We start from the raw sequence: 57,671 nt of genomic DNA on the forward strand, positions 1-57,671 counted from the left end.
TCTCCCTTGTAACTTGGTGTTTTTTCTTTGAAGGAAGTATATTGTTCAAAATTGATTTTTGTAAGACGGGTGAGAACCGTATCGGGAAATTCTTCCAAATGAGAACCTTGTGATTTGGTTAACAGAAGGATAAAATCATCTCGATTGGAGTCTACGTATTCGAGTGCAATGTGGAATCTCTCTTTCCAAGCATCATAACTGTCGTTAAATCTTTTTTCGAAATAATCTGGATGGGAAACATAAGCAAAAGCTTTCTCCATTCCTGAAAGCACCGGTTGTAAAATCTCTGTTAGAAGGTGTTCCTTGTTTTCAAAGTAATTGTAGATATTACTCGTGGAGACTTTTGCTTTTTTGGCAATGGTTCGCATACTTGCCTTCTCAAAACCGAGTTGGATGAATTCCTCTCGAGCCGCTTGTAAGATTTCTTTTCTTGTATGTTCTTTGGGAGTTTGCATGGTCCTGAACGTTGTTTCCTAAAAGAACAATGTCGTTCAGGATTCATTTGTAAAGTTTAATTTTACATGTTTATTGTATTTTGTATCAAATTTGCCACAATTCCATACAACCGAAAACTTCCTAACACCAAAACCGGAGATCTGCCTTGGAATAGGGCTTTTAACTCCTCTTCGGTCTGAACCCGGACAGTTTTTGTTTTTAGGGCTTCTGGAAGTTCGGAAAAAGATCCAAAACCTGGGCCCTCCCAAAGATAAAGAGACTCGAGTGGGAGATTTTCCAGTGCTAACAAAATCCCTTCTCGGTCTTTGTCGGGTAGACTACCCAAAACAATCACAAACGATTGATGAGTCAGAGAAAACTCAAGGGTAGTGGTGGTGATGGCTACTGGATTGTGGGCGGGATCAAAAACAATTTCAGGAGATTTGTTTAAAACTTCCATTCGTCCTTTTGGTCGGCCTATTCTTTCAAAGGAAATGGATTTTAGTTTGGGTTCGAATTCTGGAAACAGATCGCTAAGGGTAGTTTTGGAAAAGAGAAAGTTGGTTTCTAGATAGGTTGGTTTTTTTTCGAGAGGGAGGATCTGAAGCCTTGTTTTGTTTCCCGAAAAATTTTGAATGATGGTTCGGAGGGAGTTGTCCTCTGGATCCATTGCTACCAACTTTCGGCAAACTTCTGTTAGAATTCCTAACTTTTCTAAACAAATTTTTTCTTTGGTATCACCTAAAATTTCAGAATGGTCCAATCCAATTTTTGTGAGTACAAGAAAGTCTGCCTCAACCAGTTTTGTGGCATCGAGTCTTCCCCCAAGCCCTGCTTCCCAAATTTCGAATTCTGTTTTTTCTGCGGCAAAGTAGAGGTAAGAAAATACCGTCAAAAATTCGAAATAGGAAAGTGACCTAAATTTTTCTAAATTGGGAAGGATGATTTTGGAGAAGAAGGTTTCAACATCCACTTCCTTCGGAATTGCAGGTTTGCCTTCTTTAAAGATTTGAAATCTTTCTAAAGGTGAGAGTAGGTGTGGAGAAGTATAAAGTCCTGTTTTGAATCCTAAAACAGATAATAGAGAGGCTAAGTAATGTGAGGTGGAACCTTTTCCATTGGTTCCGACTACACTGATTCGAATGGGTTTGTGTACACCATGTTCGGATTTTACAAATTGGAAAAGTTCGGAAAGGCCATCTAAAGAATAGGACTGAAAGACATTGAAGTTTCTTGTTTTTTCTATATTTTGAAGGCTATGTAAAAAATCTAAAAACAACATGATTAATTCTTCTCTGAACCTCTAATAGAAAGACAATATCTTTAGGATCTGTTTTTCAGCTGTTTTAGTAACAAGGATTCTACTTTCTCTATCCATTTGGATTTGACTTCTAAATTTGTAAAGAGTTCAAATTGTCTGATCCCTTGGTAAAGTAACATATGGTATCCGGGAATGATCTCTGCTTTTTTTTTCTTAGCTTGTTTTACCAAATCAGTCTCTAGCGGATTGTAAACTATGTCGAATAACGTGTGTTTCTTGGTGAAAAAGTTTTTATGGAGAAGGGGTTCTCCGCCAAATCCTTTCATTCCCACAGGAGTTGTATGAATGATTAGATCATAATTTCCTGCATCTTTTAGGCTTTCCTCTTTCGAAGTCACACCCAACCAATCTGGGTTTTCTAACGATTGTAAGATTTCTTTGGTTGCGGATTCATTTCTTGCGAGAATTTTTACTTTTCTTTGAATTTTTCCATTTCCAATGTTTTGTTTGAGAGATTCTGCAATGGCAAAAAGGATTCCTTTTGCGCTTCCGCCACTCCCAAGTACCAAAATTTGTTTTTCTATTTTTGGATCTAAAAGTTTGGAGTTGGATTTGATGATGGATCTTACTGCTCCCGTTCCGTCTGTATTTACCGCTTGGATTCCTTCACGAAAGAGTAGTGTATTAGAAGAACCCATTGTTTTTGAAGTTGTACAAACATCGTTTGCTTGTGAATAGGCCCATTCTTTGAAGGGAATGGTAACAGAAACACCTTTGACACCCAGGTCGATCAGGGGACGTAAACCTATCTCTTTCCAGTTTTGGTTTTCAAAAACTAAATACACTCCATCATATCCAGTGAGTTGGAAAAGAGTGTTATGAATCCAAGGAGAAAGGGTATGTCCTAAGGGATATCCCAAGATGCCAAATATCTCTGTGTGTTTTGAATACAAGGAAAACCTCTTTTTTATCTTATGGACTTACGAACTGCTTACCGAAAATAGGTAATAGAAAGGTACAAGAACAATGATTTCATTACCACTTGCCGCACCATCAGAACCGTGGACCATTCTCGTAGATATTTTATTCTTTTTTCTCGCATCCGCAGCCTGTGCCTATTATTTTTATTATTATAAACGTAAAGACTTACTCGGAAAATTTTGGGGATCCACATTCGTAGCTGGAATTGGTGCGTTGATCGTTTTTGCAACCTTCCAAACCTACATTCGTGATATCATCATGTGGCTCATGTCACCAAAAATTGGGTCTACTCAATTATCCAACGTGAACTTGGTTGCCATCTTTCTTGGTGGATTTACTGCTCTTTACATCATGAACCGCATCAACCATAACAAAGAAAGAAGAGATTGATTTCGATTTTTCATATAACTTTAAGTATTTAAGAAAATTATAATAAAATCCTAGTAGGGCGAGAACAAACCCTTGTTTCCCATCTAGGATTCCCAACCGAATCCAATACATATAAAATCCTTTAAAACAGGCCTTTAAAAAAGCCCAGAAAACGGAACTTCGTTTTCCCTTTCTAAACTCTTCCTCAGCAAACAAACTAGAATAACGATCTATGAATTGTAAATGATCGGATATGTTTTTATAAGAATAGTGAAAAAGTGGGTTTTTTAATTTGATTGGTTTTCCGATGAGTTTTACTCTTTCATGCACCAAACCACCGCTAAACTCTCCGGCAGTTTTTTTAAACAAACGAATTTGATAGTTGGGATAGTATCCGCCAAATCGAATCCATTTTCCTAAATAATAAGTCAAACGCGGAACTAGATAACCAACAGATTGTAACTTGTTGTCCGTGAAGAGTTCTGTGATTTCCGATTTTAAGCCATCTGATACCACTTCGTCCGCATCAATGGCAAGCACCCAATCGTATTTTGTTTGTTCGATAGCAAAGTTTTTTTGATCCGCGTAGTTGACGAACTTACGAAAAAAAACACGAGCACCTAAAGATTTAGCAATCTCAACTGTTTTGTCTGTAGAACCAGAATCGATCACAACAATATCTTCTATAAAAGAAAGGGCCTCGAGCGTGCGAGAAATGTTATCCTCTTCGTTGAGAGTAATGATGGCACAAGATAAAGGAAGGGGCATAATTTAAATTTGATTGGGGTCGCGGACAGAGATGAACTTATCAGAGAGTGGAATTTCCAACCTGGCAATGGTGGAATCTTCTCCGATGATGATACGAAAGAAATTGGGGTCGATACCTTCCCCTTTTAACATAATGAGAATTAGGGCAAGTCCAAGGCCTGCTCCTTCCGTGGTATCCGCATTGTCCATGTAGAACTGAGCGATGTCATCATACACCATCCCTTTCTCCAATCGTTCGCGGATTGCTTTTTCTTCTTCCTTGGCAATAGGTGTGTTGTTGATGACTTCGATGATGATTCCATCATCATTAAATTTAAAATTAATTAAGCAGTAGTATCCTTTCTTTTTGGCTTTCATTCCAAATTCATTGGACATCTCTTCGGAAAACATCTCGCGGTATTCTCTGACCCCTCTCGCATATTGCGAAGGGTTTAGCATACTGTACCCGCGTTCTTCAAAAAAGACACGTTTTTGATTGGCTTTGCAGGCATTGATGGCCAGTTCTTTAATGATGGTGTAAAGAGTAGGGACAAGAGTGGGATAGGTAAGGCGATCTAAGATGAGACCAACGGCTTCCTTGATGTGCTCCTCTACGGATTTGGAGACCCGGTGAGTCTTTAGCGAGAGAATTTTCCCATTTTCGATGTGTAATTTGATGTGATCAGAAATCTCGCTTGTTTCCTTTCCCATACCCGAAATCTTTTCCATTCTAGTCCTTACTGTCAAGGTAACTAAGACCGCTAGTATGAAAAACCGCAGGCTTCTATTCCTCTCCTTATTTCTATCGGCTTTTGCCCCCACGATACTTTTGTCTCAAAATTTGAAAATGAAATCGGTTCGGATCTGGGACAGTGAAAAAGCCAATTTTGGCGGATTTGTCGATTTAGAGGTGGTTCAAGGCAAAATCCTTTCTTTAAAAGAGGGGACACCTATTGTACAACCTAAGTACTTATTGCCCGGATTTTGTGATGCTTCTGTCACCATTGGGGCTGATTCCATGGGCGGAAAAACCGGCCGAGATGAACTTCCGACCTATCTTTCGGGATATTTGGCTGCTGGATTTAGCCATATTGAGTCCGTGGGAGATCCAGGACTCACCCCAGTACAAAACGAAATCGTTAAATCAAAATGGTTTTCCCCCATCCTCGTCCAATCCCAAAAACCAGCTCTCTATTCTGAATTGTCCATTGGGGAAGGGGCCTTGTATACTTCTGGTCTTACCCATGTTCCCGATTCCAAAAGGAACCGCCACCTCCCCATTTTTTTGAAAGAAGCCGATAACCGAGGATTTTCACAGACAGAGCTTTTTTCTAAACGGAGAGAAGGAGAGGAAAAAGGATTCCTTCCCATTGCCTACACTTTCTCAGACAAAACCAGCTGGGAAGATGCTTTGGATACTGGTTTTGCTGTTATTTTCCATCCGATGCCAGAAGGTACAAACTTGTACCGAGCCCAAAAACGAGATTTTCTTTGGGCACCCATGCTTTCTGTTTTGTATCTTCAAAACTTAAAACAGAAACCGGAGGAATGGAAAAAAGAGTCAGAAAACTGGTCACGCCTCCATTCGGTGTTTGGATCTAGATGGAAGGATTCTTTGGCTTTGGAATCGTCCGCGGAGGAAGCCGGGTCCGATTTTAGCTCCAATGATTTTTCACAATACCAGTCCACTTTCCAAACCGAAGCGGAAGCGAGAAAGAACCTACTTTTTGCCAGTGGGGCTGGGCATTGGGGACTTTTTCCTGGGCAAGCTGCCATAGTTGAGGTCGGACTTTGGGAGTCTCTCCTAACCAAACCAAAAGAAAGAAAGTTGGATTTAGCATCAAACCGTCCAGGATTTTGGGCCTCCCTATTTGGTTCTTTTTCCCCTAGTCTTCTTTCTACAAATGCTGATCCAGAATCCTTACCGCAGATTCGTAGGGAGATCATCCAAACTTTGACAGTGAAGACCTGCAATTTTCTCGGAGCCGACCATGGAGGAAGGATTCGCGTTGGAGGACCCGCCCATTTTTCCGTTCATAACGAAAATCCTTTGAAGCGCGCTTCCGGAATATTTCCAATTGAATCCATGGTATTAGGAGGAAAACTGGTCTATACCCCAAAACCCACCAAGGAAGGAACCACAAAATGAAAGGCCCATCCTCAGAATTTGACCGTTTATTAGAAGAAAGTTTTAAAAAAAGACAATCCATTGAACCTGGCTCACGTCATGAAGCTAAAGTAACAGCTGTTAAGAATGATTATGTATTCATTCGTACTTCAGAAAATAAAATCTTAGGAAATATTTCTACCGAAGAATGGAGAGAAGAAGTTTTGCCGAAGGTTTCCGACTCTCTTGTTGTATATTTTCTGAAAGAAAACTCTGGTGATTTTTATTTTACCACCTGTCTTTCTGGAGATAACCTAACAGAAGAACATATGGAGATGGCATCCCAATACGAAATCCCAGTGCTTGGCCAAATGTTAGTAGAGGCAAATGGTGGATGGGATGTCAAACTAGGAAGCCATTCTGCTTTTGTTCCCTTTAGCCAATTAGATGGTTCTTTAAAAGGAACTAACATCGCCGGCAAACGTATTAAATTTGTGATTTCAGAAATTGGGAAAAAACAAAACAAAATCGTTTTGTCCCAGAAAAAAATTGCTGATAAAGAAAGAGAAACCAAAAAGCAACTGTTACGTGATGAATTGAAAGCTGGGATGTTTGTTTCCTGCACAGTCAAAAGCATTCATAAATTTGGACTCATTGTGGATATGGACGGGTTTGATGCTTTGGTTCCTCAATCGGAAGCAACTTACAAAAAAAATGCCGATCTCACAACTGAATTCCGCGTAGGGGAAACACTTCGTGCCAAAATCCTAACACTGGACTGGGTTACGAATAAAATCTCTCTCAGTGTAAAAGATTTTTTAAGTGATCCTTGGTCTGGAAAACTTCCCTTCAAAGAATCTGATATTGTATCCGGAACTTTAGAGTCAATCAAACCATTTGGACTTTTTGTTCGGTTAGGTGATGATTTTACTGGTCTTGTTCCCAACAAAGAATCTGGAGTTCCCTCGCGCACTCCACTCAATACCGTATTCAATCCCGGCCAAAAGTTAGAAGTTTTTGTGATGGAAATCAATCCAGAAAAAAGACAAATTGCTTTGTCGATTTCCAAAGCCAGTGAAGCCAAAGATCGGATGGAATACCAAGAGTATATGTCCAAAGAAGAGACACCGGGGGCAGTCTCTAGTTTTGGATTGGCTCTGCAAAAATCTTTGGAAAAAAAGAACAAAAAGTAATTCACGATTTGGAGATCGCACTTTATCGTCCTGAAATCCCACCTAACACAGGGAATATCGCCAGACTCTGTGTAAATGTGGGAGTCCCTCTCTCCATTGTGGGGGAGCCGTCTTTTGACCTTTCGGAAAAAGCCGTAAGGCGGGCCGGCCTGGATTATTGGAAGGATTTGGATCTTCGTCGATTTGCAGATTATGAAGAGTTTCGATCCAAAAAAGAGGCAGAAGGGAGCCGTATTTTCCTCGTTTCTAAATTTGGTACCAAACTGTACTGGGATGTGGACTTCCAGAAGACGGATGTCTTTTTATTCGGGAGGGAAACCTCAGGGCTCCCCGAAGAAATCCATAAGTCCTGTCCCCCAGAACAGATTATTTCCTTACCTATGGCAGAGGTAAGTCGTTCCATCAATCTTTCCAATGCAGTTGCCATTGTACTTTATGAAGCACTGCGCCAAGAAAAAACGCGGACTAATCCCAAAGGATAAAACAATTTACAACTCCTCCGTTCCCGTTGAAATGGGAATATATGCCGTTCCCTCTCTCCAGAACTGAGTTAGAGAAAGAAGTGAAGACTTTGTTCTCCAATGGCCTCTCGGGGAATGTGAACGATTTTCACTCTTGGGTGTTTATGGAAACCCAACGAAAATTCAAGGATAATCCCAATACCACTTTAGAAGTCATCACTTCTCTCCTTGAAGATTTAATCAAAGACGGAATCATCACCACCAACCCTATCGATCCGAGAGAGTATCTACTTCCTGAAACTTCACCTATCATTCGTAAGATGGGAACAACGGAACAGTTTGTCATTTTGGGTGCACTTCCTTACAATCCTATGCAATATGTAAGGGCAAGGCTTGATTATTTTTTAAAACGCAATGGGATCCAAGAAGAGTTACGGATGGATCTTTGTATCGCCACCGTGGAAGCGGTAGAAAATGCAGCGAAGTATGGTGATGGCGGTGGTGTGGAAGTGATTTTTAAAATCGACAAACACAATACCTTTACCATTGAAATGATCAATACTGTAAAAGACTTTAATCTAGAAGATGATATCCAGAGAGGTAAGTTTTCTTCCACAGCAACACTCATGCGTGGTATGATGGTCATGCAAAAACTTTTTGATTCCGTTGATTTAGAAATCAGCGACAATCGAAAACAAGCTATACTGAAAGCAACTCGTAAACTAACATAGGTTCCTATGGCAAATTTCAAAATGGTTTCTCCTTTTAAGGCTGCCGGAGACCAGGTCAAAGCAATCGAAAATATTGCTCAGTCCTTTGGTGATGGTAAAAATAAAGTGACTCTTGTCGGTGTGACTGGATCTGGAAAGACCTTTACCATGGCAGAGGTCATCACTCGGGTCAAAAAACCAACACTGATCCTTTCTCATAACAAAACTCTTGCCGCGCAGCTCTTTCGCGAATTCAAAGAGTTTTTTCCTGAAAATGCTGTAGAGTATTTTGTTTCTTATTACGATTATTACCAACCAGAAGCATACGTTCCATCTTCAGATACATTCATTGAAAAGGATATGTCAATGAATGAAGAGATCGACAAACTTAGATTACGTGCTACTTCCAGTTTACTCGAACGTGATGATGTCATTATCGTAAGTTCTGTCTCTTGTATTTATGGTTTAGGATCACCTGAGGATTATATGAACTCAGTGGTGATGTTAAAAATCGGTGATAAAATCGATAGAGACCAAATCATTCGTAAGTTTTTACACATCCAATACGCAAGAAACGATATTGACTTCAGCCGAGGAAATTTTCGTGTTCGTGGTGATACCATTGAAATTATGCCTTCTTACCAAGAAGAGGGAATTCGGATTGAGTTATTCGGGGACGAAATTGACGGATTATCAAAAATTGATCCACTTACGGGAAAGGTAAAAACCAAACTCGACCGAGTGGTTGTATATCCGGCAAAACACTTCATCACCTCTGGTCCAAAAATCAAAGATGCCATCGAAAAAATTAAAGCGGAGATGGCGGAACAAAAGGATAAATTTCTAAAACAGGGAAAACATTTAGAAGCCGAACGCATTGAATCCAGAACCAACTATGATATGGAAATGCTTGTGGAACTTGGTTATTGTAGTGGAATCGAAAACTATTCTCGTCACCTAACAGGAAGGGAAGAAGGGGAAAGGCCGGCTTGTTTACTGGATTATTTTCCCAACTTGGATTTTTTACTCATCATTGATGAATCCCATGTAACCTTACCTCAAATTGGAGGGATGTATGCAGGAGATAGGTCTAGAAAATTAACATTAGTTGATTTTGGGTTTCGCCTCCCGAGTGCCCTCGACAATCGACCTTTGAATTTTGAGGAATTCGAAACTCTTACACCAATGACTTTGTATGTTTCGGCCACTCCGGATCAAAAAGAAATTGATAAAAGCGAAGCGGTCATAGAACAAATCATTCGTCCGACAGGATTACTTGACCCGGTAGTAGAGGTTCGTCCCACTTCCAACCAAATCGAGGATTTATTAAACGAAATTCGATTGCGAATTGAAAATAAGGAAAGGATTCTCATCACCACTTTGACAAAGAAGATGTCAGAGGATCTCACTGATTATTACAAAGAAGTGGGTTTAAAAATTGCTTACCTTCATTCCGAAATTGATACCATCGAACGAACAGAGATCATCAGAGACCTACGTAAAGGTGTGTATGATTGTATTGTAGGGATTAATTTACTGAGAGAAGGTTTGGACATTCCAGAGGTTTCGCTTGTTGCCATTTTGGATGCGGACAAAGAAGGGTTCCTCAGGAATTATAAATCACTCATCCAAACCATTGGACGGGCTGCAAGGAATGTGAATGGAAAGGCAATTTTATATGCCGACCGAATGACTGATTCGATTAAAAAAGCAATCAGTGAAACGGAACGACGCCGTCTAATCCAGGAAGCACACAACACGGCAATGGGGATCACTCCTCAAAGTATCATTAAAGAAATTCATGATATCCTCCCACGTGAAATGGCAGAAGAGGATAGTAAGGAAGAGGCTCTCAGGGAAATGGAAAAAGAATTTACCCTGAAGAAATACAAAACCAAAGACAAGTTACGTGATGCATTAAAACGAGAGATGTTACGATTTGCATCCGACTTGGATTTTGAAAAGGCCGCTATGTTTCGAGATAAAATGTTAGCGCTCGGCCCAGATAAAATAGAATCATAAGGTAGGACTTTAATTGGAAACAAATGAATTTTGGGAAAACTCAACAAAGCTTGCGAGATTGGAAGATTCTCTACCGAAACAAATTTTCCTTCTGCCCATTAAGGTAAGGCCTGTATTCCCAGGAATCATCACTCCGTTAATTGTTCCCCCTGGTCGTTTCATCCAATCCATAGAAGAGTCTTCGAAAGGGGCTGGGTTTTTAGGTCTCATTCTCCTAAAAGAAGATGAATCGGATCTTCCTTCAGAAGATAATATTTTCCAAATTGGAGTGGTTGCTCGTATTTTGAAAAAAATCAATCTGCCTGACGGTGGAATGAACATTTTAGTAAACACCATCCAAAGATTCAAAATTAATTCGATCCATACTAAAGAACCCGTTCTTATGGCTAACGTAAGTTATCCGGAAGAGGAACTTGGAACAAGCAAAAACAATATCAAAGCCTTGATGAGAACTTTGCTGATTTTGACCAAAGAACTCGCACAAAATAATCCTTTATTTACTGAGGATATGAAACTGACGATGATGAATGTAAACGAACCAGCCAAAATGGCTGATTTTGTTTGTTCCATTCTTAATTTAGAAAAAGAAGAATACCAATCTGTCATCGAAGCAATTCAAATCAACGATCGATTGGAAAAGGTATTACTGTTTCTGAAAAAAGAAATTGAGTTAGTAGTTCTTCAGAAAAAAATCCAAGAACAAATCAACGATAAAATTGATAACCAACAGCGCCAATTTTTTTTAAGGGAACAATTAAAAGCCATCCAACAAGAGTTAGGTACTGGTGAAGACAAAACGGAAATCAAATATGAAAAACTTTTAGAAAGACTAAAGTCGATTCCCGTTGCCGAAGAAATCATCACAGAAGTGGATAGGGAAATTGATAAGTTTAAAAACTCCGATCCCATCTCCAGCGATTATAATGTAATTCGTAACTATTTAGATTTGGTAGATGCACTTCCTTGGGAAAAACCAAAGGAAAAGGATGTAAACCTTGTTCATGCCAAAAAAATTCTCAATCGCGATCATCACAAACTAGAAGATGTGAAAGAAAGGATTTTAGAATTTTTAGCCGTTCATAAACTCAACCCGAAAAGCAAAGGGTCTATTCTTTGTTTGGTGGGGCCACCGGGTGTCGGTAAAACATCCATTGCGAAATCAGTGGCGGAAGCTCTTGGTCGAAAGTTTTATCGATTTTCTGTGGGCGGTGTGAGAGATGAGGCAGAAATCAAAGGTCATAGACGAACTTATATCGGAGCTATGCCTGGTAAACTCATCAGTGCTTTAAAGATTACAAAAGAAAGAGATGCTGTCATCCTTCTGGATGAAATTGATAAGATGTCCCAAGGTTTCCAAGGAGATCCACAAGCGGCATTGCTTGAAGTTTTGGACCCAGAACAAAATTCCAATTTTAGAGATCATTATTTGGATTTACCATTTGATTTATCGGATGTTCTCTTCATTGCCACAGCCAATACGTTTGAACCGATCCCTCGTGTGTTACTGGATCGTATGGAAGTGATCCAACTTTCGGGTTATATCACAGAAGAGAAAGTACAGATTTTCCAAAAGTATCTTTGGAAAAAAATCTTCGAAAAAAATGGATTAAATCCTGATTCTTTTTCTATGAAAAAGGAGACGGTAGCACTTCTCATCAATTCCTATTCACGTGAGTCTGGTTTACGCGGTTTGGAGAAAACATTCGATAAATTGGTACGTAAAATTGCCTTAAAACAGGTGTTAAAGGAAAAGTATTCCAAAGAAATTCGTGAAAAGGATTTGGTTGAATACTTAGGAACTCCGCCTTTTGTGGATGACCGAATGACCCCTAAAGTTCCGGGAACGGCTCTTGGTCTTGCTTGGACAAATGCTGGTGGATCCACACTTCTTATCGAAGCGGTTCTCATCCCTGGGAAAGGTGGAATTACACTCACTGGGCAGATGGGTAAAATGATGGAAGAATCAGCTAACATTGCTTTATCGTTTGTGAAAAATTATATAAACAATGATGTTTTGTTTGATAAAAAAGCCATCCACCTACATGTTCCAGATGGTGCTACTCCTAAAGATGGGCCAAGTGCAGGGATCACCATGGCTACTGCCATTCTTTCGCTTGTCACAGACCAAGTGATTGCTCCTGGTTTCGGAATGACAGGCGAACTTACGTTAACTGGTGAAGTGCTTGCTATTGGCGGACTCAGAGAAAAAATTGTCGCAGCCAAAAGAGTTGGGATCAAAAAAATTATTTTCCCGAAAGACAATGAAAGGGCATTCCAAGAAATCCCTGACTATGTCAAACGAGGTGTTAGCTTTTATCCAGTCACTCGTTTTGAAGAAGTAGAGAAACTTGTTTTTCCAAAATCCAAAGGTAAAAAGAAATGAACAACCAAACCAATTCTTTTATTCTCATCCTAGAAGTATTGTACGACCACCTAACGGCATTACTTCGTTTCTTCTGGGAAAGACGAGTCAAGTTTTTGACTCTTGGATTTGTATTAGGTATCTTTTTATCTTTTTTCTTTTTGGGTGGAGCTTACGTGGTTTGGTCGGGGGAAGAGGCCCGAGTTCATAAATCATTAGAAAAATATAGATCAGAAGTTTCTAATTTTTATGATAGTTTCCAACCAAAGTCTGTCAAAATCCTGGATCGTAGTGGAAAAGTTATGGGAGAGTTTTATCGCAGAAACTTTCGTCCCATTCGCACAGACAATTTAGCAAAACATAATGTGATTGTTTGGGCTGTGTTATCCTCGGAAGATAGAGAATTTTTCTCACACTCCGGTTTGAATTATACGGCCATTGGTCGTGCTGTTGTGACTAATTTGATCCAATTTCGTTTGTCTCAAGGTGGATCCACAATCTCACAACAGTTGGCAAAACTTACGTTAAACTTAGGAAAACGAAATTTATTTAATAAGTTAACAGAACTCTATTGTACTTTTTATATCGAAAGCCAATACTCAAAAGAAGAAATTTTGGCTATGTATTTAAACCAAATTTTCCTCGGTGAAGGGAATACCGGAGTGGAAGAGGCGGCAAGGTATTATTTTAGAAAACCAGCGTCTGAACTTAGTCCTGAAGAAGCCGCACTCCTTGTGGGAATCATTCCCGCACCAAGTGTATACAACCCCGTTCGTAATTTGGGGATCTCACTTTCTAGACAAAAACGTGTGTTATACGATATGGCTAGAAACCCAGAACTTCATCCTTCCCAGAAAGAAATTCCGCATAAATTTTCTGATTCGATTGAACTCAATTTAAAAAAGTTCAAAGCGATTTATAAAATCAAAGAACATAAAGATGAAGATGGAAATCCTAAATATTCGAGCGAAATCGGAAAGTACGGCGCGGATAAAGATTTTCGAGTCAACTTAGCGCCTGACTTCAATTCCGAAATTCGAAGGTTTATATTAGAACGTTTTTCGAATGAAGACTTGGAAGAACGGGGCTTACTGGTTTATACCACTTTGGACTTAGAAAAACAGAGGCTCGCTGAAGAAGCTTTACGTGTCGGAGTGGATTCGGTCAGAGCGGATCTGACGAAACAAGAATCTGAATACCAAAACAAAGGTAAGGCAGATTTAGCAGAAGTAACTCGGGCCATCCTACCACAACTCAGTGGATCTATGATTTCTCTCGATCCTGAAACTGGCGATGTTGAGGCTATGGTAGGTGGATACAAAATATCGAATGTATTTCGTTTCAATCGAGCAGAAGATGCAAGGCGCCAACCTGGATCCACAATCAAAGCACTTGTGTATGCACTTGCCTTTGAAAAACGAATCGTAAATCCATCTTCAAAAATCAAAGACGAAAAGTTAGATATATCAGGTTATTCACCTAAGAACTGGTATAAGGGATATAAAGGGGATATCACTGTAAGACAAGCTCTTGCGCAGTCCGTCAATACAGTCTCTGTTAAGTTGTTACATGAAATTGGAATTTCTTATTTCATTCAGAAATTAAGCGCCATCCTATCCATCCCAGAGGAAGAAGCAGAAAGTCGGTTCCAAAGAAATTTATCTTTAGCCCTTGGTTCTGGAGAACTAAGCCCTATGGAACTTTCGACGATTTATGCAACTCTAATGAATGGTGGAAGACGAGTGACTCCCAGAAAAATTTTGAAAATTACTGATTTAGATGGGAACGAATTTTATAGCACGGTCGCAAACGAAGCCGCCGAACAAATATTAGATCCAGTAGCCTGCGCTATGGCAATCAATACTTTACAATCTGTTTTGACGGAAGAAGGAACCATGACCCTGAAGAAAAAAGAAGGGGAACCTTTTTTATATGCAGGAAAAACGGGAACAGTCCAATCACCAAAATTAAAATCCTCAAGATGGAAAGGTTTGAAAGGTGTTCGCGATGTATGGTTTGCGGGTCTCACTCCAAGGAATGTAACGGTTGTTTGGGTCGGTCATGATGAAGGGGCACCCTTTCCTGGTTCCGGCTCTGGTGTGTCCGGTGGGATTTGGTATCGTTACACCCAAAATGTAAAAACAAAACTCGGGATGGGGAATCAGTTGATTTCTAATTTTGTGGGAGATTTTGTTAAGGTTGATGTTTGTGCTGATGATGGAACCATTTTGGAAACAACTTCAGATTATATTTGTAAGGTGCCATTATACGCGCAGTATTATTATATTGGGGATCTACCTCCGAAACGTGCCGGATTTGTAAAACCAGAACCTCCTGTCCAAAATACAAATCTCAAACCAGAGGCATTGGGTGACGATGATTCTGAAATATCCACTTATGATTCACAAGGAAGTCGGATCCAACCAACGGCAGTGGACTCGGTGGAATTAGAACCACCTCTTATAGAAAATCGGCGAGCGCGTTATAACGAAGAAACTCCTTAGAAACTAAATAGTTTTCTTGGATGGACCAAAGAAAAATCCAGGGTTTATCTTCTCTGATCCTTTCAATGACTTCGATAACATCTTGGTCGGTTTTGAAAGGTTTGTCTAAAATTTGACCAACCTCTTTGTTTTGATAGAAAGACCTGTTCCCGCCATTCCCTAGTTTTTCTGGATGGAAAAGTGGGTCTAAAAAATTCCAAACAGAATCAAAATCGGAATACCAAGTGAGTAAGGTCAAATCTCCTTTCCCTTCACCATTTTCTTTATAGAGGGGGGCTTTTTCCATTGGTCTTAATTTGATTGTGAGTCCAATTTCTTCTAATGCTTGTTTGATGGCGCGTCCTTTGGCTTGGTTTTCATCATCACCTCGCATTCTAAATTCCAAACTTGTTGCTTTGATTTTGGGATAACAAACAGATTTTTCTAATTCTTTTTTCGCCAGGTCTTTATCATACAATTCGCCTTTTGTGATAAACTTAGATTTGATTTTTTCCAAATAATTGATAGGAATGGGGCCATAACTTAGGTCTGCATGATTTTCCAGTAATTTTTGGATGATTAAATTACGAGGGATGGATAAATTTAATGCGGCTCGGAAATGTTTATCAAAACAAGGATTGTTTTGATTGATGGTTACATATTGTACGGATCTTCCTTTTTTAGTCAGAGTGGATTCTGAATTGGCTTCTGGTAAGGAAAGTAGGAAGTCCGTGAGTTTAAAAGCATCCAACTGACCTTTGCGGTATAAAAATAAAGAAGTGGAGGATTGTGGTAAAATGAGAAAACGAATTTTTTTAGGAAAGTTGGGATCAGTTTCTCCTTGGAATTCTAAGTCCAAAAATTCATTTTTTTTCCAAGTGATGAGTTTGTATTTTCCATAAGTTTTTAAAATTTGTTTTTCCCATTCTTCTTTCCCGATGATGGATGCAAAAGGTAAACTAAGTTTCTCTTTCCATTCCGTTTCGTTTGTTCCTTGTTTGAATTCTAATTCCAATAACCCTTTCGCTAAAACATGGACTTGCAGTAAAAATTGATAATCTCCCTTTCGAGGGTATGTTTCCGAAACCAAACGAGACAAACTATATGCAATATCTTGAAGCGGCGGGGCTGAAGAATTCAATTGGAACTGCCAAACTTCTTTTGTTGGATCTGACTTTTTTTGGAAGGAATCAATCCAAGGAGACTGGAACCCAGAAGGAGTGCGGATCAATAGCCCTTGGTGGATGAATTTCGTTAATTTTTGACCCGACAAATCGGTTATGAAAAGGGGATCTAGATGTGCTGTGTCAGAGGGGAGTGCGATTTTTAGATCAAAATGCTGAGATTCTTCCCGACAAAAAGTGAGGGACAAGAGAAAGAAAACGAGGGATAAGGTTCTCATACGTGAAGATTTACCGAAAACTCTGGCCATATTTGGCAAAATACAAATACAGACTTAGCCTCGGTGTTTTCTTGTCTATATTTGTTTCCATTTTTAATGGGGCATCCCTCACGTCTCTCATCCCTATCTTTGATTCTCTTGGCACTGGCGAAAATTACAAGTTCCAAATTGCCCTAACCAAAAAAGACCAAACACTACTTTCGGAACACAAAAAACCCAACCACCTCCAAGGGCTTACTTATTGGGAATGGCAGTTTGCCAATCTCAAACAAAACACCAATGAGGAACTTGCTGATAAAAAACCAGATGACTTGGTGTATTTATTTTGCCTCATCATCCTTCCGATTTACTTTTTAAAACTACTTTGTCTTGCGGGAACTGTTTACTTTGTCAATTCGGCTGGTCTACTTGCGGTTAGTGATCTTAGGCAGGCACTGTATAAAAAACTCCAAGTATTACCTTTAAATGAGTTCTACCGCGAAAAAACCGGTGTTCTTATGAGTCGGGTGATCAATGACGTGGATATTGTTGGAAAAGTAGTTTCGAATGATCTAAAAGATGCGATTAACGATTTTTTTTATATCATCACACATCTTATCATTTTACTCGTGTTAAGTTGGAAGTTGTTCTTTTTATTGTTTATTGTAATACCTTTGATTGTTGGGCCAGTGAGTACATTTGCGGATCGGATTCGACGAACCACAAAAAACCAACAAGAACAATTGTCTGAATTGAATGGGGATCTTCAGGAAGTGATTTCTGGAATTCGAGTCATTCGTGCTTTTTCCATGGAAGACAAAGAAGCGGATCGTTTTTTTAAAGTAAACCAAAACCTCTCTGATAAAACTTTTAAAACACATTTTTATCACCAAATCGGGCCCGCCTTAACAGAGTTATCTGGTTCTGTTGTGACGATGGTATTCCTTGGTATTGGCGCTTATTTATTAGAAGATGCAAGTTTTTCTAAAGGTATGTTCATCGCATTTTTTCTTACCTTGATATTTCTCATGCGTCCTTTGAAACAAATGAGTATTCTTGTGAATTTAATCCAAGCCTCTGTGATTGCAAGTGATCGAGTTTTTGAAATTTTAGGGAGAGATGTTGATATCAAAGAACCACAAACTCCAAACAAACTCGGACCCATTTCAAAAGCTATTGAATATAAAAATGTCTCTTACTTATACCCTAACACAGACATCTATGCCTTAAAAAATATAAATCTGACCTTACCTCGCGGCGGAACCATTGCCATTGTTGGTTCTTCGGGAGCCGGCAAATCTACGCTCGTGGATCTTTTGCCGAGACTCATCGATCCAAGCGATGGTGGAATTTTTTGGGACGATGTAAACGCAAAAGATTTGAGTTTGGATAATTTACGAAAACGAATTGGAGTCGTATCACAAAATATTTTTTTATTTAATGGTTCTGTTCGCGAAAACATTGCGTTTGGAAAACCTGATGCTTCGGAAGAAGAAATTCGGCGTGCCGCAGAAGATGCGTTTGCTTCCGAGTTTATTGAAGCCTTCGAAGAAGGTTATGATACCATCGTTGGAGAAAGAGGTGTGATGTTATCCGGTGGCCAAAGGCAAAGGATCTCGATTGCAAGGACACTGCTTGCAAACCCTGAAGTGTTGATTTTAGATGAAGCTACCTCTGCTTTAGATACAGAATCAGAACGATTGATCCAACAAGCGTTTGTTCGGTTGTATGAAAACAAAACGGTTATTATCATTGCTCATCGACTTTCCACTGTTAAAATTGCAGATACAATATATTATTTAGAAAACGGTGAAATTGTAGAAAGTGGAAGCCACGCAGATTTACTCAAAAATCAAAACTCAAAATACAAACGTTTGTACGATATGCAATTTTCAGGTTCTACTTAAGTAGAACCTTTTTCGAACTACAAATTAAGCCATGCGACCAGTCCCACAGTTAGGGCAAAATTTTGCATTGGGAACAGCAACAAACGAACCACAGCTGGCACATGTCCAATTTTCATTGATCTTCGGAGCTGTTAGAGTTGTTACGTTGGTTTTATTGGATTGTTTATCTTTTAACTCAATTTCAAGAGAATCTAAAGCTTCAATATAAGGAAGTGATTGCGATTGGAATTCTTCTTCTGTTAATTTTCCTGAATCAAAATCAGAACGAATGTCTTTTAGTGAATCAAGTAGGTTTCTCTTTCTTTCTGTGATTGGTCTCACAAAAGCTTCTTCATCTTTTCCGAAGGGTGACTCATCAAGTCGAAATCGGTAGTGAAACAACACAAAAGGTGCAATCAGAATGATTCCAAAAACTAGACAATACAGATATAAGAGAAAATCCATAGGTTCAGAATTTGGACTTTTTATTTTTAAGCAATCTCTTTATCTTGGGTGAAAGAAGAGAATTTAGATTTATGTCCGTTACAAACTCATTAATTGAACAAAAACTTAAAACAGCAGAAGAAGTTGCAGCATTATTACCAGAACAGGTTACTCTCGGGTGCTCTGGATTTACGCCAGCAGGTTACCCAAAACTCATTCCCGTTGCCTTTGCCAAACGAATTGAAGAAGAAAAAAAGTTGGGAAAAGAATTCTCAATCAACCTTTATGCAGGTGCATCGACGGGAGAGGAATTGGATGGTGCTTTGGCAAAAACAGGTGCCCTGAAATTAAGAATTCCTTACCAATCAAATTCCCATCTTCGTAATCTCATCAACCAAGGTGAAACCGATTTCATTGATATGCATCTATCGCATGTGGTAAAATACATTGAACATGGAATTTTACCTAAAATTGATGCTGCCATTGTCGAAGCCATTGATGTTACCGTAGATGGAAAAATTTATCTTTCTACATCTTCTGGTATGAGTGCCACTTATATCCGTAATGCGGAATCCATCTATATTGAGTTAACCGATACTCATCCTTTAGAGTTAAAAGGCTATCACGATATTTATCTTCCAAATCATCATGAAAAAGGCCTTCCAATCAATATCCTCACTCCTGGTGATCGAATTGGCCTTCCATACATTCAAGTTCCACCTGATAAAATTAAGGGAATCGTACGTTCAAACAAACCAGATGCAGCAACGGTATTCAAAACTCCGGATGACGATTGCCAGAACATTGCAGCCCACGTTTTGTCTTTTATCCAACATGAAATCAAAAAAGGAAGGATTCCGAAAGAATACCTCCCATTCCAAAATGGAGTTGGGAATATTGCGAATGCAGTTCTTGCTAGTATGGCAAAAGATCCTAACTTTCATTCCATACAAATGTATACGGAAGTGGTTCAGGATTCTGTATTTGATTTGATTGATGCAGGTAAATTGGATATTGCATCTACTTCTGCTCTAACTTTCTCAGAAGCTGGTCTCAAACGTTTTCATGAAAATATATCAGAATGGAAGTCTAAGTTTGTGATCCGGCCTCAGGAGATTTCCAATCATCCAGAAGTCATCAGGCGTATGGGTCTCATTGCGATGAATACAGCAATTGAAGTAGACATTTATGGAAATGTAAATTCTACTCATGTGATGGGAACATCTATGATGAACGGGATTGGTGGATCAGGTGATTTTACAAGAAATTCGCATTTGTCTATTTTTATGACACCATCTCTTGCTAAAGATGGAAATATATCTGCTGTAGTACCAATGGTATCACATACAGATCATAATGAACATTCTACTATGATTTTTGTTACCGAACAGGGGTTAGCTGATCTAAGAGGATGTCCCCCTAAAAAACGCGCAGAACTGATTATCAATACTTGCGCTCATCCAATCTACCGTGATAAACTTCATGAGTATTATGAAAATGCTCTCCGAGTTTCCAAAGGGAAACACACTCCACATGATTTGGAAAGAGCGCTTTCTTGGCATGTTCAATTTTTGAAAACAGGAAGTATGAAGTGATCGCAGTTGTTGGTTCTGGGATTGCTGGACTGACGGCTGCTTGGGCCATTCGCAAATTTAAAGATGTAACTTTATTTGAGAAACATCCTGAGATTGGAATGGCGGCTTTTGGCGCCAAACAAATGATCAATGGGGCGTCAGTGGAGTTTGATATTCCTTTTCGAACCATCAAACGTGATTATTATCCCACACTCTTTCAAGTTTACGATAAAGCCGGAATCAAAACGAGGCCTGTTGATTACTCCTTCTCTGTTGAATCTAATGAAGAAATTGTTTTTGGGTTTCGTTCGCATCAAATTTTTGGAAAACCCTTTGGTCTTCCTACTATTGATTCCTTTGTATCAGATAAAGGACGTCGGATTTTTTCTGATCTATTGAAGTTTTATGCCAATGCAAAAACCGATTGGCAACGGGAAAATCCAAGTATTTCTATTTTAGATTTTTTGATTAAGTATGGTTATTCTAAAGAGTTTATCTATGAATTTCTTTTGCCAACCTTTGCACTTGTTAATACCTGTAAAACGGAAACAGTAGGAGCTTATCCTGCTGAAACTATTATTGGATACCACTCTCGAGGATATTCTTATACCCCGCAAGAAACGGCAAGTTTGGGAACAAGAGATGTTGTGAATCGCCTTACCTCCGACCTAACAAACTTACACTTAAATGCTGGAATCCAAAAGATTTATAAAAAAGGAAACAAACCAATAATTCAATTTCTGAATGAAGAGAAAGAATTTGATCACGTGATCCTTTCAACACAGGCCAACCAAGGAAAAGAACTTTTAGGTGCTGGATATGAATTAGAAAAAGAAATCCTAAGTGAGTTCCGTTATGAGTCAAGTGATGTTGTTTTACATACTGATGAATCCTATTTTTCAAATGCAACGGTCTCCTTAGTTTTTAAAATACGTGATGGTTATGACAAACCAGAAGTCACCTTGGATTTGGGAAGGATTATTCCTGAGTTAAACGGCCAAAAAATCTTTCAAACCTGGAATCCTCATAAACTTCCAGAGGTTAAAGACACATTAAAAATGGCAAAATTTGAAAGACCGGTAATGGACGATAGGACTACAAAAGCCATACAAAGGATAACAACCTTACATGCAGATCCTAATTGTAATCTCTGGTTATGTGGTTCGTATTCTCTTTATGGAATCCCACTATTAGAAGCTGGCGCAAAGTCAGCCTTACTAGTTGTTTCTCGTTTATTAAATCAAAATATTGACGAGTTGATTCAAAGATAAAAATTAATAACTTTATTTTTGAAATACGTAATAATAATAAGTAAGGCCAAATTTTTTAACAAATAGATCTAAAACTTTGCCGAATGCTTTTAAAGAAGCAGGCAATGTTTTTGAATACTGAATGAATCCTTGAAGGACAGGGATTGTCCACTCTTCATGTCGGATTTTTTCAAATCCAATAGATTCCAATTCTGCAATCGTTTCGTTTGTTGGTTTTAAATTTCCATTCGGTATCAAAAAGGGAAGATATAACCACCAAAGTTTTTTAAACTGTTTGTCTTTAATCTGGAAATTTGAAAAAACAAATCGACCACCTGGTTCTAAAACTCGGAAACTTTCCTGATAAAACAATTGTAAATCTTGGAAATGATAAGAGGCATCCAAAGAAAAAACAAATTGGTAAGATGAATCCTCGAAGGATTTAATTTCTTCCCAACCTCCATGGACAAAAGGAAGAATTTCTGTGTTTGTTGATGCAAACAATTGTTCGGCGAAATCAGATTGTTCTCCTGGCAAATTGATCGCCGATAAAAGTTTGGGTTGAAAATGTTTTGACCAGTATACTAAACTTCCTCCGAGCCCTGAACCAACTTCTAAAATCTTCGATTGTGGTCGTATTTCGGAAAGACTCGCAAATTTTGACAAAAATTTGATCCCTGCGGTTCTATAAGAATCATCCCCCTCCCAATATCCAAAGTTGGAAACAAAGTAGGGAGGTGATTGCGGAAGGACAATTGCTGGTGATTTTGAAAATGGGAAAGGAGTCATTTTTTACTTGTCGGAATATTATACCCGCTAGGGTATATAGTATGAGCCTTTCGGAAAATCAAACCAAACTGATCCATCGTATCAATCGAATCCAGGGACAGCTGGAAGCAATCAAGAATACTATCAATGCGGAAGAAAAAGACTGTGAAAAAGCCATTTTGCTTTTAAAAGCAGCCCACCAAGCTATGAAAAAATTTGGCGAAGCATACATTCACGAGTATATGGACACTTGTTTTAAGGAAAAAAGATCCACCGCTAATATTGAAGCCGATGTAAAAAAAGCCATCACAGCCGCCTTTTCTCTCTAAATCGCAAACCATCTTCCTAAAAAATCCCTAAAACCGCTTGCCATATATACCCTACGGGGTATATATGGATTCAAAGGTCATATACTATAGGGGGTATGGTAATGTTTCTAGCTTCTACAAAAACTTGGTATTTAGAGAGGGTGGTTTATTTAGTCGCCGGACTTTTCAGTTTGGTAGGTGTATCTCTTGGAACCTTGATTTCGCCTTGGTGGTATCTTTTGAATCTGCTCGTGGGTGTGAATCTGGTTGTTTTTTCAACCATTGGTTTTTGTCCGATGGCAATTCTTTTGAAGAAACTTGGATTTCAACCCAAGGTGGTGGATTAAACAATGAAATCTATCATTAGCTTTTTGCTTTTGATCGGTCCGATGGCTCTCTATGCAGAGTCCATCGGTTTTAGTGATTTGTGGAAAAGGATAGAAGAAAATTCATCTGCTAGAAAATCCAAATATTTGGAATGGAAGGCAGGAGAAATTGCCAAAGAACGTACAGACAAACACTGGTTACCTAGAGTTTATACCGATTTACGTACCTTCCAAACAAACGATCCCACACTCAATTTTATGGGCAAACTAAGCCAAAGGAGTGCCACGGATTCTGATTTTTCCACTGCTTCGACCAGGTACAGGCCCGGCAACTTTTTAGATTCGAATAACCAACCTTATTCGACATTAAACTCGGATACTATGAATCTTTTTGCTAAAGATACATTAAACTATCCTGGAAGTCATACCTATTCACGGGGTACACTTGGAATGGATTTTCCATTGTATGAAGGTGGCTCAGGAAAAACTCTCGCGGCCATGAATGAAAAAAGATCAGTGGGCCTCAAATTTGAATGGCTTGCTGTGCGAGATAGAGAATTTGCACAAACAGGATTTTATTATAGAGCGATCCAAACATTAAATGAATACAAACAAAGATTGGAAAAAATAAAAAAATTCGAATCTAAGTTTCAATCTAATTATTCCCTCGGTAATAAAGGAAATCCTGTTGGGTATGCGGGATACTTAGCATTAAAATCGATCAAAAATCAAATATCTGTTTTGGAAAAACAATCAGATCTACAAATCAATGACTATAAGGAAACTTTATACGTTCTTTCCGATCTCCCATCTTCTGAAATAGAAATTATCGAATCTGACTTAAATGAATTTTTAGACGTACATTTTAAACGCCCTATAAATTACGAAAGATCCAACCAAATGAATGCACAAATCAAATATGCGGAAGGAGAAAAACTAAAAGCCGATATGGAAACGGCTAAGTTTTTACCTAAGGTTGGTGCTTATTCGGAAGCATACGGATACCATGGGAGTCGAAATACCGCGAATGCCTACCAAGCAGGAGTGTATCTTCAAATGAATCTTTATAACCCAAAAGATATGGGAGTGGTGGAAGAATCTAAACTCAATGCAGAAGCTGCATTAAAGAAACTTGAGGAAAAAAGTAAAGAAGAAGTAGCACATGTAAAATCCCTCTTTCAAAAGGAAATCTCACTTATGGAGAGTTTAGTGTTGGTGAAAGAAACAGTAAAATACCAAGACGAACAAATTATCAATATGCAAAAACTTTTTCAAAGTGGTGCAATTAATGCCATCCAATTTGCAGAAACTTTAAACAAATCTTTAGAACTAAATCGAGTTCTTATGGAAACGGAAATCGCCGTTTTACAAGTCAGAACAGAAACATCGTTATTTTCAAATAAGGAAGAATCAAATGAATCCATTGGCAGAAATTAGAAAAGGATTTGCTGGACGACTGGCTGAAACTTTTTTGCATTCTCGTCTTACACCCGTCATAGCAATTTCGAGTTTAATCCTAGGATTATTTGCCGTTTATTTAACCCCTAAGGAAGAAGAACCACAGATTTCGGTTCCCATGATTGATATTCAAATCCCGACTCCAGGATTTTCACCTGAAGAAACAGAGCGAAAAGTAACTGAGGTGATTGAACGTGCAGTTTGGGGATTGGAAGGTGTTGAATATGTTTATTCTACAAGTAAATGGCATGGAAGTTATATCACTGTGCGATTCAAGGTGGGAGAACCTATCGAACCTTCTTTAGTTAAGATCCACCATAAATTGATGGAGGTAAAAAATACACTCCCTCGTAACACATTAAACCCAATTGTAAAATCCTATTCTATTGATGACGTTCCCTTTTTGGCTCTTAGTTTTAGCTCCGAAATAGTGGATGATTATACTTTACGCCAACTCATCGCACCACTAGCACGTGAACTTTCTTCGACTCCTGATTTGGCCTCGGTACAAATGTTAGGTGGTTTAAAAAAAGTTGTCCGAGTAAAAGTAGATCCAAACCTTCTGAGTCGGAATGGGGTCACTGCTATGGAAGTGGCAATGAGTCTAAAAGAAAATGATGCTCTCATCCCTGCAGGTAAAAATTGGTCGGCTGAATCTGTTTTGGATATGGAAGTGGGGGGAGTATTAAAGAATATAGCCGATGTCAAAAGACTTCCAGTGGCACAACGTGGTGGTCGAGTGGTGCGTATCCAAGATCTGGCGATAGTGGAAGAGGGACCAGAAGAAAGAACAAGATCCTCTGCTTTGTATGATAAATCTCTCGGAGAAGGAAAACGAAATGCGGTTACCATTGTATTTGCCAAACGAAAAGGTACAAACGTAGTCAATTTATCTAAGGATTTACTAGAAAGGGCGAATCTCTTTCAAAAAGATTTACCAAAGGAAATTCGTTTGAGTGTCATTCGTGATTATGGAAGTACTGCAGAAGATAAATCACATGAGTTAATTGAACACCTTCTCATTGCTACAATTTCAGTTACAGTTCTCATTGCCCTTTGGATGGGTTTGCGATCAGCTCTTGTGGTCGCCATTGCCATCCCTGTTACCTTAGCACTCACTTTGGCCATCTATTACTTTCTTGGATACACATTGAACCGAGTCACTTTATTTGCTTTGATATTTTCGATCGGGATCTTAGTGGATGATGCCATTGTTGTGGTAGAAAACATTGAAAGGCATTTGGAAGAAAATCCAAATTTGGGAATCATTCGAGCGACTCTAATCGCTGTATCGGAAGTAGGAAATCCAACCATACTTGCTACGTTTACTGTGATTGCAGCCATATTGCCGATGGCATTTGTTCGTGGCCTTATGGGTCCTTATATGAAACCAATCCCGGTAGGGGCAAGCCTTGCTATGATCCTTTCTCTTATTGTTGCCTTTGTGATCACTCCTTGGGCATCGGTTCGTTTGCTGAAAGAAAAACATTCTCATACAGGTACTGGTTCCGGTGAACATAAAATTTCGAAACTCGACAAAATTTATATCCGTTTTATGAATTGGTTACTCGGGTTCAAAAAGAACGCTAGTATCTTTGGAATTGTTACCATTGGACTATTATTTGTTTCCATGGCCTTTGTTGGATTCAAATGGGTGAAGGTAAAGATGTTACCTTTTGACAACAAAGAAGAGTTTCAAGTTTTGGTAGACTATGAACCAGAAACAACTCTCATCCAAAGTATGAGTCGTTCAGAAGAGTTAACAAAAATTCTTCTGAAAAATCCTAATGTAGAAAAAATTCAAATTTTTGCTGGAGAAGCGGCACCATTTTCTTTTTCAGGAATGGTCAAACATTCCTTCCTTCGCAATCTTGATTCTATGAATGATTTACAAGTCATTTTAAAAAACAAAAACAATCGTAAAGAATCAAGTCACGAAATCATAGAAACCTTACGATCCGACATACAAAAGTTTGGTGAAAGGTATCGAGCTGTAACCAAAGTTTTGGAAATCCCTCCAGGCCCACCAGTGATGGCAACAATGGTAGCAGAAGTATATGGCCCAACAGCAGAGGAAAGAACACGAGTCACAGAAGAAATTTATCATGTATTTCAGGAAGAGCAAAGTGTGGTGGACTTGGATAGTTCGTTACGAAATGGCCGCACCAAGATGGTTTATCCCATTGATTTTGAGAAGTCCGGACTTTATGGAATCAAAACTTCTGCCCTTGCGTATACAGGTTCTATTTTATTCTCCGAAACTCCTATTTTGAGTTTGGCAACGGCAAAAGAACCAGAAGAAGTTTCTGTGAATCTTTCTGTGATCCAGAGTGCGAGAGGATCCAAAAATCCATTCCAGAACCAAAATATCATGTCCATGGAATCGGGTGTGGTTTCTTCCGATAGAGTTTTAGGAAATCCTTATCAAGAGGAAGACCGGAGTCTATTTCGTAAAAATTTAAAACCAGTGCAGTATGTGATGAGTGAACTTTCTGGAGAAGAAGAAGCTCCCGTTTACGGAATGTTAAAACTCGCTCCCAAAATTAAATACGAAACACAAACGGCAGAGGTTCCCTGGAATACAACAAAACCTGTGATCAAGTGGGATGGGGAATGGTTTATCACCTATGAAGTGTTCCGCGATCTTGGTGGTGCCTTTGCTGTTGTGATTTTACTCATTTATGTTTTAGTTCTTGGTTGGTTTAAAAGTTATACTGTCCCTCTTGTGATTATGGCACCGATTCCAATCTCTCTCATTGGAATTTTGCCAGGCCATTTTGTGATGGGTGCTTATTTCACGGCCACTTCTATGATTGGTTTTATTGCTGGTGCCGGGATCATTGTTCGAAACTCTATCATCCTTGTAGATTTTATCGAAGGAGAAATCAAAAAAGGTGTGGAACTGAAAGAAGCCGTAGTTCATGCGGGGGTAGTAAGGTTTCGACCAATGTTACTGACTGCTTCTGCTGTGGTGGTTGGATCCTTTGTGATGTTGTTTGATCCTATTTTTCAAGGATTAGCCATCTCACTCATGTTTGGTGAAATTGCAGCTACGGTTCTCAGTCGGTTCGCGGTTCCTGTTTTGTACTATTGGTTTATTGGCAAATCAAGGCAAGGTGTGATCAAACATGGATAAAAGAATTTAGTTTTTAAATTTAATACTAAGCCGGACTCTAATAAAAAAGGCTGAAATTACTTTCAGCCTTTAAGTCAAAACCTTTGGATTGAAACCAAGGGTTTCTTTTCAGACAAACGAATTAACGAGTTCCCTCGTTTTTGATTTCACTATGGTTCTTATACAATCCAGTAGCTGTTAAAGAAGGTGCTCTAACATGACCTGTGTATTGTGTATAAGTAGTGCTACCACTTACGATAGAGGATTGGCATTTATCAAGTCCTCCAGCACGGTTGTATCCACAAGAAGAGTGGTATGCTACAGCATAGTCATCTTCTCCTGGAAGGATAACAGACGGTCCGAATGCACCTTTATAACCAGGTACATGGTTGATCTGAATTCCACCCGTATTGTTGTGATTGAATGCCCCACGAGCAGTTCCTACGATAAGAGATTTGTCCATCGCATTTCCTGCAAATCCAAATGTTACGCCATTCAAAGCAGAAGCAAGTTCCGAACCACCAGAAGCGGCAGCAAGAGCTGTTACTTTTGTGATGTTGAAACCTTTTGCTGAAGCCGTAGAACCAAGGTTAGATAACCAGAATTCTATTGCATAACAGCCTGCTGAGTGACAAACGATTTTGCAAGAGTTAGACCCTTTGCAATAGTTCGTAAGTCCTGTCGCAATATTTGTTTGTGCGCGAGCAGATCCGAAAGTTCTTGGGTCAGAAGTTCCATCGTAACCGATGAAAATTTTAGATCCAGAAACTGTATTCGCAGAGGTTCCCCAATACGAATTTACGTCTGTTGTTCCCACGCCGTTGTGGTTTTTGTCTGATTTTCCGTGAATGAACACGGTGTATGTTTGTGCACTGAGTGATCCTGCAAACAGCATCACGAGTACAAGTGTTAAGGTTCTTCGCATTTTTTTTCCCTTTCCTGATTTTCTATATTACGACACAAATTCCACAAATAAGTCAAATATGTCAATTTATATATCATTGGGGCAAAAAAAAGACCAACCGAAATGGTTGGCCTTTTCCTTTCTCATGAAGAGAAAACGTAGGATTCGGCGACTTACCGATATCCCTCTGATTTGATTTCGCTGTGGTCAAGGTAAAGACCAGTAGCAGTTACAGATGGAGCACGGTAGTGTCCAGTGTATTGAGTGTAAGTTACATTTGAGTTGAATGGCCAGATTCCTTCACTTTGAGTGAGAGAAGATTGGCATTTGTTGAGTCCGCCAGCTTTGTTATATCCACAAGAAGAGTGGTAGGCAACAGCATAGTCATCTTCTCCAGGCAGGATAGCAGAAGCACCAAACATACCTTTGTAACCAGGAACGTGGTTTACTGCAACACCAGCAGTGTTGTTATGATTGAAGGCACCGCGTGCAGTTCCAACAATAAGAGATTTGTCCATTGCGTTTCCACCGAAACCGAAAGTGATTCCGTTGAGCGCAGAAGCAAGTTCCGAACCACCAGAAGCGGCAGCAAGAGCTGTTACTTTTGTAAGGTTAAATCCTTTTGCAGAAGCCGTAGAACCGAGGTTAGACAACCAATATTCTATTGCGTAACATCCAGCCGAGTGGCAAACGATTTTGCAAGAGTTAGCACCTTTGCAATAGTTAGTAAGGCCTGTCGCAATGTTTGTTTGTGCGCGAGCAGAACCAAATGTTCGTGGGTCAGAAGTTCCATCGTAACCGATGAAAATTTTAGATCCAGAAACGGAACTAGTGGAAGATCCCCAGTATCCATTTACATCTGTTGTTCCCACACCGTTGTGGTTTTTGTCTGACTTACCGTGAATGAACACAGTGTAAGTTTGGGCACTGAGCGATCCTGCAAACAGCATCGCAAGTATTGTTGTGATTGAGCTACGCATCTCTTTTTTTCCTTTTCCTTTCTTTAAATGATACCTTTGTTATCTCCAACCTTCGGTTTTGATTTGACCGTGGTCGAGATAGAGTCCTGTAGAAGAAACAGATGGAGCACGGTAGTGACCACTGTATTGGTTGTATGTTTTATTAGATCCGAATGGCCAGAGTCCTTCGTATTGAGTGAGGGATGCTTGGCATTTGTTGAGTCCACCAGCGCGGTTGTATGCACAAGAAGAGTGGTAGGCAACAGCATAATCATCTTCTCCAGGAAGAATTACAGAAGCACCAAACATACCTTTGTAACCTGGGACATGGTTCACGGCAACTCCACCAGTATTGTTGTGGTTAAAAGCACCTCGTGCAGTGGTTACGATAAGAGATTTGTCCATTGCGTTTCCACCGAAGCCGAAAGTGATTCCGTTCAGTGCGTTCGCAAGTTCTGATCCACCAGAAGCGGCAGCAAGAGCAGTTACTTTTGTAAGGTTAAATCCTTTTGCAGAAGCCGTAGAACCGAGGTTAGATAACCAATATTCGATGGCATAACATCCAGCCGAGTGGCAAACGATTTTACAAGAGTTAGATCCCTTGCAGTAGTTAGTCAGTCCTGTTGCAATGTTTGACTGAGCACGAGAAGATCCATAAGATCTAGGGTCACTAGTTCCATCATATCCGATGAAAATTCTAGTTCCACTAACAGAGTTTACTGAAGAACCCCAGTAGCTATTTACGTCAGTCGTTCCGACTCCGTTATGATTTTTGTCTGATTTTCCATGAATGAAGACTGTATAAGTTTGGGCACTTAGGGATCCCGCTAAGAGGAAGGCTGTGATTGTGGCTAGAATGGTTCGCATATTTTTTCCTATTTCTGAACGTGTGTTCTCTTTGTTTTATAAGTTTGGCAAAAGATTGACAAGAAATTTTTTGCCAGGTTTAGACAAATTTTTAACATAAATTTGCCATTGTCAGGGTTTCTCTGACAAGACTAGGGCTAGTTTCCTAGGATTTTGCTAGGGGGATGCGGATGGAGAAGAGGGTTTTTCCGGGATCACTTTCCACATGGATGCTTCCATTGTGGTTTTGGATGATTTTTTGTACAATGGAGAGGCCGAGACCAGTTCCCATTCCGAGTTCTTTTGTCGTAAAAAAGGGTTCAAAGATCCGAGGTAAGATCTCTGCAGAGATTCCTTTCCCATTGTCTTCTATGGTGATGAGAGCTTCCTCCAGTTCCTCTCCCAAAAAGATGCGGATTTTCCCACCTTCTTTAGGACAGGCTTGGATGGAATTGTAGATCAAGTTTGTCCAAACTTGTACGAGTTCGTCGGCGTGCCCAAGGACCACTGGGTCTCCGCTGATTTTCCAATCAATTTCAATATTCTGTTTCCAACTTGTAGAATACATGGAAAGAACCGACTCGATACCTTCTTTTAAAGAAAGGCGTTTTTGGGAATCACGGGGTCCAGAGTAGGAATGGTGTTTGAGAGCAAAAACAATTTTAGAAGCTCTTTCCACAGCGGTTTCAATAATTCCTAAGTGGAATCCGATCACAAAATCATTCAGCTTCGATTGGAATATATTTCTTCCTTCTTCTGAATCAAAAAGACTTTGGTATTCTTCCGGAACTACTTCCATCTTAAAATCAAAACAAGTATCAGCAAGTGAGATGGGATCTGAAATTGATTTGGATTTAAAAAATGCGATGAGTTCCTTTTTTCTTTTGAACCTCGAAGTGACTTCAGAACGTTTTTGGATTGTAAATTCTGAAATGAATTTGTCAGCTAAAAGGTCTTCTTCTGTTTTGTTCTGGTTGGTTCCAAAACTTTGGCCATCTTTGATGAATTGAATGCTTCCTTTAATGGCTGCTAGTGGGTTGTTGATTTCGTGAGCTACACTTGCGGCAATTTTCCCCAGAGTGGACATTCTCTCAGCTTGTAAAAGTTGTTCTTGGGTTTCTTTTAGTTCTAAGATGGTTTGGTTTAGTGATTCGGTTCGTTCTTTAATTTTTTGTTCTAATTGTAATCTAGCATCGCGGACGATGGATATCATTTCATTGAAACTATTTGATAATTCGCCAATTTCATCTCTACTGGATACTTTTACGGTAACAAATAAATCACCGGCTTGCATTTTTCTAATTCCCGCTAGTAACCTTGTCAAAGGGTAAACTATACTTGTTTTATGTAATACTGGATACAACATAAAGATAGTAAATAAAGAGAATAATAGTGTTACTATAAGCCAAACTACAGTTTGGTGGACCATGTTTCTGTATTCAATATAAGGAATGGCGATAAAATAATGATGGTTTTTAGCATGGAAATCTGAAGTCCAATATATCCCGCTAGGTTCGTCAGAAAAAGATTCTAATTTGAAGGATTCAAAAGTTGCAGGCCGTTTTTGGATTTGTTTTATGTATTCTTTTGTGAAATCAGTTTTATTAATGCGAAAGTTTTGATCTTGGATGTCGATGACCAACTCAGAAAGATATACGAATGGGTAAGTTGCTCCTAATTCTAATTGTGTTTTGATACTATGTTTTTCGCGACTCATTTCATTTTGGAAATCTACGCGGAATCGATTGAATAAAAAATTGGCAACAATCGAAAGTATTAAATATAAAACAGTTAGATTGAAGGTCATGATTTTGAATCCAACAGTTGAAGGAATTGTTTCTTGGTTCAAAGAAACCAAAACCAGAATGGTCATGATAATGATTGTTAGGTTGGTGAGTAAAAAAAGAAAGGTTGGTTTACTGAAGTAATGTAGATCCACTAAAATATCCGCAAATGCCATAGAAAGAATTCCAAGGATGGCGATAAGAAAACCAGCCGTGTTTCTTTTTTTAATTCCTTGGAAACGAAATAACTTGGCAGTGAGGACTGTGATCGTATTCCCAAGGATCAAACACAAAACACCTGCGATGGATAGAATCGATAGTTGGACAATGGTTGTTTGGCCATGTTGGTCTGGAACGTAAAATTCCATTTTGGGATCAAAATGAATTTCTCGATAAAAAAATCCGGTTCCATTGGCAAGGATGGCAAGGCTCGCGAGTAAAATATGGATCCGAAAACTCCAATCCTTCCATCTGGGAAAACTATTCCCTTGAAACCCGAAAGCAAGCTGCGAAGCAGAAACTCCTAAAATCAAAATGACAGGGTTCTTTAAAAAAACGAAAACATAGGCCGTCCACGGAGCCACAAAAGAATTACAAATCGACCAGGCCACTGACCAGAAAAAAAGACAGAATAGGGGGACAAGTAGTCCTCGAAAGGTGGGGGTTAGGTCCTCCTTTCGCGACATAAAATAGACAAAGGCTATTCCACTCACCAAACAGAGGCCAAAATAGAAGAAACTATAGAGATTGAGTAAGGGAGCCAAGCAATCCAGGTATCCACGATCTTTGACTTTAGGCAAGCATTTGATTTTTCCTGGGGACATCCACTAGTGCGGTGCACAAAAATTGGATTGTCCAGAAAAGGGCTCGGGAAATCATGGACTTATTGTGCGATGCACAAATGAAGTCTGCCAAAGAGGACCAAATGCGAAAATCTAAATCGATCACCAAAATTCTAGGGACAAGCTTCCTTATCCTAATTTTCCTAATGGAATCTTATGGGAAAATCAGCTCAGCCGGCTATAACGCAAATGACCTTTCCAAAAGGAAATTAGAGGTCTATTTAGCCAAACACAGGCCTGGACTTTCTTCTCTGGAACGAAAGGAACTTGTTTCCGTCATGGAAAGGGCATCCTACAATCTCCGTTTGCCTATTGGGAACAAACAGGAACGTTTTGATAAACTTGGATTTTTAGTGGGTCTGATCCATACCGAATCTCAGTTCCACAAAAAAGCAAAATCACATAAAGGGGCACTGGGCCTTATGCAAGTGATGCCTGCAACAGCGAAGTGGCTTGCCGCAAAAGAAGGTATTCCTTACCAATCCGCAAAAGACTTATATGATCCAGAAATCAATTTGCAGATCGGTGTTTTGTATATGAACTATTTGATGGAACGAACGGATTCTGTAGAGGCTGCATTGTTATCTTATAATGCAGGACTTGGTGGTTATAAACGATTTGGAGGCATTCCAGAGTATTCAAAGTCAGTGTTCAGATACTATGAAGATTGGAAATCAATACAAATTCCTACGCAAGGTTTGATTTCTGAATCGGTTGCAAGTCTTCTTTCTATTTAAATTTTACTTTACATAGTTCCAAAACAAGCAAGGCTCTTATCCGTTTTATAAACAAAAAGGATGGGAGCGTATGGATTTAATTCGTAGATACGGCGTGTATCTAGCAGTTGTTATATTGGTCGTAGTTGGCCTTATCTTCTATATTTCAAAGGATAATTCCGGTTCTGATCAAGATGCTAGTGAAAAAGCCAGACAAGAACGGATGGCAAGAAACTCAGATCCAACACAAGGTGATGATGTTTCTGGAAATGGATCCGACGGTTCTGGTGGAATCCCAGATGATGGCGCCACTCCCGAATATATTTTAGAAAAATATTTAGAATGGGCGGAATACCCTCCATTTTCAAGACCAATGTCTATTCTGAATCATGATTTAGCTTTTCCGTTTATTATCGAAAATTCTCCAGACTATTCCATTGATCCAAAAACGAACGAACCAACAGGATACGTATGTTTGTTCCAACCAAAAACTTGGGCGGTGATTGGTAACAAAGACATGATGTATGTAACATTAGAATGTCGTGATAAAGCAAGAAATCGTGTTAAGGTCTCTATCGATTCTCACCAAGTATTTAAAGAGTGGGAAGGACAAAGATTTGGTGTTGTCAGTGCTTCAGTGAATGACAATGGAACTGATGGTGACCAAACTCGTGGTGATAACATTTTTACTTTCTCATGGAAACCTCAAAAAGCAGATTGGGGACAAATGTCTCTTGTTGCTGAAATCACTTACGGCCCAGAAAATTTAAAAACAACTCTCACTTCTAGTTTTTTTTCCAGCCCATCAATTCCGGCAGAATTTAATGGAGTGTTTTCTGATTCCTTACAAGATGGATCACTCATTGTCCGCGCTGTAGTGAATGTTTATAAAAAAGGAAAATATCATTTAGAGGCTAATTTAAAGGACGAAAAGAATGGTGAATATATCGCCTATTCTGTGTATGATGGTGATTTGGTTTCTGGTTCTAACGAAGTTGAATTTACTTTTTATGGTAAAATCCTGCGTGATAAAGATTTAGACGGTCCCTACTTGGCTACATCCTTTCGAGGTCACCGTGTGAATTTACCAATTGATCCGGAATGGTTCAACCAAGGTGCGGAAGGACTTAGAAAAATTCAAGCGGCCAAAACAACAGAACCGGATCGTGAACTTGTGATTCCTTATAAAGATGAATACAAAACAAAATATTATAAGGTGGAATCCTTCTCGAATGCAGCTTGGGATTCGGCAGACAAACAAAATCGCATTCGTCAAATCAAATCATTACAATAAACTATGTTAGAAAAAACTAAAAAATTCATTAGAAAGAGACCGTTTGTAAGTCTCTTTTTGTTTTTCATCCTAACTCTTCCTGTATCGTTACATTTTTTGTTTTGGGGACTTGTTTCACTCAAAGCGCCAAAATACAGTGGAGAAATTGTTTCTGAGAAATTGACTTCTTCTGTAACAGTGATCCGAGACGAAGCGGGGATTCCGCATATTGTTGCTGGGGATGCAAAATCCGCCTACTTTGCGCTAGGTTATACCATGGCCCAAGATCGGATTTTCCAAATGGAATTACAAAGAAGGATCGGGAAAGGGGAACTCACTGAAATTTTTGGTGAAAAACTCATTCCTACAGATCAGTTTTTAAAGTCCCTTCTTTTGAAAAAAACCGCAGAAGAATATGCAAACCAAAAGGAACATATTCATCCTGAGGCTTGGAACCAACTAGACTGGTTTTTGGATGGGGTGAATCATTTTCTTACCGAGGACAATTTACCCATCGAATATACCATTCTTGGAATCAAACCAAAACCTTTTGATCGAGTGGATGCTATTTCCTTCTTATTTTATATGGGATTTTCTTTTGCAGAAGGGATCAAATCGGACAGTTTGTACACAATTTTGGAATCCGAGTTGAAAGGTCGTTCTGCAAGTGAACTTTTTCCAAGGTATGATTTTGAAACCAATGCTACCATTTTGGAAACACAGCCGGGAGTGCGTCAGCTAGCGGATATTAAAGGCTCTAAAGACTTAAATCCAATCCAAAAACAAAATCAAATTCAGAACCAATTACAAAAACCGGATAAACAAAATCTTACAAATGGGAAAGACGTTCTCAATTTAAAACAACTTGTATCTTTTGTGAATGGGCTCCAGTTGCCAATTGAACCTTTAGAAGGAAGTAATTCTTGGGTTGTGGCACCGAGTCGTTCAGAAAGTGGTGGAGCAGTCCTTGCTAACGATCCGCACATTGCTCTTTCCAATCCTGGTGCTTGGTATGAGGCGTATATCGAATATCCTGGATATGAAAACTATGGATACTTTCTTTCCATCATTCCTTTTCCACTCATTGCCCATAACAGAGACAAAGCATGGGGACTCACTATGTTGGAACAAGATGATGTGAATTTGTATTTAGAAACCATTGAAGCTGGGAAATTTAAAACAGGAACTGGTTGGAAAGATTTAACCTATTACCGAGATAACATTCGCATGAAGGATGGAAAAGAAATCCCTTTTGAAGTAGGGATTACAAACCACGGCCCACTCATCACCGAACATATCAAGGGTTATGCGGGAAGGCCTGTGAGTTTGTATTGGGCCCACCACCATTTAGAAAATCCTTTACTCGATGTTCTTTTCCAAATGGGAAAATCAAAATCGTTCGCAGAACTTGATTCTGCATCTTCTATGATTGGGGCTCCTGGTCTTAATTTTAGTTATGCGGATAAAAATGGAAACATTGCTTATTATGCAGTGGGAAGATTCCCCATTTTAAAATCAGGAAATTCGCGTAAAATTTTAGAAGGTTCTACGGGGGCAAACGATGTTACGGGTTATCTTCCTGCGAAGAACAATCCAAAGATCATCAATCCGAAAAATGGAATCATTGTGACTGCCAATAACCAAGTATCCAAATCCATACCGGGGCTTGGAAAACCAGAAGGCAACTGGCAACCACCAGATCGTTTTCAAAGGTTAGTTGGGATTTTAGAAACAAAAGAAAAATGGAGTTTGGAAGAACTAGCTTCTATCCAAAATGATACAGTTTCTTCTTTTGCTCCAGAGTATTTGGATCTTGTTTTGTCTTCTGTGAAAGATGTTAAAACTCCTAATGGAAAAAAAGTTCTTTCGAAATTAAAAAGTTGGAACTTTGAACATTTTCCTGAATCACAAGGTGCTGCTGTTTATGATGTATTCTTTTACATTACCCTTCGGGAGCTGCTCATTGATGAATTGGGACCCACCAATTTTGAGTTATACGGAGATATGGCTGAATATTGGAATGCCTATCGTCGGTTTGTTCGGAATCCAGATTCACAATTTTGGGATGATTTACGAACGGAAGGGGTAATTGAATCTAGGGAAGATATTTTCAAAAGATCTATTGAGGAAACAGGAAGGTATTTAGAATCCCATCTTTCTGCATCCCCGAGCCTTTGGACATGGAAAAATTTGTATAAAATCAAACATCCACATCCACTTGGAGTTTTGCCTCTTATCGGTGGGATATTCAATATTGGGCCACTTCCTTCTGCCGGTGGTACCGAGGTTGTGAACAACTTAAAATACAAATTGATGAAAGAAGATTGGACTGCTTTTGCTGGGCCTTCGAAAAGACGAGTGATTGATTATGGTCGTTTTGAAGAGTCAGTGACCCAACTTCCCATTGGTAATAGTGGAAATCTTGCGAGTCCCTTTTATGGAAACTTGGTAGATGATTATATCAATGGAGTGCATCGAAAAATCTTATATTCGAAAGAACAAGTGGGCACAGGTAAATACCACTTGGAATTTCGCCCCCGCTAAATTCTAAAAAATTCCCCACAGGAACTGTGGGGATCTCTCTTTTTCTACTCCGAAAGATTCAATTCCAGCCGATCCTTAAAACAGATGTTCCGTTCCTTCCTCCTCACTTTATTTTTTGTAACGGCAACTTTTGCCCAATCCTCAACGGACAGGTTAGCTTTTGCTTTTCGGAGCCAAGCTTCTCTTGATCCCTTACGAATGATCGTTGTAGGTGAGGTTGTGGGAATTGAAAAGGCCAGCTATTATGAAGTAGATACACTATCTCAAGAGTTAGAAGTGGATACAAGACCGGATACGGTCACAATCAAAGTAGCAGATCCCAAAGGAATTCGTTTAGGCCAAACCTTGTATCTTTTGGAAAAAAACCAAGACCACAAAACCTTCCGTGATGGAAATATTGTGGGGATGATCACTGTAAAATCCGTTTACCAAACTACATTTTTTGGATGGCAGGTTCGTGGGGAAGGATACTTACGACTCATTGAAGATCGTCCCGTAACCGCTGCAAGATTATTAGATACTACTAAATACGATGAAGCCTTTATGGCAAAAAAGAAAGGGGATCATTATTTTGCCAAAGGGCAAATGGATGAAGCTCTTCGAATGTACAAACATTCTGTTTCTCTTGACCAGGGATCACCTGATTCTCATTATGCGCTTGGTAAAGCCCATTGGAAAGATGGCGAAGGATATGTGTCCACTGCTTTCGAATATTCAATGGCCTGGAAAAACAGGGAACGATTTTCCAATGCACAAGAAAGGTTATTATTTCTAGTAGATTATTTAAGATTTTTGACTTTCTATTTTAAAGTAGAAGGAAAAGAAAATAAAAAACAATTGGATCTAATGCCACAAGTGGCCAAAGAAGCAAGAAACCTGTATCCAAAAAACTATGAAGTTTGGTTGTATAGTTTTGAAACTTCCTTTTTAAATCTTCTTCATACGAATATGGCTGATACCAGTACCGGTGTGGATGGTCGTAAAAAAAGAGAAGAGTGGGCAGAACGTTCGGAAGAGTATCTAAAAAAAGCCTACTCACTCAGAAAATCTGATTATTATCTACACAAACTAGCTTGTGAGTTCTATCATTTAAAGTGGAAAGAAACAAGAGGTTCTACTAAAGAATCTGAATATAGAACTAAACTAGTAGAACATGGAAAATTGTTACGCCTCTATTATACAGGGGAAACAACTTTGTCTGAAGATCTTCTCAATGCGATTCGGCTGGCAGAAAAACAATCTGGATCATTCTGAAAGAATTTTCATACTCTTTTCAAATAAATAAGATTCTAAATACAACATATCATCTGGGGCTGAACTGAAATAGTTTACCCCTAAATGGTAATGATCTCCTCTATCCAAAAATCGAATGATTTCTCCACGAATGATCATGGTCCGATCCTTACTTAAAGGGATAAACATTTTGATAATATTGTGCCTTTTTAGGTATTGAAACAACCGTTTGTCATAAATTTCAAAAAGAAGTCCATCGAGAGAAATATCTACAACCTTTGTTGTGGATTGCATGGTTTCATAACTCCCATGTTGGATGGCAATTTTTGTGAATACATAACTAATGATTTCAGCTAATTCAAAAATATAAACCGCTTGGTTTTGAGAAATAGTAAACCTGTCCATAGCAGTGGAGTGTACTTTGATAAATCCAACTACGTCTTCATACAAACGAATTGGTGTGATGATATAAGAAACATAGAAATCCCTGGATTCATATTTACGCATGGATTCAAAAAAATCCAATGCAAACTCTTCACCAAACTCCTTTGCCATTTCTTTGTGTTCGTTATAATAATTAAAAAGTACTTCATCCCCTGGATCATTGATATAAGAAGAAATTCGATTACAATCGGGGATATAAACTGATTTTCCAGTTCTAAGGATGGTTTTTTTGACAAAGTCTTCATATTCATTTAATTTTTCATCCGGTTGGAAAAAATGAATTTTATAGTCTTTGGAAATTCGTTCGATGGCTTCCGTTAACATCACATTGATGAGTTTGCTATCGGGCCTATCTTTTCGTACTTCTTTCATTAGGTGAGGGAATCGGCTTTCCGCATAGAGGTTTTTTCCGACTTCTCTCGAACCACCAGTCAAACTTCTAAATAGAATGATAAAGTTCATAAACAAATCATCCACAGGGATCCTTCGATTCGTCCTGAGTTGGTAAGATTGTAACTCGGTAGGAGTTTTGATGACTGTTTTTTCTTTTTGGATGTCGAGGATGACTACCTCAAATTGGTAGTTGATGTTCATCACTTCAAAACGAACTCGGGCACGTCTCGAACCTTCTTCCACCAAATCAGGAATCATGAGTGTCACTGTATGGGCTTCAATTTCTTCCACAGCAGCGACAAGTGTATGTTCCTCGTAGATAAATTCAAATTCTCTGTTATCGGCCTTAAGATAGTAAAAGAGGTGTTTGACTATGTTTACATCAGACCCGATGATGGTTTCTTCAAATAACGATTCTAAAATCGTTATGAGTTCCTGCATCGAATCTGTTCTGCCGATCGCCATACTAAAATTATCGATTTTTAGAGTGTGAAAATCGATTTTCTCGGTCGGAAAAAGTGATGGGAAACGACAGAATTCGCCGAAATGGGAAGTATATGGAACTAACTCTCCCAAAACAAGTCAATCCTGAACTTTTACCGATGATCCGCCAAGGACTGCTCAGTCCGGAGAAATTAGCCATCCTCACCGAATTGTATACCATCGTGGAACGATTTTCAGGTTCACTTTATACGGACGAGGAAACCCAAAAGAAAATTTTAGAACGTACAGGTTCCATTCCTGATCTCATCACTTGGAGTGATTACTTCCAAACCGAAGTAGCATCTCGTTATTTTTTAGAGTCGGAAGATTCTTTAAAACGAATTGTTGATACCATTCGTTTTGATTTGATCTCTGCACATTTAATCTTTAGTGGAAAACCTGATCATTATAAAGATAAAATTAGGGCGGAGGTTCTGGTAAGCAAAGGGATTGATGCCGCCCTCCCAAATCAAAACCAGGAAACACAACACCTAGAAATACTACTCAATTACTTTGAAAATATGGAGATCGGCAACAAACCTTTATCTTTACAAGATAAAGCCTGGTACGAATCCTTTCAGATAGATGAAATCGCGATTTGAAACCAAAGAGTATGAATTCCTAGAAATTGAATCCCGTGATACTGAAGATGGAAAAATTGTTTCCATCTTCTTAAACAATCCCACTTCCCGCAATTCCATGACTTGGAAAATGGGGGAAGAGTTCGCCGACCTCATCCATTCCTTAAGAAAAGAAAAAGTCCTTCCGAGGGCAGTGATTGTCTCCGGGCGAAACGAAGTGTTTTGTGCTGGAGGTGATTTGAATTTACTCAGATCCTTCTCTGAAAAATCATTCTCACAAAACAGACGTGATATGAGAAAATTCTATGGTTTCTTTTTGTCCGTGCGTAAACTCCCCGTTCCTGTGATTGCGGCTGTGAATGGGCATGCCATTGGAGCTGGTCTTTCCTTAACCTTTGGTTGTGATTTACGAATTTTTGCAGATGAAGGAAAGTATTCTTTTAATTTTGTAAGGCTTGGAATCCATCCTGGAATGGGTTCTAGTTTTCTTTCTCCGGAATTACTCGGAAAAAGTTTAGGTGGTAGACTTTTACTCACTGGTGAAACATTCGATGGTAAGTTTGCTAAATCTTGTGGACTCGCACTGGACAGTGTTCCTAAAACAGAGGTTTATTCTCGTGCGATGGAACTTGCTTTGTCCTTATCAAAGGCTGCACCTCTCGCCTTACAGGAATTAAAGAAAAATTTATATTCCTGGAAACAGCTAGATAGCGCTCTAAAAAAAGAGGCAGAATCTCAAGCGCGGAACTTTATTTCGGACGACTTTAAGGAGACAATCAAAAGTATCTTAGAAAAGCGGGAACCGAAGTTTGCCGGCAAATAAAAAATTTAGAAGGTTTCTAAATAATGGCTCGACAAGGATTTTTTAAAAGGGTACACCAAAACTAAAATGGCGGAACTCCCACTCAATCCTGATTGTTTTGCATGTGATTATAAAAATCACAATGTTTTACACTGTGCTGCGCATGAGACCATCGAAAGGATCAACGAAGGCAAAGACTTCACTGTGTTCCCTCGGGGAAAACAACTCGTTACCTCTGGTGTAAAAGCCGACGGCTTTTTCTTTATCAAATCAGGTCTTGTCAGAAGTTACGTGCAGCTCGCTAGTGGTAAGGAACAGACCTTACGTCTCAGCGGGCCTGGCGATTGGGTTGGCTTTCGAGATTGTATTTCTGATTCTATCTCCCATCACAATGTTGTTGCTGTAGAAGACACACATGCCTGTTACATTACGGGAGCTCTGATCGATGCTCTTGTGAAAGACGATATCAATTTCCAAAAAGAAGTTTTTAAACAAATGGCAAAGGAATGGCAGGAGATGGAGGAACATGTAGTTTCTCTCGGAACCAAACAAGTCCACGAAAAATTGGCCGAAATTTTAATCGTTTTAGACAATGCCCAAGGCCGTAAAAATCACGTGGAACTCAAAGTCACAAGGGATGTCCTCGCCACATTCATCGGAACCAAAACGGAAACCTTGGTACGTGCGCTTTCTGACCTCAAAGCACGTGAATTCATCTCCGTGGACAAAAACCGCATTGATATTCTGAACAGAGAAGCTCTCTATTCTCTTTCAAAAATCGCCTAAATTTTTTCCCGAATCTATTAAGCCAAAGGATTAGATTTCCGATGGTAGAAATGATTGATAATCAAGGTAAGGTCTGTTGCCTGATTTTACCTTAAGTCACTCCCGGGGGGGCGTTCCGAAAGGATTCCCCCTTTTTTTATTTCCCTTGTTTCTTTCCAAGCTGTCTAAATTCTGGAAGTTACATGAGTAGAAACCGAAGCCAGGGTCCAAGTTTGTTTGGGAATCCCATCCTTCATCCCCTGAATGTAATTCTCATCATCAATTGTCTTATTTTTTTTCTCCAATACTTTGCTAACCAACAGTTGATTTACAGATTTGGATTAACACCTGATTTTGTGTTAGGTGGTGCTATCTGGCAAGTTTTCACTTATGGATTTTTGCATGCCGTGGAACTCATTCCTTTTCACTTACTTGTGAATATGTATGGTATGTATATGTTGGGCACAAATATCATTCCCATCATTGGAAAAACTAGATTTACCATTTTGTATTTTGCCTCACAAATTGGTGCTGGAATTTTTGTGGTTCTGTCTGCCTATTTAAACGAAGTGTTAGGTGGTAATATCCCATTTTTAGAATCCATGACGACACAAACCATCGGTGCCTCTGGGGCCTTGTTTGGGGTACTTGCTCTTTTTGGAATTTTTTATCCGAATGCAGAACTCCTATTATTTATTTTTCCGGTAAAAGCGAAAAACGCTGTTTGGGTATCTCTTGTAATCGGTTATTTGATTTCACAAATTGGGAATGGTGCCATCTCCAACACTTGCCATTTGGGTGGGGCACTCACAGCTCTCCTTCTCTATAAACTTTTTCAAAAACAAATCAAACCTGGTAGTTTACCTTATATTCCAGGTTTGGAATGGGAAGCCCCAAGGGATCAAAAAACTCAGTCCAAACCAAAACCAGTAGCTGTAGAAGACCTCTTTCTAGATCAAAAAAAATACAATGAAAACATATTAGGTCAGATTCATTCTAAAAAAGATAAAACTTCAGTAATAAATTATTTACAAGGATTACAAGTGGCAAACGCCAATATCTGTCCTCCTGCTACGTATAACACCGAGGATCCGATCTGTTTGCGTTGTGAATGGTTGGCAAATTGTGCGCTTCGTAAGGTAAAAGAATAATTTTTCGTCTAATTCCTTGACAGTCTCCTCAGATAGGGATAATGAAACCATGCCTGTAGAAAAAAAATCCTCAGTGGATGAGGTTTTAAAACGCGAAAAATTATCGAAAGAATTCGAAAAAGAAAAACGTAGTTCCGAAAAAAAAGCGATCGAACAAGCAGCTGCTAAATTGTCTGCACAAAGTTCGGAAACCACAGACACAGTCAAAACATCCAAGTTCATTACTAATATTGATATTGCTTTTTCCCAAGCGAAGACTGACCTCCGGTTCTATTTTCTAAATGATGGTACGTATGCGGATGATTTCAAAAAGATGTTCCAAGAGAACGAATCTTTATTCAAACGTTATGGAATCACAAGCCAAAAGTATTTAGAATACATTCGTGAATCTTTTGACCGTTACAAAAAGATCCACGATATGATGCCTCTTGACCCTATGAAACCCAAACATTTCAAATACGTAGAAGACTCCATTGCCGAGCTTGTGCGGATGTTCAACCAACGGTTTGGGAAGTAAAATCTCCTAAAAAATTTGCCTTCAGAAAATGATGGGATTTCCCTAATTCTTTGAGAAGAATTTGCCTGTCAGTTGTTGGTTCCTATAGAGGGACTTCATTGCAGGAACATTGGAAACGCATTCTTATTTTTTCGGTCATTGCCATGGTTTATTTTTTCTGGGTATTTATTGGGTATGATTTGGCGGGGGTGATAGGCCTCGCTTCATAATCTTTCCCCACATTCTCTCTTGACACCTGGGTTTTCTACCAAACATGCTAGGAATATGGTGGAATCAAGAAAGACATCCGAAACTGACATCCGGTTGGACTTAAATGTCCGAGGAACCGGGGTCTACCAGTTTGATACAGAAATCCCGTTTTTTGAGCATATGCTCTCCCATATCTCCAAACATGGTCTCATCGATATGGATTTAAAACTCCGAGGGGATATTGGTATCGATTGCCACCACTCGGTAGAAGACACTGCCATCCTTATGGGACAAATGATCCACACCCAGTTAGGTGATAAAAAAGGAATCTTTCGTTACGGTCATTTTACCTTACCGATGGATGAGGTTCTCACAACCGTTGCTGTGGACCTAGGCGGACGTTTCTATTTTAAATACACAGGTCCACCTATGGATGGTAAATTTGGAATTTATGACGCAGAACTTTCTCTCGAGTTCCTTCAAAAATTTGCACTGAATGCTAAGATGAATTTACACGTAGTCGTACATTACGGTGAAAATCGTCACCACATCCACGAATCTATTTTTAAGGGACTCGGTAAAGCTTTACGCCAAGCAATTGCTATCGACTCACTCGCAAAAGACCAAATCCCATCTACCAAAGGAATGTTGGAGTGATTGTTGTTTTAGATTTTGGAATGGGGAATATCCATTCCTTACTCAAAGCTGTTTCTTTATACACAAGTGACTTTCAATTCACAAACGATATCGAAACAGTCAAAAAGGCAGATAAAATCATTTTGCCAGGCGATGGCCATTTTGATAAAGCCATGCAGAATTTAAATGAAGCTGGTTTTTCATCTGTATTAAAAGATCATGTGGCAGCCAATAAACCTCTATTTGGAATTTGTATCGGATATCAAGTGTTATTCGAAGATTCTGATGAAACTTCGAAACCTGGTACAACCATTCCTGGTCTTGGATTCATTCGTGGAAAAATTAGAAAGTTTGAAGGAAAACAAAACTTAAAAGTCCCTCATATGGGATGGAATAAACTTTTTGATATCAAAGCCAAAAATACAAAATTACTAAAAGGGATCTCGAATGAATCCTTTATGTATTTTATCCATTCCTACAGACCCGTTGGTGTAGATCGTTTGGATGTGACAGCTAACTGCCATTATTATGGAGAATCTTTTCCTGCAGTAGTAGAAAAAGAATCAGTATTTGGAACTCAATTTCACCCTGAAAAATCGGACGCTACAGGACTTGGAATCCTAAAAAACTTTATAGAACTTTAATATGTTAGTATTACCTGCCATTGACCTTTTAGACAACGAAGCCGTACGTTTACTCCAAGGAGATTATTCTAAAAAAACGGTTTATTCTTCTGAACCAGAAAATATGATCCAAGTTTTTGAGGAACAAGGTGCCACACTCATCCATATCGTGGACTTAAATGCTGCTAAAACAGGAAAGTCAGAAAACGAGAAGGCAATCCGTAATATCAAAGATAAATGCTCCGTAGATTTGGAGTTAGGTGGCGGAATTCGTTCTTTAGAAAATATGAAATTTTATGATGGGCTCGGGGTGTCTCGGTTCATTTTGGGAACTGTGGCTGTGGAAGATTCGTCCGTGGTGGAAAAAGGTTTAAAAGAATATGGACCAGACCGCATCGTAATTGGTGTGGATGCCAAAGACGGATTTGTCCGCACCAAAGGTTGGGAAACCAATTCCGGAATTAAATACACTGATTTTTTAAAAACAATGTATGCGATGGGAATCCGCCATGTCATCTTTACGGATATTTCGAAAGATGGGATGATGGAGGGGCCTAACACAACAGCTTATGTGGAGTTGTTATCTCTGTTTCCCGATTTGCAACTTGTGGCTTCGGGTGGGGTTTCCTCAACGCAGGATTTAGTGAATTTGTATGATGCTTCCAAAGGGAAACTTTTTGGGGCCATCACCGGAAAAGCCATTTATGAAGGAAAATTAGACCTAAAAGAAAGTATCAGGATTCTAAGTAAGAAGAGGAATGAAAATTGATGAATCGTAAGAATTTAGCATTAGCAGGAGTGATCGGTGGAGCCATTGGACTCATTGTCTCTTTCCTATTAGCAATTGAATACTTTGGCATAGGAACCGAAAATATTGCCAATTCCGCATGTTCCGCGCTAGGTGGCGGTGACTCTTGTTTGAAAGTAGCAGAGAGTTCTTATTCTGCAATCCCGGGTGTTCCCTTTTTAGGAAATGTTCCCATCGCCTTACTTGGTTTTGGTTTTTATGGATTACTAACCTATTCATTCTTTCTGATCACTAAAGCGAAATCAAACGACGAAGTATCAAAAACCATTTCTCTACTTTTCCCAGTTCTTGTTTTGGGACTGATTTTAGATTTGGTTCTATTTGGAATTTCCGTCGGAATCATTGGAACCATTTGCCAACTTTGTTTTGTGACTTACATAGTTACCATTGCGCTTCTTGCTATTTTATTCTTACTTTGGAAAACAGAAGGAAAACCGACTTTAGACATCCCAGCTGCCCTAAAAGAAGGGATCACTACTTTAGGTCTTGTTTATTTTTTCAGTTTTTCATTGGGATTTGCTACAAGCAAAATGTGGGTAAATAATGCGAGTTCCAATACATTGGCAACGTCTCGCGGGATGGACTCTGCTGAGGTTCAATCGAAAATCGCAGCGTATTTCCAAGAGCCAACACTTGGGATCCAAGTAAACGGGTCACCATTTATTGGTAAAAAAGATGCCCCGATAACAATTGTTAAATATGCAGATTACAATTGTGGACATTGTTTGCATACAAGCCATATTTTACATACAGTTCTTTCTGAATACGATGGGATGGTTCGAGTGGTTTATAAAAACTTCCCACTGGATGGAACTTGTAACCGCCTCATGCAACAACCAAGACCAGGAGCCACTTCTTGTGTGGCTGCTATTGCGGCCATTTGTGCAGACAAACAAGGGAAATTTGAACCAATGTATCGTGGGCTTTATGATAATTTGGAGAAAGGTGTTGCTCACTCTGGATCTAGTGTTGTGAATTTAGCCAATTCCATTGGACTCAACGTCAACTCTTTAAAAGCTTGTATGGCATCTAAAGAAGCACAAAACCAATTGAATGCTGAGATTGACGAAGCAGAAAAATTAAATATTCAATCCACTCCTTCTCTTTATATCAACGATAGAAAGATAGAAAGTGGAACACCAAATCCAATTTTTCTAAAAACACTTCTCGAACAAATCATTCAAAAGATGTAATTTGATTTTGGCACCTATTTAGACTTAGGTGCCAAGCGAATGGGGCCTTCTGGTAATAGAGAAGGATCTCCCACTCGCTCCAATTCCCAAGAATCCAAAATATTTTTATCCTTTGTATGTAAGGCCGGCCTTAAACTAAGAACAGAATTTCCCTTTTTGTATAAGGACCTTCTTCCATAAAACCAACCACCTGTTTCTTCAGGATGTGTGTTCTTCCCATACGCACCACCCATTTCAAAACTTAGTTTTAGGTCTTCGGCAAGTCTTGTGAACATTGTTGGATCCATCGAGATCCCATGATCTGGGCCTTCTAGATTTCGATCTAAGGTAAAATGTTTTTCAAAAACAACAGCACCAAGGCCACAGGCAACTGACGAAGCCAAGGTTCCATCAGAATGATCACTAAAACCGACAACATAATCTGTTGTATCCAAATAAAATGGAATCGACTGAAGGTTTACTTTGTTTAAGGGAGTAGGATACATTGAAACACAATGGAGAAGGCAAGTTTCTGTTCCATGTTTCCTAAATAGGGAAATGGCCCTTGTCACTTCTTCGGGTAAAGCTGCTCCTGTAGACACGATCAGAGGTTTTCCCGACTGAATGGCTTTATTCAGCAAAGGTAAATTTACAATATCACCAGATGCAATCTTTAAAACAGGAACATCTAGTCCACATAACAAATCTACTGCGGAATCACAAAGAGGTGTGGAAAAAAAATCAAGACCCAAATCGAGAGCTGTTTTTTGGAATTCTTTGTGTTTTGTTTCGTTTAATTCGTATTGTTTGAAAATGTCATACAGAAATTTGACATCGGGATTCGATTGGTCTATGAATTCTTCTGTTCTATAGGTTTGGAATTTGACAGCGTGGGCTCCCGATTCTTTTGCTTTTGCAATGGTTCGTTTTCCAATCTCAAGATCTGCGTTGTGGTTCAGTCCAATTTCTGCAACCAAGTAGGGTGCGGATCGTCTCGTAAGAGTTTTTTTTCCAATATGAAAATCCAAGGGTAACCTCTTGGATTCATTGTCGGCAGTTTAAACAAATCCTAAAATCTTTCCCAATTGAAATATTAGAAAGGAAGAAGTAATAGCAAGGATTGTCATATATAAAAACTGAACGATAGGCCAAAAGATGGTTCCCGTTTCTTTTTTGGTTACAGCCAGGGTTGACATACACTGACTGGCAAAGGCAAAAAATACCAGAAGTGATACACCGGAAAGGGGGGTCCAAACAAGCGATCCATCGGCCCTTTTTTCCGTGCGTAGTGTGGAACGTAACGATTCACCTTCTTCGTTTTCCTCTGAACCATATAGCACAGCTAAGGTGGAAACCATTACTTCACGTGCGGCAAAAGAAGTTAAAATTGAAATTCCAATTTTCCAATCAAAACCAAGAGGTTCGATGGCAGGTTCCATAACCTTTCCTATGGTTCCGATATAGGAAGTTTCAATGGGACTAGTTTCCCATTCGTTATTTTTATATTCAGCAGGGAAATGACTGAGAAACCAAAGAAGAACTGAAATGTATAAAATGACTTGGCCCGCAGTGGATAAAAATGATTTTACCTTTCCGTAAACAGTATGAAACAAACTTTTTAAAGAGGGAAGATTGTATCTGGGGAGTTCCATCACAAAGTAAGAAGAATCTTCTTTAAATACTGTTTTACGAAAGATAAAGGCAAATCCAAAGCTGGCAATCATCCCAAGAAAAAACATAGAAAACAAAACGAAACCTTGGATATTAAAAATTCCGAAAACAGGAGGAAAACTAAATACGGTTCCCACTATCAAAATATAAACGGGATATCTTGCAGAGCACATCACAAGAGGTGAAACCATAATCGTTGTAAAACGATCGGATTTGTTTTCTATGGTTCTGGTTCCGAGGATTGCGGGAACGGCACAAGCAGCAGAAGAAAGTAGAGGGATAAATGATTTTCCCGAGAGTCCAAATTTCCCCATCACTCGGTCCATTAAAAAACTAGCACGTGCTAAATATCCAGATTCTTCCAAAATTCCAATGAATAGAAATAAAAGGGCAATCTGAGGTATAAAAACGATAACACTTCCGACACCGCCAATGATTCCTTCCGTTATCAGAGATCTGAGAAGGCCTTCCTCGACAAAGGCCTCGGCAAATGATTGTAAGTTGGCGATTCCAAGTTCAATAAGATCCATAGGGATTTCTGCAAAACTAAATAGGCTTTGGAAAAGAAGTCCCATTAAAAGAAAAAAACAAACAAAACCTAGGATTGGATGTAATAAAACCAGATCCAATTTTTCTTCTAGGCTTCCTGGAATGGATTTTGGATAAGTAATCACTTCTGCCAAAACTTTTTTGATAAAGAAGGATCGGTAGATCATTTCTTCTTGGTAATAAAAAGAATATCCTTTGTTTTCGATCTCGGATCTTAACCAATTTCTTGTTTCTTCTGGGAACTTAAAAAAGTAACGTTCTTCGTTTAAATGTGGGTCTTTGTTGATGTATTTTAAAGATTGGGATAAAAAGAATTCTGCTTCGTTGGAATTGATTCCCAGTTTTTGTTTCGCCGTTTTAAGAAAGGTTTCTTCCTTGGTTCCCCAATTCCAAAGTCTTGAATGTTTTTGAAAGTTGTTTGGATTTTTTAAAATTTCTTTTAGAGTATCGATTCCATCGCCTGATTTTGCATTCACAAGTAGGAATGGTAACCCTATCTGCTTTTTTAGTTTTTCTAAATCCAATTGGATTCTTTTTTTTTCGAGTACATCTTTCATTGTGAGAACCACAATAGTGGGGACTCCCATATCGATGATTTGAAGTAAAAACTGAAGTCCTCTCTCTAAATTCAATGCATCTAAAACATAAATGACTTGTTCTTCTGGTTCTCTTGTTAATAATACTTCGTAAGCAATTTTTTTGTCTTCGGCAACTCCTCCAAGGCCGTATGTTCCCGGTAAGTCAGTGATTACAAAATCGGAACCATCCAAACTAAGAGTTCCTTCTCTTTTTTCTACGGTGACTCCACTAAAGTTTCCTGTTTTTTGTTTGAGGCCTGTAAGTTGATTGAAGAGTGTTGATTTTCCACAATTGGGATTTCCAACTAAATAAATTTTTTTATTTTTCATGTTTGTTTTATTTTGATTTGAATCGCTTTTCCGTCTGCGATTCGTAAAGCAATAGTGGTTCCACTCAAAATACAAACCATCTTCCCTAGAAGTAAGGACTTATCTTTTAAAGTGATTTCGGCTCCAGGGAAAAAACCAAGTTCCAATAATTCAGTTAACATTGGTTTTGGGAGTTTTTTGGAATCTAAGGAAACAATTTCTGCTACTTCCCCAATTTTTAAATCTTGTATAGTCATTTATATTGTTTATGAAATAGCAAACTTTTGTGTGTCGCGGAATAAGTTGATTTCTGGAGCAATTGATTTAACATATCTATCAAAGTATAACATCTGTTTCATGAGGAGGGCAAATTCTCGTGGAATTTTTAATCCATTTTTTTCGGCAATTTCCTTCATGTCATACATGATTCGATTGAGCCTAGATTCGTCAAACATCTCATTGTCGGTCAAATGCACATACACCGATTCTAATTCATTAAATACGGAATCTAATTCTTTGGCTAATACGCTTGGATTGACTCCACTATCGGTTGAATCCATTTCTACAAGCCCTTGTGCAACTAATGTAGATTCACCAATACCAATCCCTTGGGTAAATAACATTAATCCTTTCCAAATTCTAGGAGAGATTCTTCCTACAATTCCAAAATCGATAAAACCAATGGTTCCATCTTTTAGAATCATTAAATTTCCTGCATGTACATCTGCATGAAAAAAACCTTGGTTGGATAGAGATGAAAACCAAATTTCAAGAGCATCACTTAGAACCTTTCTAGGATTGTTTGTGAATTTGCGAAGACCGGCTTCATCAGTGATGGGAACACCATAGAATCTTTCCATAGTTAAAACTTTTTTGGATGAAAGGGTATGATAAACTCTAGGAACGCGCGCTCTCGATTCCTTCACACGTAATAAATAATTTTCAAACTCTTCTATATTCTTGGCTTCTTGTATAAAATCGATTTCTTGTAAGATTGAAATTTGAAATTCTTCAAACATAGCCGTAAGTCCTGATTTTTTAAATTCAGGAGCAATGAAGGCCAAAATTTTGGTAAGGATTCCCAAAATCTGCATGTCAGTTTTTAAAGTTAGGTGGACATCAGGCCTTTGGACTTTGACAACCACATCTAGACCTTCTTTTGTGACTGCCGCGTGGACTTGGGCAATGGATGCCGAAGCTAAGGGAGTTTCCTCAAAACTATGAAACAAAGTTTCTAGTTTCCCACCCAATTCGCGTTCTACGGAGGATCGAATGTCTCTGTAAGCTACTGGTCGAACCGAGTCCAAACAAGCTTGCATTTCCTCTACATATTCCTTGGGGAAGAGGGAAGGAGCACTGGCAATGAACTGTCCGAGTTTGATGTATGTGGCTCCCAGGTTGGAAAACGCGTCTCTTAAGGTGATGGCAATTTCTCTGTGGTTTGGTTCTCCCTTCGCCAGCTGGGCGAGAATCCCAATTGCCTTGGAAGTGAAGACAAAACTGGAATGGGCGACTCGAAGGCTTGATTGCCAACCAAAAGAAACTAGTTCAGAAAGGGAATCCATACGCCCTAATTTGAGACCTAAATCGGGATTGGAAACGAGAAAATCCCCTTCGCTCCTGCAATTGAAATAGAGTTGCAGGATTAGGTCTCAAACAAAAACTTATCAAATCACACCCATGAGCCAAGAAACTGTCCTGTACCAAGAGTTAGAGAAACTCGATCTGAACGAGATCAAAAAAATCGCCAGCCTTTGGAACATCCAAAAGATCCCGGGAAAGGACAAAAAATCGACTATTTTGGGTCTTATGGAGATTTTCCAGAATGAATTTTACCTAAAAGGGGTTCTGGAAAAGTTCACACCCCTACAAGTCAACATTCTGACCTCCATATTGAAGAATAAAGGGGTGATGACCCTTGGTGAAATTTCTAGAAAGGTAAACATTCCTCCAATCAACGTGGAAATGGAACTGAACGTTCTTAGAAAATATTATCTTTTATACCAAAGAAAAAATCGCGAACGTCTTACTAACAATTTAGATAAATACCATGCTTATGATGAATACTTAAGACTCATCAAAGTAGAAACAAATCCTAAGGGAGAAAAATTCAAATTCTCCACTGAGAAGGCTTTGCACAAAGCCACACTTGCTGAACTTCCTGAAGAATGGAAAGAAGCTGTTGGTGCCAAAAAAGGCGAACAGATTGAAACATTCTTAAAGAACGCACTAGCACCAGAGTTTCTTCAAAAATTGATCGAAGAACTTTCTGATTTTGATAAAGATGTACTCCATCAGATTTACATTCACGGTGGTGTGATAGAAGCGGATACCATTCGTAACTATATCACAGTCAATCGTGGTAGATTTGAACAAACTATCCCTCACCTAACATCTCTTTATCTTGTTCGTGATTTATACTACGTAGAAGATAAATTCATTCGGGTGATTGTCATTCCAAAAGAAATTTTGGATCATTTACAGTTTTCTCCTATTTTACCTCCGGTAAAAAAGGGAACTCGAGTTCGTCAGGAAAAAATTTCTGCCAATGGACTCGATTTTTTCTTAAACGTAAAAAAACTCATTTCTTATATTTCACGTAAAGGTTTGAACCTTGCAAAATCAGGAAAAATCAAACAGGCAGATCACAAAAGAACGGAAACAGAACTTTTATCTCCCGATATAGAAATTTTCCCTGAGAAAAGCCAAGTTTATCAAATCGAACTCATCCTTCCTATTCTAAAACTTTTAGGATATGTGGATATCAAAGGTGAGAACGTAATTCTGATTCAAGAAACAGATGAGTTTCTAAAAAAAGATATCTTTGAAATTATGAAACTTGTCATTCATGAAGTGAATGAAGCAAGAACACGCCGCCTGAATCCTGCAGAAGTATTTACTGCCACCGAAGTTCCGTTCTACGAAAAGGGAATTTTGGACAAAACTGTAAAACTCATTATGGCACATGGAAAGATCAACACATCGGTCATCTTTTCACATATCATTCGTGATCATTTGGTTTTTTCACCAACCTTCCAAATCAAAACTTATGAAGAAGATTTGGCTGACTTACGTAAAGAAATCATCTCTGCCATTTTCTATTTACAACTGTTTGGGTTGATTGAGGTGGAATATCCACAACGAAATCTAAGCCTTTCTGAACTCGGCGCCCATTACTTCAATCACGAAGCACTTGTTACAGTAACGGAAAAGGGTGGAATTACCATCAACCCAGACTTCTCGATCATTGCTTTCCCTGATCGAGTGTCTTTGAATGGAATCCATTTATTAAAAGCTTTTTGTGAATTGAAAGATTATGATAGAGTTTATACTTTTTTACTCACTAAAGATAGTTTCCAATTGGGGATCCTTCTTGGTTACGATAAAGAAACCTTTATCCATTTCTTAAGAGAATCTTCCAAAGCAGAACTAGCGCAGAATTTACTGTTCTTATTGGATGATTGGGGTAACAACCTTCCAATCGTAACCATTACAGAAGATTCTGTCCTCCTTAGAACCAAAGATTCCCAGGTAATGGAATTACTCCTCGGCCAAATCAAAGGTAAAAAGTTTGTATTGGAAGAAGTAAGCCCAACGGGGATCATCATTGAGAAGTCCAAAGTGATGGAAGTGATCACGATTGCTGAGAAACTCAATATGATCATACGACTCAATCGATAGATTTTTAAAATTGCCCTCTAAACAAAAAAAGACCAACTTTCGTTGGTCTTTTTTTTTTATCCAGCTGCCTAGAACAGACGTTATTTTGGTTATTTTTTTTCGCCGACAGTAAGTTCTGGATCGGTGATTTTAATTTTGTTTTTAAAATCCCATTTGCGAAACGGAGAGACTGCATCCAAACGTTCTTGTGTCACAAAGAACAATCTTTCGCCGTATTTAACAAGCCCACCTTTGTAATAAGCATATTTCGTTTTGTGGTCTACCATTCCCACTTCTACGACCTTATTCCAATCTTCGCAGGTTTTTAAAGAAGGTACCTTTCTGAGATACAATTCCTTAATAGAGTTTTCTTTCACCGCATCGCGAAGTATTTTTTCCCATTCCATATTCGAATAGCCTTTCTTTCCTCACCTAAATTTCAATTTCATTTTTCATTTTATCGTACTATCAGACGTAGACTTGCGGAAAAAAACCAAAAATAAAAGCAAAACGGCCATGAATCGCCATGGTCCTGGGCCGAATTGGATATAAGGAGTGGTTCTGTCTTTCTCAACAGTGGGAAGATCTAAATATCCAATGGCTTTTTGGAATGTTTGTAATTCTCCCATTATCTCTCTTCCCCATGGGTCAAAAGCAGTGGTGATGCCTGTGACTGCAACGCGGACAACGGGTCTACCTGATTCGATGGAACGAAGCCTTCCGGCTCCTGCATGTTGTTTGGTTTCCGTTTGGCTTTCAAACCAGGAATCATTGGTAAGGTTGAGAATAAATTCCGAAGGGGAATGTTTGACAACCGCTCGAACCAAATCAGGGTACAAAACTTCATAACAAATCAAAGGACTGAATGTTACCGTCTCTCCAATTTTTGTTTGAAAAGTTAAAGCCTCTGTTAGTTTTCCTGGAATGTGATTGCTAGACTCAGGAAAAATTTTCCGAAGCCATGGAATTTGGTTTTCGCCTGGTAAATACTCTCCAAAGGGTAATAAAATTTGTTTGTATCGTCTTTCGGAAACAAGAGAGACCTGGTGGAGAACTGTGAGAGAGTTTCTGGATCCTTCCTCCCAAACAAGTTCATTAAAAACAAGAGGGGTATTACTCGTTCTGACTAAACTTGTTGTAACGTCCACAAAACTTTTGCTATACGTTGAATGCGGATCTTTGGAGTCAATAGTCCCTAGGAAAGGGATGGCAGATTCTGGTAACACGAGTAAATCGATTGGTTTAGATGCATTACGAATGGCTTCCAGGCCAATATCATAAACGGATTGGATGGTTCTAGTCATCCAAACTTGGTCTTCTTGAATTTCTCTTTTCGCATAGGGAGTATTTGGTTGGATGAGTGCGAGGTGGATGGTCGGGCCCTGGGGTATGGTTTCTGCTAGGAAATATAAATTGAGCAGGAAAAAACAAAAAATAGGAATCAAATAAGAAAAATAATGTCTGATCCCTCTATCCGACTTTAAAAGCATCAAATATAGAAGAGCTGCCGAGAAAATAGAAACAAATCCTAAAACCTCAGTTCCAAACCTTGCCATCTGTCGCCAGAAGATATTGTTTCGAAACAAATCTCCCCAATACACAGGAAAAACCATGGGGCAAATCCAATCGGAAATTAAAAATAACGAGGGAAGGACAAATAAAAAAAAATGAGAATCTTTGATTGTCTTTTGTTTTGTTAGAAAAAGAGATCCAAAAAAAACAATTCCTACTTTATAGAAAGATACGAGTGCATAAATCAAAAAGAGAATTATAGAAACAAAAAATCCTTGGCCGGAAATATTACGAATCGCAGTCCAAATCCAATGGAAACTTGTCAATGTCACAAGGAACGAAAACAAAAAAGTAGCATAGATAGTTTGTTTCCAACTAGCCTTGAGGGTAAGTTGTTTGGTGAAATACAAAAGTAGAAAAATACAAAGAAACCCTGCGGAAGCAAATCCGAAGGGTTCTAACGCCAGAGCAAATAAAATTGCGACTGGAAAAAGTAAAAGAAGGGGATATTTAATTTGCGGAATTTTTGAGTGTTTTCTCATATTCCATTCTTCTTGAATATTCCTCTGCTAATTCCTTACTTCCTAAGGTTTGAATTCTAAGATCCATTAACTTTTTTTCACGTTCTGATTCAGAAAGATTGGGATAGTTTTTTAAGAGATTTTTTTCTTCCACTTGGAGTTTGGAAATTTTTTCTTCTTCTTCCTTCATCTCTTTTAGAACCTTTTCCATCCGATCGTTTCCATCTTTACCAAAGTAACGAATCCGAACTTCTTTTTCTTTCGTTTCTCTTTCCGAACCAGATAACTTTGAAAGTTCAATCTGTCTTAAATCCATTTCGTTTTCAAACTTATCATACATCGGCTCTCTTGCGGCTACTGCATTGTAGTAGGTTCCAAAAGATTTTTTGCGATAGTCTTCATACAAACGAATCCTTTCATCTGCCTTGACGTTCTTTGTTTCATCTAAGAAATTTTTCCGATTAAAACTAAAGTCAGCAGTTGCTTCTTCTAAACCGAAAATGAGTTCTGCATCTTCTTTAGCAAAATACTTCCGACGAAGTTGTTTGATTTGTTCGTATCTTTCTTGGTTGGTATAGGACTTACTTGACGGATCAAGATTCACCATAGCTTCTTCGTATTTTAAATAATTAGAAAGCATGGCGACGAGTCGTTTTGCCTCTTCCCCGCCGTATTCATTTTGGAGAAAGGCTTTGATGTATTCATGGCATTGTTCACGGGTGCTGCCTTCCGGGCATTGGCGGCGTAGGTTCCAAAGTTCTGAAACTAAATTCAACTCACCGGATTTGGCACGTGCTAGGATTTCATCAAAGCGAAGGAACTGTCCATCGGCTGAAAAAATAGTTTTTGCCGACTCTAAGTAAAATGGATCCACAGAAAAACCATCACTTTGCGTGCGAAAGTATGATTCCGCTTTGTCATTTGGATTTTCATCAGCATTAGTTTCTAATTCGCCTGGACTGAAGATTCGATAAACGATAAAGATTAGGAGTAGGGCTCCAATGGCATAACTTAAATAACGTAAATTTTTAACATTCATGGGAGATGGTATCGTAGTAAAGGATGGGATTGTACTTCTGGAAACAAAAAAACCCAAGCATCCGCTTGGGTTTTCTTAAAAAATTTCGGACGTGAATTACTGGTTCGACTTCATGTTGGAAGCCATATTCAAGTAGAAACCTTCTACGTCATACCAAAGACTTCCTGAGCGGAGAGTGTTAGATACTTGTAAGTGGTCAATCCCTGTAGTGAAGATTCCATAAGAAGGTCCACCTTTCCAAGTTCCCCATTTTTGTGAAGAAAGCGGAACGAGTCCATCGTTAGTGAATCCTTGTCCTTGGAAAAGTCCACCAGCCCCACAAGCAGGGTGAAGGATTCCCATAAGTGGGTGTTGGATGAGGTCAGGGATCGTGATAGAAGATCCATAAGAGAAATACTTCACACCTGATTTGTTTGGAGTGTATCCGTTAAAAGCAGTGAGTCCGTCTTTACTTAAAGAAGCTAATGCTGCGAGTGCATTTTGTTGGCTAGCACCACCATAAACAATTTTTACAAGAGTTTCTACG

The 57,671-nt window shown here is 39.0% G+C and carries 49 protein-coding genes and 1 pseudogene (2 of these 50 only partly in view); 29 read left to right on the top strand and 21 right to left on the bottom strand.

What is annotated here, in order from left to right; genetic code table 11:
- The 3 genes from EHQ70_RS12290 to EHQ70_RS12300 all read right to left on the bottom strand — a co-directional run.
- Window positions 1–455: the 5' portion of a TetR/AcrR family transcriptional regulator gene (locus EHQ70_RS12290; RefSeq protein ID WP_135586799.1), read on the bottom strand. It extends 166 nt beyond the left edge of the window; 455 of the gene's 621 nt are visible here — the first part of the coding sequence; it begins with the start codon at window positions 453–455; the stop codon falls past the left edge of the window.
- A gap of 62 nt (window positions 456–517) precedes the next feature.
- Window positions 518–1,717, bottom strand: coding sequence for a Mur ligase family protein (locus EHQ70_RS12295; protein WP_135586801.1), 1,200 nt, complete (start codon window positions 1,715–1,717; stop codon window positions 518–520).
- A gap of 41 nt (window positions 1,718–1,758) precedes the next feature.
- A complete protein-coding gene (locus EHQ70_RS12300) occupies window positions 1,759–2,649 on the bottom strand; it encodes a shikimate dehydrogenase family protein (protein ID WP_135586803.1) in 891 nt (296 codons plus the stop codon).
- 73 nt (window positions 2,650–2,722) lie between these two features.
- Between EHQ70_RS12300 and EHQ70_RS12305 the strand changes: the two genes are divergently transcribed.
- Window positions 2,723–3,067 carry a hypothetical protein gene (locus tag EHQ70_RS12305; protein WP_040917277.1) on the top strand — a complete coding sequence of 115 codons (345 nt, stop codon included), beginning with the start codon at window positions 2,723–2,725 and terminating at the stop codon, window positions 3,065–3,067.
- On the opposite strand, the gene EHQ70_RS12310 is transcribed toward EHQ70_RS12305, so the two are convergent.
- Together EHQ70_RS12310 and EHQ70_RS12315 are read right to left on the bottom strand one after the other, a co-directional pair.
- A complete protein-coding gene (locus EHQ70_RS12310; RefSeq protein WP_135586805.1) occupies window positions 2,972–3,814 on the bottom strand; it encodes a glycosyltransferase family 2 protein in 843 nt (280 codons plus the stop codon). The genes EHQ70_RS12305 and EHQ70_RS12310 overlap by 96 nt on opposite strands.
- Before the next feature lie 3 nt (window positions 3,815–3,817).
- The gene (locus EHQ70_RS12315) at window positions 3,818–4,522 is read right to left on the bottom strand and encodes a histidine kinase (RefSeq protein ID WP_135586807.1); all 705 of its coding nucleotides are present in this window, start codon (window positions 4,520–4,522) and stop codon (window positions 3,818–3,820) included.
- Between the two features lie 37 nt (window positions 4,523–4,559).
- Here EHQ70_RS12315 and EHQ70_RS12320 point away from each other — a divergent pair, with 37 nt between their 5' ends.
- From EHQ70_RS12320 to EHQ70_RS12350, 7 genes and pseudogenes are all read left to right on the top strand, one after another.
- Complete coding sequence (locus EHQ70_RS12320; protein ID WP_135586809.1) at window positions 4,560–5,942, top strand: hypothetical protein; 1,383 nt, start codon at window positions 4,560–4,562, stop codon at window positions 5,940–5,942.
- Window positions 5,939–7,093, top strand: coding sequence for a S1 RNA-binding domain-containing protein (locus tag EHQ70_RS12325; RefSeq protein ID WP_135586811.1), 1,155 nt, complete (start codon window positions 5,939–5,941; stop codon window positions 7,091–7,093). Before EHQ70_RS12320 ends, EHQ70_RS12325 begins: the two co-directional genes overlap by 4 nt.
- A gap of 8 nt (window positions 7,094–7,101) precedes the next feature.
- Window positions 7,102–7,575 carry a tRNA (cytidine(34)-2'-O)-methyltransferase gene (locus tag EHQ70_RS12330; protein WP_135586813.1) on the top strand — a complete coding sequence of 158 codons (474 nt, stop codon included), beginning with the start codon at window positions 7,102–7,104 and terminating at the stop codon, window positions 7,573–7,575.
- A gap of 41 nt (window positions 7,576–7,616) precedes the next feature.
- Window positions 7,617–8,285 (top strand): ATP-binding protein, encoded by a 669-nt coding sequence (locus EHQ70_RS12335; RefSeq protein ID WP_135586815.1) that lies wholly within the window; start codon window positions 7,617–7,619, stop codon window positions 8,283–8,285.
- Window positions 8,286–8,291: 6 nt separating this feature from the next.
- Window positions 8,292–10,286, top strand: a complete 1,995-nt coding sequence (gene uvrB, locus EHQ70_RS12340) for an excinuclease ABC subunit UvrB (protein ID WP_135586816.1) — start codon at window positions 8,292–8,294, stop codon at window positions 10,284–10,286.
- Window positions 10,287–10,299: 13 nt separating this feature from the next.
- Window positions 10,300–12,642, top strand: a pseudogene (gene lon / locus EHQ70_RS12345) (endopeptidase La); the annotation flags it as partial.
- A gap of 23 nt (window positions 12,643–12,665) precedes the next feature.
- Window positions 12,666–15,152, top strand: a complete 2,487-nt coding sequence (locus tag EHQ70_RS12350) for a transglycosylase domain-containing protein (protein ID WP_135586820.1) — start codon at window positions 12,666–12,668, stop codon at window positions 15,150–15,152.
- Here the strand turns inward: EHQ70_RS12350 and EHQ70_RS12355 are convergent.
- Window positions 15,109–16,533 carry an ABC transporter substrate-binding protein gene (locus tag EHQ70_RS12355; RefSeq protein ID WP_135586822.1) on the bottom strand — a complete coding sequence of 475 codons (1,425 nt, stop codon included), beginning with the start codon at window positions 16,531–16,533 and terminating at the stop codon, window positions 15,109–15,111. The genes EHQ70_RS12350 and EHQ70_RS12355 overlap by 44 nt on opposite strands.
- 2 nt (window positions 16,534–16,535) lie before the next feature.
- Here EHQ70_RS12355 and EHQ70_RS12360 point away from each other — a divergent pair, with 2 nt between their 5' ends.
- On the top strand, window positions 16,536–18,419 hold the full coding sequence (locus tag EHQ70_RS12360) for an ABC transporter ATP-binding protein (RefSeq protein ID WP_135586824.1): 1,884 nt from the start codon (window positions 16,536–16,538) through the stop codon (window positions 18,417–18,419).
- 24 nt (window positions 18,420–18,443) lie between these two features.
- Here the strand turns inward: EHQ70_RS12360 and EHQ70_RS12365 are convergent, their stop codons facing one another.
- The gene (locus EHQ70_RS12365; protein WP_135586826.1) at window positions 18,444–18,863 is read right to left on the bottom strand and encodes a zinc ribbon domain-containing protein; all 420 of its coding nucleotides are present in this window, start codon (window positions 18,861–18,863) and stop codon (window positions 18,444–18,446) included.
- A 71-nt stretch (window positions 18,864–18,934) separates the two neighbouring features.
- Here EHQ70_RS12365 and EHQ70_RS12370 point away from each other — a divergent pair, with 71 nt between their 5' ends.
- Together EHQ70_RS12370 and EHQ70_RS12375 are read left to right on the top strand one after the other, a co-directional pair.
- Window positions 18,935–20,437 (top strand): succinate CoA transferase, encoded by a 1,503-nt coding sequence (locus EHQ70_RS12370; RefSeq protein WP_135586828.1) that lies wholly within the window; start codon window positions 18,935–18,937, stop codon window positions 20,435–20,437.
- Window positions 20,434–21,687 carry an FAD-dependent oxidoreductase gene (locus EHQ70_RS12375; protein ID WP_135586830.1) on the top strand — a complete coding sequence of 418 codons (1,254 nt, stop codon included), beginning with the start codon at window positions 20,434–20,436 and terminating at the stop codon, window positions 21,685–21,687. The genes EHQ70_RS12370 and EHQ70_RS12375 overlap by 4 nt, the downstream gene beginning before the upstream one ends.
- Window positions 21,688–21,699: 12 nt before the next feature.
- On the opposite strand, the gene EHQ70_RS12380 is transcribed toward EHQ70_RS12375, so the two are convergent.
- The gene (locus EHQ70_RS12380) at window positions 21,700–22,455 is read right to left on the bottom strand and encodes an SAM-dependent methyltransferase (RefSeq protein ID WP_135586832.1); all 756 of its coding nucleotides are present in this window, start codon (window positions 22,453–22,455) and stop codon (window positions 21,700–21,702) included.
- Window positions 22,456–22,496: 41 nt separating this feature from the next.
- Between EHQ70_RS12380 and EHQ70_RS12385 the strand changes: the two genes are divergently transcribed.
- The 4 genes from EHQ70_RS12385 (at window position 22,497) to EHQ70_RS12400 (ending at window position 27,662) form a co-directional block, all read left to right on the top strand.
- Window positions 22,497–22,763, top strand: a complete 267-nt coding sequence (locus tag EHQ70_RS12385; protein ID WP_135586834.1) for a metal-sensitive transcriptional regulator — start codon at window positions 22,497–22,499, stop codon at window positions 22,761–22,763.
- Window positions 22,764–22,864: 101 nt separating this feature from the next.
- Window positions 22,865–23,089, top strand: coding sequence for a YgaP-like transmembrane domain (locus EHQ70_RS12390; RefSeq protein ID WP_135586836.1), 225 nt, complete (start codon window positions 22,865–22,867; stop codon window positions 23,087–23,089).
- 3 nt (window positions 23,090–23,092) lie between these two features.
- Window positions 23,093–24,505, top strand: a complete 1,413-nt coding sequence (locus tag EHQ70_RS12395) for a TolC family protein (RefSeq protein WP_135586838.1) — start codon at window positions 23,093–23,095, stop codon at window positions 24,503–24,505.
- Complete coding sequence (locus EHQ70_RS12400) at window positions 24,483–27,662, top strand: efflux RND transporter permease subunit (protein WP_135586840.1); 3,180 nt, start codon at window positions 24,483–24,485, stop codon at window positions 27,660–27,662. Before EHQ70_RS12395 ends, EHQ70_RS12400 begins: the two co-directional genes overlap by 23 nt.
- Window positions 27,663–27,783: 121 nt before the next feature.
- On the opposite strand, the gene EHQ70_RS12405 is transcribed toward EHQ70_RS12400, so the two are convergent.
- The 4 genes from EHQ70_RS12405 to EHQ70_RS12420 form a co-directional block, all read right to left on the bottom strand.
- Window positions 27,784–28,566, bottom strand: coding sequence for a hypothetical protein (locus EHQ70_RS12405; protein ID WP_135586842.1), 783 nt, complete (start codon window positions 28,564–28,566; stop codon window positions 27,784–27,786).
- Window positions 28,567–28,718: 152 nt separating this feature from the next.
- The gene (locus EHQ70_RS12410; RefSeq protein WP_135586844.1) at window positions 28,719–29,525 is read right to left on the bottom strand and encodes a hypothetical protein; all 807 of its coding nucleotides are present in this window, start codon (window positions 29,523–29,525) and stop codon (window positions 28,719–28,721) included.
- 39 nt (window positions 29,526–29,564) lie between these two features.
- Window positions 29,565–30,371: a hypothetical protein gene (locus tag EHQ70_RS12415; RefSeq protein ID WP_135586846.1), complete on the bottom strand. Its 807-nt coding sequence runs from the start codon at window positions 30,369–30,371 to the stop codon at window positions 29,565–29,567.
- 145 nt (window positions 30,372–30,516) lie between these two features.
- Window positions 30,517–32,898, bottom strand: a complete 2,382-nt coding sequence (locus EHQ70_RS12420) for a HAMP domain-containing sensor histidine kinase (protein ID WP_135587216.1) — start codon at window positions 32,896–32,898, stop codon at window positions 30,517–30,519.
- 113 nt (window positions 32,899–33,011) lie between these two features.
- Here EHQ70_RS12420 and EHQ70_RS12425 point away from each other — a divergent pair, with 113 nt between their 5' ends.
- The 4 genes from EHQ70_RS12425 (at window position 33,012) to EHQ70_RS12440 (ending at window position 38,763) form a co-directional block, all read left to right on the top strand.
- Window positions 33,012–33,713 (top strand): transglycosylase SLT domain-containing protein, encoded by a 702-nt coding sequence (locus EHQ70_RS12425; RefSeq protein WP_244288331.1) that lies wholly within the window; start codon window positions 33,012–33,014, stop codon window positions 33,711–33,713.
- A 70-nt stretch (window positions 33,714–33,783) separates the two neighbouring features.
- Window positions 33,784–34,986 (top strand): hypothetical protein, encoded by a 1,203-nt coding sequence (locus EHQ70_RS12430; RefSeq protein WP_135586849.1) that lies wholly within the window; start codon window positions 33,784–33,786, stop codon window positions 34,984–34,986.
- A gap of 3 nt (window positions 34,987–34,989) precedes the next feature.
- Entirely contained in the window at window positions 34,990–37,509 is a 2,520-nt protein-coding gene (locus EHQ70_RS12435; RefSeq protein ID WP_135586851.1) for a penicillin acylase family protein, read from the top strand.
- An 84-nt stretch (window positions 37,510–37,593) separates the two neighbouring features.
- Window positions 37,594–38,763, top strand: a complete 1,170-nt coding sequence (locus EHQ70_RS12440) for a tetratricopeptide repeat protein (protein WP_135586853.1) — start codon at window positions 37,594–37,596, stop codon at window positions 38,761–38,763.
- Here EHQ70_RS12440 and EHQ70_RS12445 read toward each other — a convergent pair.
- The gene (locus tag EHQ70_RS12445) at window positions 38,755–40,044 is read right to left on the bottom strand and encodes a PilZ domain-containing protein (protein ID WP_135586855.1); all 1,290 of its coding nucleotides are present in this window, start codon (window positions 40,042–40,044) and stop codon (window positions 38,755–38,757) included. The two genes, EHQ70_RS12440 and EHQ70_RS12445, sit on opposite strands and share 9 nt — an antisense overlap.
- Before the next feature lie 92 nt (window positions 40,045–40,136).
- On the opposite strand from EHQ70_RS12445, the gene EHQ70_RS12450 reads away from it, so the two are divergent.
- The 9 genes from EHQ70_RS12450 (at window position 40,137) to EHQ70_RS12490 (ending at window position 47,327) form a co-directional block, all read left to right on the top strand.
- Complete coding sequence (locus tag EHQ70_RS12450) at window positions 40,137–40,664, top strand: hypothetical protein (RefSeq protein WP_135586857.1); 528 nt, start codon at window positions 40,137–40,139, stop codon at window positions 40,662–40,664.
- Complete coding sequence (locus EHQ70_RS12455) at window positions 40,648–41,466, top strand: enoyl-CoA hydratase/isomerase family protein (protein ID WP_135586859.1); 819 nt, start codon at window positions 40,648–40,650, stop codon at window positions 41,464–41,466. The genes EHQ70_RS12450 and EHQ70_RS12455 overlap by 17 nt, the downstream gene beginning before the upstream one ends.
- 66 nt (window positions 41,467–41,532) lie before the next feature.
- On the top strand, window positions 41,533–42,231 hold the full coding sequence (locus tag EHQ70_RS12460) for a Crp/Fnr family transcriptional regulator (RefSeq protein ID WP_135586861.1): 699 nt from the start codon (window positions 41,533–41,535) through the stop codon (window positions 42,229–42,231).
- Between the two features lie 182 nt (window positions 42,232–42,413).
- The gene (locus EHQ70_RS12465) at window positions 42,414–43,361 is read left to right on the top strand and encodes a rhomboid family intramembrane serine protease (protein WP_135586863.1); all 948 of its coding nucleotides are present in this window, start codon (window positions 42,414–42,416) and stop codon (window positions 43,359–43,361) included.
- 49 nt (window positions 43,362–43,410) lie between these two features.
- Window positions 43,411–43,878: an LIC11177 family protein gene (locus EHQ70_RS12470; RefSeq protein WP_135586865.1), complete on the top strand. Its 468-nt coding sequence runs from the start codon at window positions 43,411–43,413 to the stop codon at window positions 43,876–43,878.
- A 264-nt stretch (window positions 43,879–44,142) separates the two neighbouring features.
- The gene (gene hisB, locus EHQ70_RS12475; RefSeq protein ID WP_135586867.1) at window positions 44,143–44,724 is read left to right on the top strand and encodes an imidazoleglycerol-phosphate dehydratase HisB; all 582 of its coding nucleotides are present in this window, start codon (window positions 44,143–44,145) and stop codon (window positions 44,722–44,724) included.
- Entirely contained in the window at window positions 44,721–45,347 is a 627-nt protein-coding gene (gene hisH / locus EHQ70_RS12480; RefSeq protein WP_135586869.1) for an imidazole glycerol phosphate synthase subunit HisH, read from the top strand. The genes hisB and hisH overlap by 4 nt, the downstream gene beginning before the upstream one ends.
- Before the next feature lies 1 nt (window position 45,348).
- A complete protein-coding gene (gene hisA, locus EHQ70_RS12485) occupies window positions 45,349–46,095 on the top strand; it encodes a 1-(5-phosphoribosyl)-5-[(5-phosphoribosylamino)methylideneamino]imidazole-4-carboxamide isomerase (protein ID WP_135586870.1) in 747 nt (248 codons plus the stop codon).
- Window positions 46,095–47,327 (top strand): vitamin K epoxide reductase/DsbA family protein, encoded by a 1,233-nt coding sequence (locus EHQ70_RS12490; protein ID WP_135586872.1) that lies wholly within the window; start codon window positions 46,095–46,097, stop codon window positions 47,325–47,327. The genes hisA and EHQ70_RS12490 overlap by 1 nt, the downstream gene beginning before the upstream one ends.
- A gap of 14 nt (window positions 47,328–47,341) precedes the next feature.
- Here EHQ70_RS12490 and EHQ70_RS12495 read toward each other — a convergent pair whose 3' ends face one another.
- Genes EHQ70_RS12495 through EHQ70_RS12510 form a run of 4 tightly spaced genes read right to left on the bottom strand, consistent with a single transcriptional unit; the run spans window position 47,342 to window position 51,978 of the window.
- On the bottom strand, window positions 47,342–48,334 hold the full coding sequence (locus EHQ70_RS12495) for an N-acetylneuraminate synthase family protein (protein ID WP_135586874.1): 993 nt from the start codon (window positions 48,332–48,334) through the stop codon (window positions 47,342–47,344).
- 30 nt (window positions 48,335–48,364) lie between these two features.
- On the bottom strand, window positions 48,365–50,434 hold the full coding sequence (feoB, locus tag EHQ70_RS12500; RefSeq protein WP_135586876.1) for a ferrous iron transport protein B: 2,070 nt from the start codon (window positions 50,432–50,434) through the stop codon (window positions 48,365–48,367).
- Window positions 50,431–50,670, bottom strand: a complete 240-nt coding sequence (locus EHQ70_RS12505; protein ID WP_135586878.1) for a FeoA family protein — start codon at window positions 50,668–50,670, stop codon at window positions 50,431–50,433. The genes feoB and EHQ70_RS12505 overlap by 4 nt, the downstream gene beginning before the upstream one ends.
- 9 nt (window positions 50,671–50,679) lie before the next feature.
- On the bottom strand, window positions 50,680–51,978 hold the full coding sequence (locus tag EHQ70_RS12510; RefSeq protein WP_135586880.1) for an ABC1 kinase family protein: 1,299 nt from the start codon (window positions 51,976–51,978) through the stop codon (window positions 50,680–50,682).
- Window positions 51,979–52,093: 115 nt separating this feature from the next.
- Between EHQ70_RS12510 and EHQ70_RS12515 the strand changes: the two genes are divergently transcribed.
- Window positions 52,094–54,094, top strand: a complete 2,001-nt coding sequence (locus EHQ70_RS12515) for a helicase (protein WP_135586882.1) — start codon at window positions 52,094–52,096, stop codon at window positions 54,092–54,094.
- Window positions 54,095–54,183: 89 nt separating this feature from the next.
- On the opposite strand, the gene EHQ70_RS12520 is transcribed toward EHQ70_RS12515, so the two are convergent.
- From EHQ70_RS12520 to EHQ70_RS12535, 4 genes are all read right to left on the bottom strand, one after another.
- The gene (locus EHQ70_RS12520; RefSeq protein ID WP_135586884.1) at window positions 54,184–54,480 is read right to left on the bottom strand and encodes a hypothetical protein; all 297 of its coding nucleotides are present in this window, start codon (window positions 54,478–54,480) and stop codon (window positions 54,184–54,186) included.
- Between the two features lie 45 nt (window positions 54,481–54,525).
- A complete protein-coding gene (gene lnt / locus EHQ70_RS12525) occupies window positions 54,526–56,127 on the bottom strand; it encodes an apolipoprotein N-acyltransferase (protein ID WP_135586886.1) in 1,602 nt (533 codons plus the stop codon).
- Window positions 56,096–57,145, bottom strand: coding sequence for a lipase secretion chaperone (locus EHQ70_RS12530; RefSeq protein WP_135586888.1), 1,050 nt, complete (start codon window positions 57,143–57,145; stop codon window positions 56,096–56,098). The genes lnt and EHQ70_RS12530 overlap by 32 nt, the downstream gene beginning before the upstream one ends.
- A 96-nt stretch (window positions 57,146–57,241) precedes the next feature.
- Window positions 57,242–57,671: the 3' end of an esterase/lipase family protein gene (locus EHQ70_RS12535; protein ID WP_425270039.1), read on the bottom strand. Its footprint extends 497 nt past the window's final position; 430 of the gene's 927 nt are visible here — the last part of the coding sequence; its start codon lies off the right edge, out of view; its stop codon occupies window positions 57,242–57,244.

Source organism: Leptospira congkakensis (assembly GCF_004770265.1).
GTDB classification, from domain to species: domain Bacteria; phylum Spirochaetota; class Leptospiria; order Leptospirales; family Leptospiraceae; genus Leptospira_A; species Leptospira_A congkakensis.

Excerpts from the sequence above, each read along its gene's own strand:
- EHQ70_RS12295 (WP_135586801.1), bottom strand. The coding sequence starts at position 1,717 with ATGTTGTTTTTAGATTTTTTACATAGCCTTCAAAATATAGAAAAAACA.
- EHQ70_RS12305 (WP_040917277.1), top strand. The coding sequence starts at position 2,723 with ATGATTTCATTACCACTTGCCGCACCATCAGAACCGTGGACCATTCTC.
- EHQ70_RS12310 (WP_135586805.1), bottom strand. The coding sequence starts at position 3,814 with ATGCCCCTTCCTTTATCTTGTGCCATCATTACTCTCAACGAAGAGGAT.
- EHQ70_RS12315 (WP_135586807.1), bottom strand. The coding sequence starts at position 4,522 with ATGGAAAAGATTTCGGGTATGGGAAAGGAAACAAGCGAGATTTCTGAT.
- EHQ70_RS12320 (WP_135586809.1), top strand. The coding sequence starts at position 4,560 with ATGAAAAACCGCAGGCTTCTATTCCTCTCCTTATTTCTATCGGCTTTT.
- EHQ70_RS12325 (WP_135586811.1), top strand. The coding sequence starts at position 5,939 with ATGAAAGGCCCATCCTCAGAATTTGACCGTTTATTAGAAGAAAGTTTT.
- EHQ70_RS12335 (WP_135586815.1), top strand. The coding sequence starts at position 7,617 with ATGCCGTTCCCTCTCTCCAGAACTGAGTTAGAGAAAGAAGTGAAGACT.
- uvrB (WP_135586816.1), top strand. The coding sequence starts at position 8,292 with ATGGCAAATTTCAAAATGGTTTCTCCTTTTAAGGCTGCCGGAGACCAG.
- EHQ70_RS12350 (WP_135586820.1), top strand. The coding sequence starts at position 12,666 with ATGAACAACCAAACCAATTCTTTTATTCTCATCCTAGAAGTATTGTAC.
- EHQ70_RS12355 (WP_135586822.1), bottom strand. The coding sequence starts at position 16,533 with ATGAGAACCTTATCCCTCGTTTTCTTTCTCTTGTCCCTCACTTTTTGT.
- EHQ70_RS12365 (WP_135586826.1), bottom strand. The coding sequence starts at position 18,863 with ATGGATTTTCTCTTATATCTGTATTGTCTAGTTTTTGGAATCATTCTG.
- EHQ70_RS12370 (WP_135586828.1), top strand. The coding sequence starts at position 18,935 with ATGTCCGTTACAAACTCATTAATTGAACAAAAACTTAAAACAGCAGAA.
- EHQ70_RS12380 (WP_135586832.1), bottom strand. The coding sequence starts at position 22,455 with ATGACTCCTTTCCCATTTTCAAAATCACCAGCAATTGTCCTTCCGCAA.
- EHQ70_RS12385 (WP_135586834.1), top strand. The coding sequence starts at position 22,497 with ATGAGCCTTTCGGAAAATCAAACCAAACTGATCCATCGTATCAATCGA.
- EHQ70_RS12390 (WP_135586836.1), top strand. The coding sequence starts at position 22,865 with ATGTTTCTAGCTTCTACAAAAACTTGGTATTTAGAGAGGGTGGTTTAT.
- EHQ70_RS12395 (WP_135586838.1), top strand. The coding sequence starts at position 23,093 with ATGAAATCTATCATTAGCTTTTTGCTTTTGATCGGTCCGATGGCTCTC.
- EHQ70_RS12400 (WP_135586840.1), top strand. The coding sequence starts at position 24,483 with ATGAATCCATTGGCAGAAATTAGAAAAGGATTTGCTGGACGACTGGCT.
- EHQ70_RS12405 (WP_135586842.1), bottom strand. The coding sequence starts at position 28,566 with ATGCGAAGAACCTTAACACTTGTACTCGTGATGCTGTTTGCAGGATCA.
- EHQ70_RS12410 (WP_135586844.1), bottom strand. The coding sequence starts at position 29,525 with ATGCGTAGCTCAATCACAACAATACTTGCGATGCTGTTTGCAGGATCG.
- EHQ70_RS12415 (WP_135586846.1), bottom strand. The coding sequence starts at position 30,371 with ATGCGAACCATTCTAGCCACAATCACAGCCTTCCTCTTAGCGGGATCC.
- EHQ70_RS12425 (WP_244288331.1), top strand. The coding sequence starts at position 33,012 with ATGGACTTATTGTGCGATGCACAAATGAAGTCTGCCAAAGAGGACCAA.
- EHQ70_RS12430 (WP_135586849.1), top strand. The coding sequence starts at position 33,784 with ATGGATTTAATTCGTAGATACGGCGTGTATCTAGCAGTTGTTATATTG.
- EHQ70_RS12435 (WP_135586851.1), top strand. The coding sequence starts at position 34,990 with ATGTTAGAAAAAACTAAAAAATTCATTAGAAAGAGACCGTTTGTAAGT.
- EHQ70_RS12440 (WP_135586853.1), top strand. The coding sequence starts at position 37,594 with ATGTTCCGTTCCTTCCTCCTCACTTTATTTTTTGTAACGGCAACTTTT.
- EHQ70_RS12445 (WP_135586855.1), bottom strand. The coding sequence starts at position 40,044 with ATGGCGATCGGCAGAACAGATTCGATGCAGGAACTCATAACGATTTTA.
- EHQ70_RS12450 (WP_135586857.1), top strand. The coding sequence starts at position 40,137 with ATGGAACTAACTCTCCCAAAACAAGTCAATCCTGAACTTTTACCGATG.
- EHQ70_RS12455 (WP_135586859.1), top strand. The coding sequence starts at position 40,648 with ATGAAATCGCGATTTGAAACCAAAGAGTATGAATTCCTAGAAATTGAA.
- EHQ70_RS12460 (WP_135586861.1), top strand. The coding sequence starts at position 41,533 with ATGGCGGAACTCCCACTCAATCCTGATTGTTTTGCATGTGATTATAAA.
- EHQ70_RS12465 (WP_135586863.1), top strand. The coding sequence starts at position 42,414 with ATGAGTAGAAACCGAAGCCAGGGTCCAAGTTTGTTTGGGAATCCCATC.
- EHQ70_RS12470 (WP_135586865.1), top strand. The coding sequence starts at position 43,411 with ATGCCTGTAGAAAAAAAATCCTCAGTGGATGAGGTTTTAAAACGCGAA.
- hisB (WP_135586867.1), top strand. The coding sequence starts at position 44,143 with ATGGTGGAATCAAGAAAGACATCCGAAACTGACATCCGGTTGGACTTA.
- hisA (WP_135586870.1), top strand. The coding sequence starts at position 45,349 with ATGTTAGTATTACCTGCCATTGACCTTTTAGACAACGAAGCCGTACGT.
- EHQ70_RS12490 (WP_135586872.1), top strand. The coding sequence starts at position 46,095 with ATGAATCGTAAGAATTTAGCATTAGCAGGAGTGATCGGTGGAGCCATT.
- feoB (WP_135586876.1), bottom strand. The coding sequence starts at position 50,434 with ATGAAAAATAAAAAAATTTATTTAGTTGGAAATCCCAATTGTGGAAAA.
- EHQ70_RS12505 (WP_135586878.1), bottom strand. The coding sequence starts at position 50,670 with ATGACTATACAAGATTTAAAAATTGGGGAAGTAGCAGAAATTGTTTCC.
- EHQ70_RS12510 (WP_135586880.1), bottom strand. The coding sequence starts at position 51,978 with ATGGATTCCCTTTCTGAACTAGTTTCTTTTGGTTGGCAATCAAGCCTT.
- EHQ70_RS12515 (WP_135586882.1), top strand. The coding sequence starts at position 52,094 with ATGAGCCAAGAAACTGTCCTGTACCAAGAGTTAGAGAAACTCGATCTG.
- EHQ70_RS12520 (WP_135586884.1), bottom strand. The coding sequence starts at position 54,480 with ATGGAATGGGAAAAAATACTTCGCGATGCGGTGAAAGAAAACTCTATT.
- lnt (WP_135586886.1), bottom strand. The coding sequence starts at position 56,127 with ATGAGAAAACACTCAAAAATTCCGCAAATTAAATATCCCCTTCTTTTA.
- EHQ70_RS12530 (WP_135586888.1), bottom strand. The coding sequence starts at position 57,145 with ATGAATGTTAAAAATTTACGTTATTTAAGTTATGCCATTGGAGCCCTA.